Consider the following 44,641-nt stretch of genomic DNA (forward strand, 5'->3'; position numbering starts at 1 on the left):
CGGCTTCGACTTCGGCGGAATGCCCGAATCCAAGATCCACAACGTGATCGACCTCGTCGGCAGCGAGGTACTGCCGGTACTGCGCAAGGAACTCGTCGGCGTCGCGTGACAGCACGGGCAGTGTCCGCGGCCGGTCTCGTCGTCGCGGTACGGCTTTCGGTGGTGTCAGGCGGGGTAGTCGCCCGCGGCGAGTTCGGCGAGTTCGGCGAGTTCGGCGAGTTCGGCGAGCAGGCCCGGTCCGGCCGGGGTCCAGCCGAGGCGCTCGCGCGTGAGCGTGCTGGACGCGGGGAAGTCTCCGCCGGCGAGCCGTGCGAACCCGCCGAAGTGGTCGGACGCCGCGTCTGCGTCGAGTGACCTCGCAGGGACGCCGAGGACGGCCGCGATTGCCTCGGCGATGTGGCGGAAGGCCACGCCTTCCTCGGCGGCTGCGTGCAGGACCGTGCCGGGGGCTGCCCTTTCGGCGGCGAGCCGGAACAGGGTCGCGGCGTCATCGCGGTGCACCGCGGGCCAGCGATTGTCGCCCGCGCCCACGTAGGCCGACTGCCCGGTCCGGCGGGCCAGCGTGATGAGCTGGGGGACGAACCCGGTGTCGCCGGTGCCGTGGACCGTCGGGGGAAGGCGGACAACGGCTGATCGCACCCCGTGCTCGGCGAGACCGAGGACATGGTCGACTGCCTCGACGCGTTTGCCCGCCGGACCGTGCGCGACCGCGTGGTCGGTTTCCGCTGCCACCCGGCCCTCGGGGAGACCCGCGAGGCCAACGGCGATGACGAACGGCCGCTGTGTCCCGGCCAGGGCTTCGCCCATCGCGGTCACGGCCTTGTACTCCGTCTCGGCCGCGCCGGCCGGGTCCGTGGTGAACGCCACGTCGTGGCGGTAGGCGAGGTGGATCACCCCGCCGCTCGCCTCGGCGGCACGGCGCAGCGAGTCGGGGTCCCGCAGATCTCCCCGGACGGGCTCGGCGCCCAGTGCCCGCACCGCGTCGGCGGCGGTGTCGGACCGCGTCGTCGCGGTGACTCGGTGGCCGGCGGCGATGAGCTGGGGGACGAGAGCGGAGCCGATCCATCCGGTGGCACCGGTGACAAGAATGTGCATGGTCTTCCTCGCGGTCGTCGAGCGGTCGGTTGATGGGTTCACGGTCGGCGGTCAGCGGGGGAGCGGGGGAGCGGGGGAGTGGGGAGTAGCGAGCGGGGAGCAGGGAGCGGAGCCGTTGGCGTCGGTGAAGGTCCCGGTGGGCCCTCGGCGTCGAGGGTGGCCACCGCGCGTATCGCGTGCCCTGATCGGCTAAGCTGGAATCAAATCGGAACGTTGCTCCTTTTACGATACGGAACGGCGTTCCGGATATCAAACGGAGCGCCGTCCCGGCTCGGCGGCGGAGGGAAGGACGTAGTGGTGTCTCCAGCGGGCAAGCCCTCATCGGACGCGGCTCGCAGCACGTCGGACGCGGCTCGGAGCACGCGGGCCGACGCGGTGCGCAGTCGGCAGAAGCTGCTCGCGGCGGCCGCCGAGGTGTTCGTGGAATCGGGCGTCGACGCGCCGGTCCGCGAGGTCGCGGCCAGGGCCGGTGTCGGTATGGGGACCGTCTACCGTCACTTCCCCACCCGGGTGGACCTCGTCGTCGCCGTCTTCCGCCACCAGGTGGAGGAGTGCGCCGAGGCCGGCCCGCGGTTGCTCGCGGACACCGACTCGCCGCTGGAGGCACTGCGGCAGTGGATCGACCTCTTCGTCGACTTCCTGGTCACCAAGCACGGACTGGCCCATTCGGCACAGCCCGACAGCAGCGGCTTCGGCGCGCTGCACACGTTCTTCCTGGAGCGTCTGCTGCCCGTGGCCGAGGAACTGCTCGACGCCGCGGTGCGGGCGGGGGAGATCCGCGCGGGGGTCCAGCCCTACGAACTCATGCGCGGCATCGGCAACCTCTGCATCGTGCCCGACCACGACCCCCGCTACGACCCGCGCCGTCTGATCGACTTGCTCCTCCTGGGCATGCGGCAGCCGACGACGTCCTGAGACCGCCGGATACCGGGACGGGCAGCGGCCACGGTGAGCCGTGGACTGACCCGCCCGGCCGGGATGCCCGTCCGGCCGGGTTGCCGGTCCGGCCGGGATGCCCATCCGGCCGGGTGACCGGCAGGAACGGGCTGTGTTCCCCGGGCACTTGTGGGGTGCCGGAAGCGAAGGGGTGTGGAGGAAGATCCTGTCGGGAGGGTAGGCGGGGTCATCTGTGGGCACCATGCGTCTAAGCGCGTCGGAGGACGCGAAGGATCGTCAGTCATGAGGAGGGGTCATGAACCGTCAGATCCGGATTCGCGTCAGCCGCCGGCCCGCCGCACCGCGCGAGATGCCCATCGACCGCAGGACCCCGTCGGGGCGCGTCCTGCCGTACTGACCCGACCCGCCCCCGGCCCTGCCGGGAAGCGTCCCGCCGTGCCGACCCCGCGTCACCCCGGGGACCGGCCCCGACCCCGTGCTCCTCTTCTGCCCCCGTTCTTCTCCTCCCGCTCCCGCCCGGAGCCCGTACCGTCGTTCCTGGCTTGAACTGGTGGTCAGGTTGACCAGCCAACTCGTTTCGTCGTACATCCGGGCGGGCAGGCACCCGGCAGCGTCTGTCCCGGTCCGTGCGGACCGAGGGAGGGGGAGCGCTGTGCGTGACCATGTGCGTTCGGCGGACGGGCGGTTGCTGCGCGTCGAGATCTCGGGGGACCCACGGGGACGCCCGGTGTTCCTGCTGCACGGCATGCCCGGCAGCCGGGTCGGGCCACGGCCCCGGTCCATGTTCCTGTACCAGCGCGGCACCCGGCTGATCAGCTACGACCGCCCCGGCTACGGGGGATCGGACCGGCTCCCGGGACGGCGCGTCGTCGACGTCGTCCGGGACGTCACGGCCATCGCGGACGCCCTCGGCGTCGAGCGGTTCGCCGTGGCCGGCCGCTCCGGGGGCGCCCCGCACGCGCTCGCCTGCGCCGCGCTGATGCCCCACCGGGTGACCCGGGCCGCCGCGCTGGTCGGGCTCGCCCCGCGCGGCGCCGAGGGGCTCGACTGGTTCGCCGGGATGGCGCCCTCGAACGTCAACGAGTTCCGGACCGCGTTCACCGACCCGGACCGCTTCACGGCACGGCTGATCCCGCGCTCCGCCGCCATCCGGCGCGACCCGGTACGCCTGTTGGAGGACCTGCGGCCCGAACTCACCGCCGACGACCGGAAGATCGTCTCCGACAACACCATCCGCTCGATGCTGCTGCGCAACTACCGCGAGGCGCTGCGGACTTCACCGTACGGCTGGATCGACGACGCGCTGGCCCTCACCGGGAACTGGGGCTTCGAGCCCGCCGACATCCGGGTGCCGGTGCTGCTGTGGCACGGAGTGAAGGACGTGTTCTCGCCGGCGTCGCACTCCTCGTGGATGGCCGCCCGGATTCCCCGCGCGGTCGCGGTGCTCGAACCCGCCGCCGCCCACTTCGCCGCGCTGCGGGCCCTCCCCAAAGTGCTGGCCTGGCTCCTGGCGGACCCCCCGGCTTGGCCCGCCGGCCGCCGCACCCGCCCGACCGCCTGGGGCGCGGCCGCTCCCGCCACCGCCCTCGCCCCGGGTGCTTCCCCGGGCCGCCCGTGCGCGGTGGCCTCCGTCGCCTCGTCCTGAGGGCCTTCTCGTCCCGAGGGCCGGTTCGACGGGCGGTTGCGGTGGGCGGTGCGATCAAGTGCCCGATCGCCGGGGCCTGTTCCGTCCGGGGCGCCCCGCTCGGCGGGGTCCGTACGCGTGGGGAACACCCGGCCGTACGACATCCGCCCCGCCCCGGTGCGGAAGCCGGCGGGCGACGGCAGCCCCACTCGTCGAGCCACCCTCGTCGAGCCACCCCGTCGAGCGGCCCCAAGGCGCCCCGTCACCAGCCCTGCGCCCGGCGCAGCGGCGCGCGCAGAGGGGCGCGGGCGCACCACCGGCACCACCGGCACCGAAGCGCCCCCGGAACCGAACGCCCGCCCCCCCGGAAGCCGAACGCCCCCCCCGGGCCCCCCGCCCTCACACCGCCAGCGGCTCCAAGTCCCGGTAGACGCGGCGGTCGTCCGTGGCGACGCGGGTCAGGCCGTTTTCCTCGCCCAGGAGGGCGCGCAGTTCGGCGAGCGCCTCGTCGCGCATGCGGCGGGCCTCCTCCGGGCGGCCCAGCGCGGCGAGCGTGAGGCCCGCGTTGGCGATGACGGCCAGGGTCTCCGGGTGGTGCGGGCCGAGCACCGTACGGAGGGTCACGACCGCCTTCTCCTCCAGCTCGCGCGCCTCCTCCAGCCGGCCCTGGTCGGCGAGCACGTTGGCGTAGTTGACGCCGGTGAACAGGGTGTGCGGATGCTTCTCGCCCAGCACCTCGCCCATCCGCCGCAGCACCTTGCGGAACACCTTCTCCGCCTCCTCCGCGTCACCGCAGCCCCAGTGGAAGATCCCCAGGTTGTTCAGCGCCGCCTGGGTGTACGGATGGGCCTCGCCCGGCACCTTCATGTACTCGGTGAGCGCCTCCCGGGCCACCTCGCGCGCCGCCTCCCGCTCGTCCGCGGCGAACAGGTCGGCCGCCATGTTCAGGTCGCAGGCCAGCGAGTCCGGGGTCGGTGCCTCGTACTGCTGCCGGTACTGCGCGCGGGTCGCCGTCGTGAGCCGGCGGGCGTCCTCGAACTCGCCGGCCCGCCGCAGCGACACGGCGAGGGACTTGGCGCAGCTCAGCGTGCCGGGGAAGTCCTTGCCGAGGATGCGCTTGTGGGCGTCGTACGCGCGCGAGAGCAGGGACACCGACTCGCCGTAGCGGCCGACCTCGCGCAGGTCACGGCCCAGACGGGCCGCCGAGGCGAGTGTGTACGGGTGGTCGGGGCCGAGGACCTCGGTACGGCGGTCGAAGGTCTCCTGGTCGAGGACGCGGGCCTCCCCGTACCGGCCGACCATGCGCAGCGCGAGCGCCAGGTTGTTGGCGGCGCTGAGGGTGCGCCGGTGGGACTCGTGGAAGATTTGCCGGAACCCCTCGTGCGCCTCGCGCGCGAACTCCACCGCCGACTCGTACACGCCCAGCGCCGCGAGGTCGCTGGCGAGGCCGGACATGGTGACGTAGGTGTGCGGGTGGGTGGGCCCGAGCACCCGCTGCTGGCGTTCCAGGAGTTCGGTGTTGATGTCGCGGGCCTCCACGTAACGCCCCTGGGAGCGCAGGACGTTGCCGAGCTGGCAGCGCAGGTAGAGGAACTGGACGTCGTCCTCGCCGAGCAGCGGCTCCCAGTGCCCGAGGAGGTCCTCGGCGAGTGCCTGCGCCCCGGAGAACTCACCGCGCTTCCACAGGTAGCGGACGCGGTCGATGAGCAGCCTGCGGGTGGCCGCGTCGGTGCAGTTGCGGGCGTCGGAGGCGGCCAGGTGCGGCCAGATGACCGCGAAGCGCGGCCAGGTCTCCGGGTCGTCGATCGGTTCGTCGCCGTCGGGCCGGCAGCCCGCGAGGACCGTGTGCACCACGTGCCGGGCCTGCCGCTGCTCCTCCTCGGTGAGCTGTGAGCGGATCACGGCCTGCACCAGCCGGTGCACCTGGATGCTGTTGCTGACCTGGTCGACCTTGGCGAGCGCGAACCGGCCGATCTCCCGGATGACCCGGCCGAGCAGCAGACTCTCCTGGAGGGCCGGGTCGTAGGGCCTGAGCGCGTCGATCATCTCCTTGCTGTAGAGGAGGTGCGAGGAGATCGGCTCGGCGGCCAGGAACGCGCAGAGCTGGAGCAGCCGTACGGACGCCGGGGAGCGTTCCCGCAGCCGGGCTATCGAGATGTTCCAGGTCGCGGCGACCGTCTGCGGGTAGTCGACGGGCTGGTTGAGGTCCAGTACCTCGGTGGTCTGCTCGGCAAGCTGGCGCAGGTACTCCTCGATCGGGGTGGCCGTCTCCGCGAGCCAGGCCGCCGCCTGCTCGACGGCCAGCGGCAGGTCGCCCACCGCGGTCGCCACCCGGTCGGCCTCCTCGGCGGTCAGCCCGGAGGCCCGCCGGGTGAGGTGTTCGACGCTCTCCTCGCGCAGGAACACGTCGATGGGCAGCGAGGCGCCCTGCTGCGCCCACGCCTGGTTGCGGGAGGTGACGAGGATGTGGCCGCCGCCCCCGGCCGGGAAGAAGCGGGTGAGCCGGGCCGGGTCGTCGGCGTTGTCGAAGACCAGGATCCACCGCTTGGTCGGCGCCCCGCGGGCCAGCATCTGCACGGCTTCCTGGCTGGCCAGGTTGATGTCCTCGCCGCCGGGCGCGCCGATACGGGCGGCGAGTTCGGCGAGCGAGGAGACGACGTTGCCGGGGTCCTCGGCGGAGATCCACCACACCAGGTCGTAGTCGGCCATGAACCGGTGCACGTACTCCAGCGCCACCTGTGTCTTGCCGACGCCGCCGAGTCCGTAGAGGGCCTGCGGCTGCGGCAGGACGACGGAGATGCCGCCGCCGAGCTGGTCGCGGACCCGGTCGAGGATGACATCGCGGCCGGTGAAGGTGTTGTTGCGCTGCGGCGCGCTCCAGATGGCCGGGGTGCTGCCCGGGAAGCGGGGTCCCGCCGCCCCGGGTTCGACGGGCCGGCCGGGCAGTTCCAGGGCGCCGAGGAGCGCGCCGACGCACTGGGACTCGTCGAGCCGGTGCAGGTCGACCGGATTGCGGTCGAGGTAGGACTGCGGCAGGTGCACCTCGTCCACCCGGACCGGGACGACACCGCCGTGCGGGGTGTCGTGCCCGGTCTCGTCCTCGGCGTCGGTCAGGCCGCGCCACACCGGGTCGGCGTGCCGGGACTTGCGGAATGCCTTGGACAGCAGCACGAGGGTGCGGGTCGCCGGGTCCGGGCGGTCGACCGGGCCGGACGCGATGTCGTGCGGGGTGACACGGCAGCCGGCCCGCTTGAGGAGCGACTCGATCCAGTCGGCCCACACACGGTTCTCCGCCGTGTACGCGATCACCACGTCGGCGGCGGTCGAGATCGGCCGCCGCCTGAGGAACGCGTCCCGGCAGCGCAGCCGCACCGGCTCCGGCACCGCCGGCAGCGCGGTGACCGTGCCGTCCGTGATGACCGCGGTCAGCCGCTCGAACGCGGACAGCAGCGAGTTGGCGATACCGCTCTCGTCGCCGACGGTCGCGAGCGTCTCCTCGTAGGCGTAGTAGGGGCGGTACGGGATCTCGACGGCGCCCCAGTAGGCGGTCAGCTCCTCGCCGGCCAGCTCCTCCCCGCCGAGCCCCTTGGGCAGGCCCTCGAACTTCAGGCGGGCCAGCGCCCGGCCGGCGTCCACCTTCTCCTTCTCGCCCTCGTCGATGCGCATCGGCACCGGCAGGACCCGGATCGGCCGCTTGCGGTAGCCGTCCTCGACGCTGCGGGCGACGGCCGCCGCGCCGTCGAGGGACTGGTCGCTGAGCGTGAAGCAGTCCACCAGCACGTCCGGCATCTGGATGGTGCAGATGTCGGCGTTGTCGGAGAGACCGGTGCGGCTGTCGATGAGGACGTAGTCGTAGGAGGCCCGCATGTCGTCGCGCAGGGCGTCGAGGAAGAGGCCGCCGCCGAGCCGCTCGTAGAAGTTGTCCCACTCGAAGGAGGACACGCTCGCCGAGTACGAGCGGTCCTGGCGTCCGGCGGAGAGGAAGTCGAGCGAGCCGCCCTCCTGGAAGCGCAGCCCGAGGCGTTCGGGCGTCAGCGAGATGGCGTGCTGCTCGACGCGCGCGTAGTCCCGGTGCCACTCGCCGGAGCGCTGGGTTCCGGTGGTCGCGGCCCACGCGTACTCGTTGATGATGTCGATGACGCCGGTGGTGGCGGCCAGCGCGTTGGGGTCGAGGAAGGGGTGGAAGAAGCGGTGCAGGCCGGGGGCCTCCAGGTCCCAGTCGACGGCGAGGACGCGCTTGCCGTTCGCGGCGAGAATCCAGGCCGTGTTGGCCAGGGCCATGGTGCGGCCCGTGCCTCCCTTGTACGAGTAGAAGGTGATGATCCGTCCGTCCTGCACGGCCGTCATGCGTCTTCTCCTCCGTGGTCGGATCCGCCGTCGGGCCGCGGCGGGTGGATGGGGCCCATCAGACGGGGCCGGCGGACGGCCGGGCCCGCGGGCGGATGCGCCTCGGCGTGCTTGAGGTACTGCCGGGTCGCGTGCGCGACGACGACGGGGAGTACGTCGGTGAATGCCTTCAGCGTGGGGACGCCGTTGACGGCGACCCGGGAGTCGGCGCGTCTGCCCCGGTCGAGGATGAGCGGCAGCGTCCGTTCGAGTTCCGCCGCGAGCCGGCGGCCCTCCTCGCCGTGGCACTGGATGTCGGTCCGGTTCCACGGCACGACGGCGCTGATCCAGGGCCGGGCCCGGGCGTCGAACGCCTTGAGCCTGCGGGCCCGTTCCTCGTCGGTGAGCGCCCACCGGTCGATGAGCAGGATGCCCGGATGGCTCGGCCCGCCCTTCTCGGTGTCGTCCGCGCCGAGATCGTCGTCGGTGGTGTCGTCGTCGAACGAGGACACCGTGATCCGGTAGTCGAGGGAGCGGATGAGTTCCTCGGCGAGCGAGGGCAGCGACCGGGTGGACTCCGAGTGGTACGGGTTCCAGTCCTGGGCGTCCTCGCCGTACGGGCGGGCGTCCCGGTGCTCGGGGATGGTGTGCCGGGTGGGCGCCGCCACCGTCAGATGGATGCGCCGGGGGCCCTCCCCGCGCGGCTTGAACGCGCTCGGCGTGCTCTCGTAGGGCCGCGGTCTGCTGGACGGCAGCGGGGACTCCTGGGCGATCTGCACGATCCGCTGGGCGAGACCGAGCACGGTCTCCTCGTACTCGTCGCGCAGCCGGTTCAGCTTGATCAGACCGTAGATCCCGTTGGCCGCGTAACGGTCCCCGAACTGCGCGTGGTCCACATGGATGTGCCGTACGGAATCCGGGAGTTGGGCGTAGTCGATATGCGTCCACAGGGCCGGCACGATCGCCTGCACGGCGCCGCTGCCGGTGGCCCGCGCCCGCAGAATACGTTCGTTGAACGCGAACCATTCCCGGCCGCAACTCTCACTGGTGAAGTACCGCGGCGAGAACAGCGGCACGAACACCCGGCAGTTGGCGAGGTTCTCGCTGAGTTTCTCCGGCCAGCCGTCACCGGACCGCATCTCCCGGTCCATGAACCCGGCGGGCACCCCGGCGGGCAGGTCGGTGAGCGCCATGATGTGGTCGCACAGGTCCGTGAAGAGGACCTGCACCCAGTGGTCCGGGTCCCCGCCGCCGGGCCCCCAGGCCGGTGTGTGGGCGTAACTCAGAAAGAAGTACGGCCGGTTGTCCGATGCCCGTTCAGGTATGTCCACGCGCCCCCCTGCCTGTGGAGGAGACCCCTAGGGGATGGTCACCTGGCCGGAATCCACCATCTTCCCGACCGGGCCCCCGCACGGGTCGCCTCTTTCACGTCAATCCCCTGCGATATCCAGACATCTGCACCCCGGCCAGGTCGACGGCCTCCCGCATCCCGAAGAGCCGCACCGTTCTCCCCGCCATTTCCCGCTCCGCCGTGAGATCACGCGGCAGCCGCCCCCCGATCACCCCGAAGTCACCGTCGTACAGGGTGATGTCCTCGTACGCGACCCAGCGGCCGGGCTCGTCCAGGACGGCGGAGTACGAGCGCGGCGGCGGCGCCGGACGCAGCCGGTACTCGGCGAGGTGGAACGCGCTGCACACCTCGAACCCCACCCGGAACAGCAGGACTTGGGCGTTTGCCGCGTAGAGCGCGCCGAGCGGGGACTCCTCGCCGAGATGGCAGCGCGGGTCGTGCCAGGCCAGCAACTCGGCCGCCCGCGCGCCCAGTCCGGCGAACGAGGTGTGCGGATGGATGCTGCGCACCGCGCCCGGGGTGGTCCGGACGCACTGCGCGAACACGCCCATCGTCGGGCAGGGGGTCCGCGCGGGGTCGAACGGCGGCCGGGACGCGCGGAACGCCGCCTCCCGCTGCGCGGACATCCCCGCGGTCAGCTCCTTGTAGGTCCGTGAGGTGAAGGAGTTCTCCGGCGTGAACGCGGGCACCACGAGTGTGCCGTCGGGCCCGAGTGCGGTGAGCAGCGCGTCCCGGAGTCGCTCGGCCCGCAGCCCGCTGCCGCCGAGGGAGGCGTGCGCCAGGAGGACACCGCCCCGGGAAATCCCCAACTGGGATAAGTCGGAGGCGAGTTGGTCCGCCTCACGTGTGGTCGCGGAGCTGTCAGTCATGGTCGCTGGCCTGCCCGGCTCGCGTGACGTGCGCCTGTGTCCGCGTCTGTGTCTTGGTCCGCGCCTGTTTCAGATCGGCGCGCAGTTCGGCCGCCAACACCGCTCCCGTCGCGGTGAGTTCACCGGCGGGGCGGGCCGCCAGCAGGTCGAGGGCGCGGCCCGCGCGCTCCAGGGCTGCGTCCCGCTCGCCGTGCTCGTCCGCCCAGTAGGCGGCGTTGCCCAGCTCGCCGCTCGCCTCGTCCAGCAGCCGGCCGGCCCGGTTGCCCGGCACGTTCAGATCGGCCGTCTCGCGCAGCGCCCGGAGCCGGGCCAGCCGTCCGGCGCGGGGGAGTTCGCGGACCAGGTCCTCCGGCTCGAAGTCCACGGCCAGACCGATCGCGCCGAGCCCGTGCGCGCCGAGCCGCACACCCGTTCCGGCGGCGAGCGGGGTGACGGTGGTCAGGGTTGGCGCGTTGCCGCCGGACCGCTCGCCGGGGTCCTGTTCCGCCAGCAACTCGTAGGCGCCGCGCAGCCGTTTGGTGAACATCGCGAGGTCGCTGGGGCCGAGCGGCGCGGCGACCGGCACCGGGTAGCAGTCGCGGAGCGGGTCGGCGTCGTCCAGGAGCAGCAGGCCGCCGCCCGCGACCGCGGCCGTGCGCAGCGGACGCCAGGAGGTGTGCTCGTCGCCGGGAAAGGACACGGTGCCGGCCCGGGTGCGGACCCGCAGTTCACCGGCGGTCACCGAGACGTCGACGGGGCCCGCCCCGGGGAGGCGGAGGGTGCCCAGGGTGGGCAGGTGGAGGTCGCGGTCGGGCTGGTCCCAGGAGAGCGTGAGGTCGGCGCCGGCGCGTAGGGCCGCGGCGGTGATCGCGCGGGCCAGTGGCGCCGGTTCGGTGAGCCGGCCGTGCAGGCAGTGGTTCAGCGCGGTGTGCAGATAGGGGTGGGCGAGGATCTCGTCGACGTACGGGGCGGTCGCGGGGTCGCCGTCGAGTGCCAGAAACGCCCGCCACACCGCGTCCCAGCCGGGCTCGCCGGTGTGCCGGGCGGTCACGACCGGGACCAGGGTGCGGACCAGCTCGCCCTGCGCGTAACCGAGTTCGTGGCGGTCGCGGACGGCGGGGCTCAGGGTGTGGTCGGTGATGCGCTCGGCGACCCCGTCCACGAAGGCCTTCAGGTCCGCGCAGAAGACGCTCGGGTTCGCGAAGCCGTGGCCGGTGCTGTACCGGTGCGCGTACAGGCCGCCGCCGCACGACTCGATCACCGGGCAGCGCCGGCAGGTCGCGCTGACCCCGGCGAGGCCCAGTTGCCGGGCGCGCACCCCGGGGTGCCGGGCGAACTCGGCGAAGGTGTGCCCGTCGACGTCGTAACCGGTGGACGGGGCGCCGTCGTATGCCGTCTTCAGGCTGTCGGCCTGTTCGAAGCTGCCGTCGGTCTCCACCACCGCGAGGTCGCTCGGCGCGAGTCCCATCGCCTCGGTCAGCGGGGGGCCGCCCCGCAGGGTGCTCAGGACCGACTCGAAGGTCCGCACCCCGACGCTGCGGCCCTGCTCGTCCCAGCGGTCGAAGATCTTCAGCAGCCAGTCGGCGTACGCGGTGGGGGAGCCGTCCGGCCGGGGCGGCGGGCTGTCCCAGGTGGAGTGCGGCAGCAGATAGTCGACGCGGGGCGGGTGCAGGGTGGCCAGCGCGTCGTGCACCGCGACCGGATCGTTGGCCACGTCCACCGTGCACAGCAGACCGCTGTAGAGGTGCCGGTACTCGGGTGTGCGCAGCAGCTCGATCGCGCGCAGCACCCGCTCGTGGCTGCTGCGGCCCCGCCGGTCGCGCCGGTGCCGGTCGTTCGCGGCGCGGTCGCCGTCGAGCGAGATGCTGACCTTGACGTCGAATTCCTTGAACACATCGAGATAACGGGTGTTCAGTCGGACGCCGTTCGTGTGAATTCTGAGATCGAGTGCGGTCACCGGGGTGATGACACGGTCGAGTTCCGCACAGATGTTTCTCATACGGGCGGGACCCACGAGAAGGGGTTCGCCACCGTGAAGGATCACGGAAACCGAAGAGAGTTTCTCTTCCCTGGCATAGTCCGCGAAACGCCGGGCCACTTTTCCGAGCGTTTCCTCGGAAATCAAGGTGGGCCGGCTTTTCCAGCTCTGGTCGGCATGCTCGTACACATAACAGTGATCACAGGCCAGGTCGCACCGGCTGTGGATCTTGAGGACGAGTTGCTGGAGCTTCACCCGGTGAAGCGTAATACCGCGGGCGCGCCCTCCGTACCGCCAACTCCTTGATCCACAAGGCCTGTTGAGGCGTCCGGGGCACACGTACGGGCGCATCCGGCGGGGTGGGGCCGGACGCGCCCGGACAAAAGCGCTGGGTGTGGCGGGGGAACCTCAGAGAGCCGAGTCGAAAGTGATCGGCCTGGCCGGGCGGCGTCCGGGGATGTCCGTCACTCGTCCGGCGGACCTCACGGCGGCGGTCCCGAGCGGATCGATCGCCGACAGGGGGGTGTGCGGCCGGCGCATCGGCCTGGAAGAGGCGGTGTGGTGCGGCGCCTGCGTCACCGGAAGGTTCATGTGAGGTCTTTTCGCTTGAGGGGCTGCTATCGGGCGGAGAGTACCAGTCGGATGCAACGCCCGGCCTATACTTCCGCGATTCAAGACTTAGTCTCCCGGGGTGATTTACGCAATGGGAGCGCGGCCGGCCGGATGAATCCCCATCGGTGGTGCCGGCACGGGGCCGGCGGGGGAGACGTCAGTTCGGCGGGTGCCGGGTTCTCACAGGGGTGACTGCCAGGTGAACGGGGTGTCCGGGGCGCCGCCGGCTCGCGGGGCGTCGTCCCGGACGGTGAGCCGCACGGCGGGCCGGCCGTCCGGCAGGGTGACCGTGGCGTCGACGGCGACCTCGATCCGGGAGATCCCGGCGCGCCGGGAGGCGGCGGCCAGGGCGCGGCGCAGGGCGGCGACGAGATGTCCGGCGACCGGCTCCGGGACCCGGTCCTCGACCGGGCCGGTGAACCGGGCGGACGGCTGGAACCCGAGCACCGCTCCCGCGCCCGCCGTCTCGCGCAGCACCTTGCCCCGGAAGGTGGCCGGCGCGTCGGCGGGCGGCTGCTGGAGGGCGAAGATCGCGGTGCGGACCTCCTGGATGGTGGACTGCAACTCGTCCACGGCGTGCCCGAGCGTGACCCGGACGGCCTCTTCACCATCGCCATCGCCGTCGGTGCCGGTGCCGGTGTCGGTGTTGCCGTCGCCGTTCCCGTCGCCAGGGCCGCCGTTGCCGGTCTCGCCCCCGCCGTCCCCAGCTCCGGAGGCTGCCCCAGCCGCATCCGCCGCATCCGCCGCCCCCGTCTCGTCGGCGCGGCTCCGGCGGAGTGTGGACTCCAGCATCATGCCGGTCGCGAACAGGCGCTGGACGACCAGATCGTGCAGGTCGCGGGCGATACGGTCGCGGTCCTCGTAGACCGCGAGCCGTTCCCGGCTGTGCCGGGCACCGGCGAGGACCAGGGCGAGCGCGGCCTGCGAGGCGAACTGGGTGGCCAGCAGCCGTTCGACCCCGCTGTACGGGCGGTCGCCCCGCGCCCGGGGCAGGGCCAGCGTGCCGATGAGCCGGCCCTCGGTCTGGAGCGGCAGCATCATGCTCGGCCCGAACCGGGACCGTACCGGCGTCGTCATGCGCGGGTCGGTCGCCGAGTCGTCGATGAACACCGGCTCCCCGCCGAAGAGTTGTTCGAGGACCGGGCTGCCGGGGGCGATCGTGGTGCCGACGATGCAGTCCGGGTCCCGGTGCGCGGAGGCGGCCACGATCTCCATGCCGCCCTGTGGGGTGGGCTGGAGGATCACGCCCGCCGCCGCGCCCGCGAGGAGCCGGGCCCGCTCGGCGACCGTCAGCAGCGCGTCGTCCGCGCTCTCCCCGGTGAGCAGGGCCGTGGTGACGGCGGCGGCCCCTTCGATCCAGCGCTCCCGCTGCCGGGCCGACTCGTACAGCCGGGCGTTGGCGATGGCGATCCCGGCCTGCGCGGCGAGCAGCCGCACCACCTGCTCGTCGTCCCGGCCGAACGGCCCGCCGGCCCGGTCCGCGAGCCGGAGGTTGCCGAACACCTCGTCGCCGACCCGGAGGGGGACGTCGAGGCGGGCGCCGGGGGCGGAGAGGGGGCCGATGCCGGGCGGCGGGTCATCGGGCGCTGTGTCCTGGGCCGGGGGTGAGCCGGGTGAGGACGTGGTGTGGATGTGCACCTCGCCGTCGCGGGACGGGTCCGGGGTGCCGAGGGTCGCGTACCGCGCGCCGGTCAGTTCCGCCGCCGCGTCCACGATCCGCTGGAGCGTGGCGCGCAGTTCGAGGTCGGTGCCGACCCGCAGGACCGCTTCGAGCAGGGGCGGCAGGCCGGGAAGCGGATCGGACCCGCCGTCGGGAAGCGGATCGGACCCGCCGCCGGGTACGTGAGCGGGACCGGTCATCCGAGACCCCGGGAGCGCCGCTGCCTCAGCCGGCCAGCGGGTCCAGGACCAGCGGCTCGATCTTGCCCTCCAGCATGTAGCCGAGCCCCTGGACCGCGCACACGTCCGGCCGTTCGGCGATGTGCACCGGCATGCCCGTGGCCTGCCGCAGCATCTGGTCCAGGCCGGGGAGCAGCGCGCTGCCGCCGACCATCATGATCCCCCGGTCGGCGAGGTCGGCCACCAGGTCGGGCGGGCAGGAGCGCAGCACCTTGCCGATGCCGTCGAGCACGGCCGTCAGCGGCGTCTGGATCGCGTCGCGCACGGCGGCGGTGTCGACCTGTACGGAACGGGCGAGGCCGGTGGCGACGTCCCGCCCGTGGATCTCGGTGAGGGCCGGCCCGTGCGGGGTGAGTCCGTTGCCGGAGAGGGCGAGCTGCAAGGGCCGTACGGCCTGGCTCGGCAGCATCAACTCGTGCTGGTGGCGCAGGTGCTGGACGATCGCGTGGTCGACTGCCTCGCCGCCCACCGGAATGCGCTCGGCCGTCACGATCGACCCCAGCGACAGCACGGCGAGCTGGGTGGCCGCCGCCCCGCACACCATGATCATGGTGGCCTCGGGGCGTTCGACGGGCAGTCCGCAGCCGACCGCGGCGGCGATCAGCGTGTCCACCAGCTCGACCCGCCGGGCCCCCAGCCCGACCAGCGTCTCGATCGCGGCACGCTGCGCCAGCGGGTCGGCGTCGTGCGGGGTGCAGGCCGCCGCCCGCAGCCGGGGCTTGCGGCGCAGCGCGCGGCGGACCTTGTCGCCCAGGAGGTGACGCAGCATCCGCTGGGCCATGTCGATGTCGACCACGGTCCCGCCGGACACCGGGCGCACGACCCGGATGTAGTCGGGCGTACGGCCCGTCATCTTCTCCGCGAACTCGCCGACCGCGATCAGCGCGCCCGTCTTCGTGTTGATCGCCGCGACGCTCGGCTGGTCGACGACCAGACCCGCGCCCTTCACGTACACCCGGGTCCTCGCGGCGCCCAGGTCGACGGCGAAGTGGCAGCGGCGCAACTGCTCCAGACTGGCGGTCATGGCAGGTCCTCCCGAGAGCGCAGACCGTGTGGGGCTCCGCCGGGCGGCGGTCCTCTCCTCGCATCCTCGGCGCCCCGGGCGCCGGCCGCCCTTTGTGGGGGGCCGGGCGGGGTGCCGCTGGACGGGTGGTCTTACGGGTTTACGGGGCGGCCGTACAAGGGGGCCGTACAAGGGACGGGGGTGGCTGTTCGGTTGGCCGCCGGGTGGGCCTCGTACGCGTCCGGCTCGCACGTACGGCTCCGGTGGCGGGGCGGGGCGGGGGCGTCCGGGGAGCGCGCCGAGCGGGGCGGGTGGGTGACGGCTCGTCAGGGAAGACGCGTGGTCGCGGCGGCCGGGAACCGGGCCGGTCGCGTCGGCCCACGTGACAACCCGTCACCGGGACCGACCGGGCACCCGCCTCAGCCCGCTGACGGCCGGGCATCGGCCACAGCCCGCTGACGGCCACCGGTCACCGCTGACGTCCACCGACCACCGGCCACCGGTGACATTCACCTGCCACTGGTGACATTCACTTGCCACCTGTGTCGTCTGTGTCGTCGGTGTGGTCCACCGGCCGACGTGACGTCCACCCGCCGCCGGTGACACCTCACCGGCGCCCGCGCCGCCCGCCGGCCTCGGCCCCCGGGGCAGCCCCCGACCTCGAAGGGACTGCCCCCCGCCCCCCAAGCTCTGTCCCGTTTCTGCCCCTCGTACCGGCCTGTCCTGGCGGGAAGCCGCCAGGGCGCCTTCCCGCCAGGTCCCGTCAACACCCCCGCAACACAAGCCCCCCGACACTCTTCGCAAGCCCCGGGCACCACCCCCCGTCCGGCGCGGTACGGCGACGAAGAGAGGGCACCGATGACCAGAGGACCAGCGAGACGTCCGGCGGCGCTGCTGTCGGCCGGGCTCGTGCTCGCCCTGCTCCCCATGGGACGCGCGGGCGCCCTCGACGCCCCGGCGGCAGGCGGCACCGGCGGCCCGGCCCCCGCGCGGGCCGCCGCGGCGGCGCAGACCGTCACCCTCGTGACCGGCGACAAGGTGACCGTCACCGACGTCGGCGGCGGCAAGAAGACGGTGTCCGTGGCACGGCCCCGGGGCGCCACCGGAGCGGTCCGCACCCAGGTGGCGAACGGCGCCGTCACCGTCGTACCCGACGAGGCGCTGCCGTATCTGCGGGCGGGCACCCTCGACCGGCGGCTGTTCGACGTGAGCGAGCTGATACGCCAGGGGCTCACCGACCGCAAGACCGACGAGCTGCCGCTGATCGTCACCTACGACGCGAAGGCGCGGGCCGCGATCCCCGCCGGGGCCGAGCGGACCAGGGCGCTGCCCAGCATCCGGGGCGCCGCCGTGGAGGCCGACAAGGGCCGGACGTTCTGGAAGGCGGTGACCCGCCAGGACGGCATCGGCAAGGTCTGGCTCGACGGACGCGTCAAGGCCGACATGGCCGAGAGCAACGCGCAGATCGGCACCCCCGAGGCCTGGCAGGCCGGGCTCACCGGCAAGGGCGTGACCGTCGCCGTCCTCGACACCGGCGTCGACACGAGTCACCCCGATCTGGCCGGCCGGGTCACGCGGACCAAGAGCTTCATCGACGGGCAGGAGGTCGCCGACCGCAACGGGCACGGCACGCACGTCACCTCCACCGTCGGCGGCAGCGGCGCCGCCTCCGACGGCAAGGAGAAGGGCGTCGCCCCCGACACCACGCTCGCCGTCGGCAAGGTGCTCAGCGACGAGGGCTCCGGCAGCGACTCGCAGATCATCGCCGGCATGGAGTGGGCCGCCCGCGACGTGCGCGCCAAGGTGATCTCGATGAGCCTCGGCTCGACCGAGGCCAGTGACGGCACCGACCCGATGGCCCTGGCCGTCGACAGCCTCTCCCGGGAGACCGGCGCCCTCTTCGTCATCGCCGCCGGCAACACCGGCGCCCGCTCCTCCATCGGCTCGCCCGGCGCCGCCGACTCCGCGCTGACCATCGGCGCCGTCGACTCCGCCGACGAGGCCGCCTACTTCACCAGCGCGGGCCCCCGCTACGGCGACAACGCCCTCAAGCCCGACCTGTCCGCCCCCGGCGTCGACATCCTCGCCGCCCGCTCGACCCTGGTGGACGGCAGCGGCCCGTACACGGCCATGAGCGGTACGTCGATGGCGACCCCGCATGTGGCGGGCGTGGCCGCGCTGCTCGCCCAGAAGCACCCCGACTGGACCGGCGCGCAGCTCAAGGACGCGCTGATGTCCACGTCGAAGCGGCTCGACGCCTCCGTCTACCAGTTGGGCGCGGGCCGGGTGAGCGTCCCGGACGCGACCGGCGCGCGGATCACCGCCACCGGCAGCGCCGACCTCGGCTTCCACGCCTGGCCCTACGACGACGACAAGCCGGTCACCAAGACGCTGACCTACACCAACTCCTCCGACGCGGCGGTGCGGCTGACGCTCGCCGCCGAGGGGGCCGGCGAGGGTGTCGTCACCCTCGCCGACACCACCCTGACGGTGCCCGCGCACGGCACCGCCGCCACCACGGTCACCGGCGACGGAACGAAGGCGCCGGTCGGCGACACCTCCGGGCAGATCGTCGCCTCCGCCGACGGCACGCCGGTCGCGCACACCGCGTTCGGACTGGTCAAAGAGGAGGAGCGGTACACGCTCACCGTGCACGTCAAGGACCGGGACGGCAGGCCCGCCGCCGCCGACCTCGCGGTGCAGCGGTTCGCCCCGGACGCCGACCCCTACCCGGCGTCCGTGGGCGAGTCCGGCACCGTGAAGCTGCGGCTCGCCCCGGGCACGTACGGCCTGACGTCGTTCCTCGACGTGCGCGGCAGCCACGGCGCCGACTCGCTCGGCCTCGGCTTCCTCGCCGCCCCCGAGATCACCCTCGACCGGGACCGCGAGGTCACCCTGGACGGGCGGACGCTGCGCGAGATCTCCGCCCAGGTGGACCGGCGCACCGCGACCCGGCAGCTCATCATGGAGTACGACCGCACCGCCGGCGGCTCCGACCTGTTCGGCGCGGTGCAGGTGCCTCTGATGTACGACAGCGTCTTCGCGGCCCCGACCCGCAAGGTCACCGAGGGCGGCTTCGCCTACCGGACCGTGTGGCGCCTCGGGAAGCCGCTCGTCGAGGTGAAGGGCGTCGAGGACGCGCTCGCCCAGCCCGGCGGCACCCTCATCGAGGGCCGTAGCCGGCTGCCCCTCGTCGACGTCGGCACCGGACCCTTCACCGGGGTGCGCGGCAAGGCGGTCCTCGCCACCCTCGCCGCCGGCGCCGACCCGGCCGCGCTCGCCCAGGCGGCCCAGGACGCGGGCGCCAAGGCGCTGTTCGTCACCGACGGCGGGCGAGGCCGCCTCAACGCCTGGTTCGGCACCGACGACTACACAGACCGGCCGCTCCAGATCGCCACCGTGAACACCGCCGACGCGGCGCGGCTGCGCTCCTCGCGGACCGTCGACATGACCGGCACCCGCAACACGCCCTACGTGTACGACCTTTCGCGGGGCTATGCCGACGCGATCCCCGACCGCGGTCTCGCCTACCGGCCCGGCCGGGGTGAACTGGCCGTCCTCGACGCCCGGTTCCACGCCGTGAAGCCCGTCGCGGGCAGCGAGTTCCGCTACTCGATCGCCGCGCCCTTCCCCATCGGCCTCGGCTTCCAGGAACGGATCGACTACCCGGCCGAGCGCACCGACTACGTGTCCACCGGCCCCGGCCAGACCTGGGCGGAGTCCTCCTTCGTCGGGGACGGCACACTGGAGGAACGCAGCGGGCTCGTCCCCTACAAGGGCGGCAGCCGCGCCACCCTCGACTGGTTCAAGCCGGTCTGGCACCCCTGGCTCGGCACCGGCCTCGGCTGGGGCCAGCAGCGCAGCGGCAACCAGATCCAGTTCAACACCCCCGGCTGGGGCGACTCCGGGCCCGACCACACCGGCTTCGGCGACGTGTGGAGCGAGGAGTCCGGCATGACCCAGACCACCTCGGTCTACCAGGACGGCGTCCTCGTCGACCGGGGCACCAGCTCCGCCGGGTACGTGTGGGACGCGCCCGCCGACGAGCACACCTACCAGGTCGTCACGGACACCGCCCTCGACCCGGCGCGCTGGAAGCTCGCCACCAAGGGGCACACCGCGTGGACCGTCCGCTCGGCGGCCACCCCCGAGGACCGCTCCACCTTCCTGCCGCTCCTCAACCTCGGTTTCGACATCGACACCGACCTCAAGGGTGACGTCCGGCACGGGCTCGTCCCGGTGGGCCTGTCCGCCGAGTACGTGAAGGGCGCCCCGGACACCGGCACCATCGGCGCCGGGAAGCTGGAGGTGTCCTACGACGACGGGAAGACCTGGAAGACGGTGCCGCTCCTCGGCCACCGGGCCTCCTGGAAGGGCCTGTTGGCCGTCCCGCGCGGCGCCGGCTTCATCTCGCTGAGAGCCTCCGCCCGGGACGACCAGGGCGGCACGGTCACCCAGGAGATCATCCGCGCGGTGGGCGTGCGCTGACCGGCGGCCGCCGGTTCCCCTTGGGAGGGGGGAACCGGCGGCCGTCTTCCCCCCTCACCCTCGGAACGGTTCCGCGATGCCCCGGATCACGCCGAGGTCCAGCAGGTCCTGCGGCCGGACGCGGAGCTGATCGGCGGTCGCGCGGACCTCGTCGGCGGGCCGCTTCAGGATCGCGGCCGCCGCCTCCGGGGCGATGACGGAGAAGTAACTGTCCGGCGTGGCCCATGTGTTGCCGGGCGCCGCCAGGGCCAGCGCCCCGCCCGAACCGCCCTCTCCGATCACCAGCGTGGTGACCGGCGTCCGCGCCGAGGCCACCGCCGCGAACAGGTCCGCGATCGCCGGACCCGCCCCCTGCCGCTCCGCCTCCGCTTCGTTCGCCGCCCCCGGGGTGTCCACCAGCGTCAGCACCGGGATGCCGAGCCGGCCCGCGAGCCGCACCAGCCGGGCCGCGGCGCGGTACCCGGCGGGACGGGTCGCCGTGCCGCGCTGGGCGGCGAACGCGACCGTACGCCCCTCACGGGTACGGCCGAACCCGCACACCATGCCCTCGTCGGTGCCGCCGCAGCGGTCGCCGCCGATCGTCGCCCGGCGGGTGAAGTACGCGTCCAGATAGGCGTCCGCGCGGGGCCGCCCGGCGTCGCGGGCGCGCCGCACGGCCTCCCAGCCGGTGCCGGGCGGCTCGGTGGCGCCCAACGCGGGCGGTACCGGCGCCGGTTCGGCGGACGGCGTGGCGAGCAGGTCGAGCCACAGGGCGAGCGTCTCGCGCAGCAGCTCGCGCGGGACGAGCGCGTCGACCGACCCGGCGGCGAGCTGCGCCTCGGCCGTGTACGCGGCCGGGTCCGCGTCGGGCGGACGCACCCGGGAGCCGGCGAAGGCGACCTGCGCCCCGGGCAGCGCCAACGTGATGTCGGCGCCCGCGCCGAGCGTGGCCCAGCCGCCGCCCGTCGTCGGATCCCGCACCACGGCGATCTGCGGCAGGCCCGCCTCCCGGGTCAGCTCCGACTGCCGTGCCACGCGCTGGAGCTGGGTCAGCGCGACCATCCCCTCCTGCATCCGGCTGCCGCCGGTGGCGACGAGCGAGACGACGGGCAGCCCATGGGCGCGGGCGTGCGCGTGCGCGGCCTCCAGGCGGGCGCCGGTGCGTTCGCCGAGGGAACCGCCGAGGAAGCCGAACTCGAAGGCGACGAGGACGGCGGTGACCGGGCCGAGCGGCTCCCGGCCGTCGGTCGTCGTGCCGAAGCTCGCCGTCCCGAACGTCGCCGTGCCGCAGACCACGGACTCCTCCTCGCCGGTGCGCCCGGCGGCCCGCTCCCGCGCCGCGTCGTAGCCCTCCCAGCCCAGCGGGCCGTCCGGGCCGGACTTCCCCTCGGGCGCGGGGAGTTCGGCGAAACTGTCGGTGACCTGGGCGATGGCCTCGCGGGCCGGGAAACGGTCAGTCACGGGGCAGCTCCCGCTTGAGGATCTTGCCCATGTCGTTGCGGGGCAGCGCGTCCAGGAACCGCACCGTGCGCGGCCGTTTGTGCGGCGCCAGCCTGCGGGCCACGTGATCGGCCAGCTCCTCGGCGCCCGGCGGCCGGTCCGGGTCGGCGGGCACGATCCAGGCGGCGACCCGCTCCCCGAGGTCGGCGTCCGGCTCCGCGGCGACGGCGGCCTCGCGCACCCCGGGATGGTCCAGGAGCGCGTTCTCGATCTCACCCGCGCCGATCTTGTAACCGCCGCTCTTGATCAGGTCGGTGGCCTTGCGGCCGACGATCCGGACGGCGCCGTCGGGATCGAGGACCGCCATGTCGCCGGTGCGGAACCAGCCGTCCGCGGTGTGGGCGGCGGCCGTCGCGTCGGGCCGGTGCAGGTACTCGGTGAACAGGTTCGGCCCGCGCACCTGGATCTCGCCCACGCTCACCCCGTCGTACGCGCCGGTGGGGGTGCCGTCGGCCTCGTACCCGGCGATCACCGTCCCGTCCTCCTCGACCAGCCGCAGTCCGACACCGGGCAGCGGCACGCCCACCGTGCCGGGGCGGCCCTCCGCGTCCGCGCGCACACTGGTGTTCATCAGGGTCTCCGTCATCCCGTACCGCTCGACGACCCGGCGGCCCGTCGCGGCCGTGATCCGCTCGTGGTCGTGCAGCGGCAGCGCGGCCGAGCCCGACACGAGCAGCCGCGCCCGGCCGAGCGCCGCCGCCAGCTCCGGGTTCCCGTCGAGTTCCTCGGCCAGCCGGTGGTACATCGTCGGCACCCCGAACAGCATGGTCGCGCCCGCGTTCAGCTCCCGGGCCACGCCCTCGGTGCCGAACCGGCCGAGGTGCCGTACCGAACCGCCGCGCCGCAGCGGGCCGAGGACACCGAGGATCAGCCCGTGCACGTGGAACAGCGGCAGCGCGTGCACGAGCACGTCGTCGCCGGTCCACCGCCAGGCGTGGGCGAGCGCGTCCAGCGTGGCGGCGACCGCCCGGCGCGGGATGACGGCGCCCTTGGGCGGGCCCGTGGTCCCGGAGGTGTACACGACGAGGGCGGGAGCGGTGGGGTCGGTGACCGGGCCGCCGGACGCGTAGGCGCCGGGGTCGGTGACCGGACCGCCGGACGCGTAGGCGCCGGGGTCGGTGCCCACGGCCGCGTCGGCGGGGAGCGAGGGGGGCGGGCCCGCGGAGGCGTCGGCGCTCCGGGGGCCGGGGACCTCGACGTCGATCCGGGGCAGGGCCGCCAGCGGTCCGGGCAGGGTCTCGCCCGGAGCGGCGAGCACCAGGGACGGGGCGCTGTCGCCGAGGATGTGCCCGAGTTCCGCGTCACCCGACTTCGGGTTGAGCGGGACGGCCGGTACGCCGGCGAGCAGCGCGGCGACGACCCCGACGGCGGTCTCCAGGGTGGGGGTCGCCCACACGGCGACCCGCCCCGCCCCGTCGAGCCGCGCGGCCAGCGCCCCCGCCGAGGCGGCGAGTTCCGCGTACGTCAGGGACCGGTCGCCGAAGCGCAGCGCGGACCGGTCCGCGACCGAGCCGCTCACCAGGGCCGGGAAGAGGGAGAACACGAGTACTCCTTGCCGTGAGAATGCCGTGAGGCTTCACCGGGACGGACAGCCTCTTCCTACACGATGGGGCTCCCGCGCCGGGCGGCCCGGCCGCGACTCGGCCAGGGCCGGCCGACGGGCGGACGGACGGCCGACGGACGCCCACGACTGGGCCGACGGACGGCCACGACTCGGCCGACGGGCGGCCACCGGTCGGCCACCGGTCGGCCACGGGTCGGCCGACGGGCGGCCACCGGTCCGCTGCCGCCCTCCGCCGCCGCCGTCACCGTCCGCCGCCGCCGTCATCGTCCGCCGCCACCGTCCGCCGCCGTCGTCGCCCTCCGCCGCCGGTCCGCGTCGGCGACGTGGAGGGCGGGTGCGGACACCGTGACGATCATCCGGAATGCGCGGACGATCGTCCGGGAACCGTGGCGCCGAGGGACCGGGCCCCGTAGTGTCGGCCTGGCTGACAACTTGATGAGTCAACTGCCGGGAGCCCTTTGGTGAGTCAGTCCCCGTCACCCCGTCCCGAGACCCGCGACCGCCTCGACGCGCCGACCGCCGGGCAGGGCCCGGACCGGGACGACGTCCCCGCCCCGCGCGCCCCCTCGACCCGGACGGCTCCGCCCGAGGAGCGCGCCGGGGCGGTACGGGCGGCCGGGCCGGCACCTGACGCCCGGGCGGCCGGACCGACGGGCGGATGGGCGGGCGGACGGCGGGGCGGACGGGCGGCGGACCGATGACGAAGCCGACGGGCCCCGTCGGAAGGCTGCTGACCGGGCTGCGCCCGCGCGCCGCCCGCTCCGAGACCCGGGCGCTCGCGGTGGAACTGGGCCGGGTGCTCCGCCGCCGCGTCGATGTGCCGGTCGACGTACGGGAGTTGGCGCTGGCCCTGTGCGAGGAGATGAGCAGACGGCGGTCCGGGCGTCCCGTGCAGCTCCGGTTCGAGCGGTTCCCCGACGAGATCGAAGTGACCGGCCTGTGGCTGGAGTTCACCGACTTCGACCTGGTCGTCGTGGAGGAGCGCGCCGAGACGGTGCAGCAGCTCGTCATCCTCGGCCACGAGCTGTGGCACATGAAGGAGGGCCACCGCGACCACCACGTGGACGGCGCCGCCGCCGTCGCGCGCGCCGCGCTCTCCGGCCGCCCCGACTGGCGCACCGCGGCGGGCCCGGTGCCCCGGCGCGAGTTCGCCCTCTCCGTCGCCGCCCGCGACGGCTCACGGCAGGCGGACGAGGCGGAGGCGGAGGAGTTCGGGCTGCACCTGGCGAGCGTGTTCCGCTCGTGGCTGTCCCGCCCCGGCGGCCGGGGCCCGGCGGACCCGGTCGGCCGCGCCATCCGCGCCTCGCTCGGCTACGGCCCCCAGGACTGACCCGCGCGGGTCACGCGGGAGCGAATCCGCCTGGCCCGGCGGCGCGGCCGGTTGTTAGCCTGCGGCGGGATCGTCCCGAGGTGGCGCGCGCAGGGCGGGCGCCTCCATGGCCGTACGCGGGTGTCGTACGAGGAGGGAGCCGTCGTGGCCCGTATCGCACTCGTCACGTACGACCCGGGCGAGGAGCCCACCGTCGACCGGGACCTGGCCGTGCTGCGGCGGGCCCTCGCGGACGCCGGGGCCGAGGCGGCCGTCGCGCACTGGGACGACCCCGGCACCGACTGGTCCGGCTTCGACCTCGTGCTCATCAGGTCGACCTGGGACTACAGCTGGCGCCTCGCCGAGTTCGTGGAGTGGGCCGAGCGCTGCGCCGGGGTGACCCGGCTGCTGAACCCGGCGCCGGTCGTGCGCTGGAACACCGACAAGCGCTACCTCGAAGACCTCGCGCGGGCGGGTGTCCCGGTCGTGCCGACCCGGTACGTCGCGCCGGGCGACCCGGTCGAGCTGCCCGGCGAGGGCGAGGGCGAGGGCGAGGGCGAGGGCGAGTTCGTCGTGAAGCCGGCCGCGGGGGCGGGCGCGCGCTACGCCGCCCGGTACACGCGCAAGGAGCGCGAGACGGCGCTCGCGCAGCTCGCCCGTATGCACGCCGAGGGGCTGACCGCGATGGTCCAGCCGTATCTGGCGAACATCGACGTCCGGGGCGAGCGGGCGCTGCAGTTCTTCGGCGGACGGCTGCTGCACGCCAGCCGCAAGGGGGCGGTCCTGGAGCCCGGCACCCCCTACGACGGGGCCAAGACCGCGCACCCCCGGCTGGAGCCCTGGGAGCCCACGGCGGCCGAACAGGCGGTCGCCGAAAGGGCGTTGGCCGCCGTGCCGGGCGGCGCGGACGCGCTGCTCTACGCGCGCGTGGACCTGGTCGACGGGGACGACGGGCAGCCCCTGGTGATGGAGCTGGAACTCGTCGAGCCGAACCTCTTCCTGTTCCTGCACCCCGAGTCGCTGCCGGTCGTCGTGGACGAGATCCTCAAGGCGGCCGGTCCTCGGTAGCGAGACGAGGCCGCTCACGGCGGGCAACACGCCCAGGTCCCGCCCTCAAGTCCCCGTCGTCAAGTCCCCGTCGTTCGCCCGGCAGTCAGGCGGGGATCTGACGGCAGGGCCTACGCCGCCGGCCCGGGCGCCGGCCCCCGCACGGCCACCCGTTGCAGCAGCCCCCAGGTGAACTCCGCCGCGCACCGCTGCCGTACGCCCGAGGCGTCGGGGGCCGTGAAGGCCAGGCCCCAGCGGGTCGGGGCGGTGCCCTCCAGGGGGCGGGCGGGGGCGAAGGCGCGGGCCACCTCGTCCACCGTGCAGGACCAGGGCGCCAGATCGTCCAGGGTGGTCGGCTCGGGGGCGGCGGCGCCGGGGGCGCGGACCAGCCACTCGTTCCAGGCGGCGCCGTTCCCGGTGACCAGGACCTCGAAGCGCAGCGTGGGCCACAGCGGCACCGGCCAGCGCAGCGCCTCGCAGACCAGGTCGCCGATCCGGCGTTCCTGCGCCGACTCCGGGGTGCCGAGGACCGAGCGGTAGCGGGAGGCCGCGGACCGCTGCCGGGGCGCGCGCAGCATCGCCTGCCAGCGCCGGTTCGCCTCGCGCATGTCGGCGATGGACACGCCGAGCGTGTGCCGGGCGTCCTCGACCAGGTCAGGCTGGTGGTCGGCCATGCGGCGCAGCAGGACCAGCTGGAAGTCGAGCGGGGTGAACGGGGTGGTCGGGCGTCGTTCCGGCATACGGTCCATGGTCGCGCACCCGGTCCTCGCCGGGGCGGCGGCCGTCCGGCAGGAACAGCACCGAGTTGACGTACCGGGGTCCGCGCGGCGGCAGCACCCGGCGCAGCAGCCCCTGCCCGACGACGTACGCGGTGCGCGCCTGGTGCTCCTCCAGGGGGAAGGAGGCGAGCGGCAGCCAGCTCTCGCCGGGCAGCACCCAGCCCGCGTAGCCGAGTCCGGTGAGTTGTTCGACGACCGGGGCGACGGGCTGGATACGGGACTCCAGCTCGACGAAGAGGGCGGGGCGGTCGCGGGCCAGCAGGGTGCGGGCGCCGCGCAGCACGGCCGGTTCGTTGCCGTCCACGTCGATCTTCACGAAACCGACGTCCCGCAGGTCCAGGCTGTCGAGGGTGAGGCAGGGCACCTGAAGGGCGCGGGCGTGGATGTCCCGGCGGACCAGCGAGGACACCCCGCGGTCGCCCGCGTCGCCGGCGGGCAGCCAGAGCCGGGCGGTGCCCCGGTGGTCGGAGGCGGCGGCCGCGACCACGCGTACGTTGCCGGGGGCGCCGGAGGCGAGCAGCCGGGCCAGGTGCGGTACGGGCTCCACGGTCACCACGCGGCGGGCCCGCCCGGCGAGGCGGTGCGTCCAGGGGCCGTACCAGCCGCCGACGTCCACCGCCGTGCCGCAGTCCGCCGGGCACAGGTCGGCGAGCCGGGCCAGCTCCGGTTCGAAGCGCGGGTAGACGAACCGGGCGGCGGCGGCCACCAGCCGGGTGGGCACGAAGGGGGCGACGCGCGCGGCGAGGGTCCGGTGCGCTGGGCCGTCGGCGGGCCGGTTCACGGGGCGATCCGTTTCAGGAGTTCCCGGTGTTCGTCCTCGGTCACCTGCCGCCCGGAGGACGGCAGCAGTTGCGGGATGCCGTCCACGACCGGATAGCGGCGGCGCAGCCGCGGGTTGTACAGCGTCTCCTCCAACTGCCCCGCCTCGTCCGGCGGAAGCAGGTGCAGGGGCCCCTTGTCGAGCGGGCAGGCGAGGATCTCCAGCAGGGGGTCGTCGGGGTTCATGGGGGTGTCAGCTCCTTGGCACCGAGGGAGGGTTGCGGTGCCCCGTCCTGCTTGGGCATGGCGAGCAGGACGGCGACCGCGAGGACGGTGCCGGCCAGCCGCAGCGTGAGCCGGACCGGGTCGTGCGGCAGCGCCTCGCCGAAGGTGAGCGTGCCGAGCACCGCCGTGAACAGACAGCTCACGGTCGTGCAGACCGGCACGATCAGCGAGGCCCGGCAGCGCTGGAGCGCCGCCTGCGACATGACCAGGCCGAACGCGCCGGTGAACAGCAGAAGGTACGGGTACGGGGAGCGCAGCAGCCCCGCCACCGCGCCCGCCGGGTCGTGGGCCGACAGCCGGCTCGACACGCCCTTGACGGCCAGCGAACTCACCCCGTACAGCAGGCCCACCGCCACCCCGTAGCCGACGCCGCTGGGGGCCGCGCGGCGCGGGTCGCGCGAGCGCTGTTCGGCCCGCCCGTACAGCCATACGCCGAGGGCGAGCGAGGGCAGGCACACGGTGAGGACCAGCGGGGCCGGGGCGCCGCCGCCGACGGTGTCCGCGCCCTCGCGCAGCGACAGCACGACCATCAGCAGGGCCGGCAGGATCGCGCCGAGCGCGTACCGTTCCCGGCCCGTCGTCTCCTCGCCGAGCAGCCGGGAGGACAGCAGCACGAGCAGGACGAGCCCGGAGACGAAGATGCCCTGGGCGGCGGCGATCGGCAGCGTGCGGTACACGACGAGCTGCGCGGCGAAACCGGAGGCGAGCGCGAGGGAGCCGCCGAGCCACAGCGGGCTGCCGAGCACCAGCCGCAGCAGCCGCGCGGGACGCCGGAAGTCCACCTCGGGCAGCTTCCCCAACGCCCGCTTCTCCAGCACGAATCCGGTGCTGTACAGCACGTTCGCGAACAGGGCCGCGAGCACTCCCCACCACATGGCTACGTCCTTCGCGCGTGCAGCAGCAGGATCGAGGACAGCGACGGCGCCGCGCAGGCCAGCCGGTCCAGCGGGCGCAGCGGGCGCGGTACGCCGTGGAAGGGGGCGCCCGCCAGCCGGACGACCTCGAAACCGGACGCGGCGACGAACTCCCGCAGGGCGCGGGCCGTGTAGAGCCGCAGATGGCCCACCACCTCCCGCCCGGGCCGGCCGTGCACGGCGCGCAGGCTCACCTCGGAGAAGACGGGCTGGACCCCGGCGAGCAGCAGAGCGCGGTTGTACCAGGCGGCCAGGTTCGGCGTGGACAGCATCAGATGGCCGCCCGGGCGCAGCACCCGGCGGATCTCGTCCAACGCCGAGTCCGGGTCCACCAGGTGCTCGACCACCTCGCTGAACACCACCGCGTCCGCCGACGCGGAGGCGAACGGCAGCCCGCCGTCCGCGAGTTCACCCCGCACCGCGTACGGGAGCCGGGTACGGGCCCGGCGCAGCGCGTCCTGCGACCAGTCGACGCCGATCACCCGGTGCCCGGCGAGCAACGGGGCGGCGACCTGCGCGGCGGTGCCGTCGCCGCACCCGATGTCGAGCACGGTCCGCGCACCCCCGGCGGCCGGACCGAGCGCCCCGGCCAGCATCCGCGCCTGGCGCAGACCGCGCGCCGCGCCGGAGGCGACCGGGACGGCCGGGTCCTCGTAGAAGTCCCGCAACCCGCGCGGGTGCTGGGGTGACGCCGAGGGCGGCGGGGCGGGTTGCGCCTGCCGGGCGCGGGTCGTCATCGGCCGCTCGCCTCCGTCTCCTCGGTCGCGTGCAGATACCGCTCGAACAGGTCGCGGAGGTGGGCTCCGTCGCCGTGCCCGAGCAGCGCGCGCGACCAGCGCAGCGAGACGTGCAGCCGCCCCGCCGTGGACGCGGTCGTCACGGTCAGACCCCGGGGCATGCGGGCCGGCGCCGATAACCAGACGGCGTGCGCGCGGCCCGCCTCCTCGCCGAAGTCGAGGGTGTACGGGATGCGGCCGATGTTGCTGAGCAGACAGGTCGAGGTCCAGGGCCCGGCCGCCCGGCGCAGTCCCCGGGTGACCGCCGCCCGCCACGCCACCGGCACCACGGGCGCCGTCAACAGGGCGGCGCCATGGCCGAGTTGGGGGCGTTCGGCGGTCTTCAGGGCGCGGGTGCGGGTGGCCGTGCGGCGCAGCAGCTCGCCCATCCGGGAGACGTCCACCTCCCCGGGGGCGAACGTCACCTCCACCAGCCGGGTCCCGTTGCCGATCGGCATGTCCGCACCGCGCGGCCGGTCGTCCACCGGCATGGTGATGCGCAACGGCCTTGGCCGCACCCCGTGTTCACGGTTCCAGTGGGCGATCGTCAGCGCGGTGGCGGCCATCAGCTGGTCGTTCACCGTGTAGGGGGAGCCCTTCGGGCGGCGCGGCACGGCGAGTTCGGTGACGAGCAGCCCGTTGCCCGGCGTGGTCTCCGGGGCACCCGGCGCGACCCTGGCGGGCGGCGCCCACACGGACGGGGCGCCACCACTCCCGGGCTCCGGCGCGTCCGGCGGCCGGACGGGCGGCCCGGCCGGCGTCTCGCCGCGCCCGCTGTACAACTCCGCGGCGGTGGCGAGCACCCGAAGACAGGCGGGACCGTCCAGGGCGGTGTGATTGATGGTGAGAAAGAGGACGGTGCCGGCGCCGGTCCCCGCTCCGGTGCCGGTCACTGTTCCGGTGCCGGTCTCCGCTCCGGTGCCGCTCTCCGCTCCCGTGCCGGTCTCCGCTCCAACGCCGGTCTCCGTTCCGGGATCGGTGCCGGTGCCGGTCCCGGTGCCGGGGTGGGCGCCCGACTCGGGCCCGGTGTGGACGCCCGACACGGGCCCGGGCTGGGCGCCTGTCTCGGGTCCTGTGTCCGCGCCGGTGCGGGTGTCGGCGCCCGACCCGGTTCCGCCGTGGGCGCCCGTCCCGGCGCCGCTACCGCCGCTTCCGCCGCTTCCGGCGGCCGTGGCGCCGAGGTGTCCCGGGGTGCCGGTCCCGCCGGGCTCGTACGCGCCGCCCGTGCCTCCCGTGCCGTCCCGCCCGGTTTCCGTCGTCCGCGTTGAGGCGGCCGTGCCGTCCGGCCTGGTTTCCGTCGTCCGCGTTGAGGCGTCCGTGCCGTCCGGCCCGGTTTCCGTCGTCCGCGTTGAGGCGGCCGTGCCGTCCGGCCTGGTTTCCGTCGCCCGAGTCGAGGCAGCCGCGCCGCCCCGCCCGGCTTCCGGGGCCCGAGTCGAGGCAGCCGTACCGTCCCGCCCGGGGCCCGGCGCCCGCGTCGCGGGGTCGGCGTCCGGCGTCAACCGGTCCGCCGCCCGCGGCGAGTCGGCCGTGTCCCGCGGCAAGCCACGCACCCCGGGCGGCGCGGAGCCCGTGCCGCCCCCGGCGGAGCGGGGCCCGAGGCCCGTCACTCCCACCGCGTCCGTCGCCTCGCTGCCCACCGCCGGGCCCGCGCCCTCCACCACCTCCAGGCGCAGCGGCGGGGAAGAGGACAGCGGCGGGGCCGCCTCCAGGCACCGCGTCCGCGCGGCCCGCAGGGCGTCGCGGCCGGGCGGGGTGAAGGTCACCACGGGCGTGTCCGGGTCCGGGGTCAGCTCCCACTCGTAGCGGCGGCGGTACCAGCGTCCCGGGGCCTCGCGCATCAGGACGCGGGGATGGCGGCGTAGCGCCTCGGTGAACGCGGCCGTCAGGCGCTCGCGGTCGAGCCGGCCCGGGAGATGGACCTCGATGTGGACGGTCTCCGGCTCGGCCTCCTGGACGCAGTGCCGGGAGACCTCGTCCACCACCGGGAACGGAACGCGCGCGGGCCGCCGGGCCGGATCGCCGGTGCCGCGTGCGGGATGGTCCACCGTGGTCATGAGGACGGTCCCTTCCCCTCGTCGCTACGGGGCTCTCCGGACGGTGCCGTCCGGAACCCCGGCCTACGGAACGCGTTCCGCGCCTTCGCGGGCTCCCTCTCGTCCCGCACCGCTCCGGGCCCGCGCGCGGACACGGTGGGCCCGGATACCGGCGTCGAGGAGGTCTCCGGGTCCGGCGCCCGTTCCCCGGCCCTTCGCGTCTCGGCCTCCGGTTCGCCGGACCGTGGCCCGTCGGCCCCGGTGTCGACGGCCTTCCGTTTCCTCAGGTCCGGTCCTCGGCGGGACCGGAATCCGGTCGGGAGGGTGCGCGGCCCGTCGAGGCCGTCGGGCGCGTCGGGGTTCTGGCGGGGGAGGGTGTTGGTCGGGGTCTGGTCGGGGTCCGGGGGTGGCCCGGAGGGGGTCGCCGCGACGGCCCGGTCGCGGGACTCGCCCAGACTCACCAGGCCCGCGAACAGGCCGGTCAGGGCGAGGAGTTGGGCGGCAGCCCCGAACGCCCCCTCGTTCGCCGAGGGAGGCGACCCCGCGCCGGTCGCGGCGGCGATCCCGGCCCCGGCGAGGGCGAGGAACGCGATCGGGACGAGCAGCGTGTGCCGGCGCCGGGCGAGCAGGGCGAGGGCCGGGACCAGCAGGGCGAGGAAGCCCGCGATCACGATGCCGACCAGGGTGAGCGCGACCAGGCCCAGCCAGATCCCGGGGGCGGGCGGCAACGGCTGCGGCTCGTCGGGGCTGGGTGCCCGCCGGCGCCACAGGACCAGGCCCACGAGGACGAGGACGCCGACCCCGCCGGCGATCAGACCGGCCTCGTAGACCGTCGCGGGCTCGTACGACAGTTTGACCGTGCCGCCCGCGCCGGACGGGATCCGCCAGCCCTGCTGCCAGCCGTCGAGCCGGACCGGCGTCAGTTCCTTGCCGTCGAGGGTGGCCTTCCAGCCGTCGTTGAAGTTCTCGTACGTCGTCAGATACGAGGCGGCGCCCGAGCCGACGGTCACCTCGCGGCGGTCGCCGAGCCAGTCCCGTATCTTCAGGTCCCGCCCGGTGGTGCCGGCCTCCGCCACGGTGCCGCGTGTGAGGGTCACGTCCGTGACGGCGAGCGGGCCCCCGTCGCCCGCCTCGACCCGGTGCGAGCCCTCCGGAAGGCTCAACTCGCTTCCCGCGCGCCCTTCCTGGCAGAGGGTCACGTCGATGGCGCGGCGCTCCACGAGGTCCCGTACGGTGCCCTTCGCGCTCGTCTCGTAGAGCGTGCCGTCGACCGCCACGACCGGGCCCTTGCCGCAGGCCAGCGAGAAGGGGCGGCTGCCGGCGGGCTGCGGGGTGCGGTACTGGTCGAGGCCGGGGACGTACGCCTCGGTCAGGCCGACCGGCAGCCGCAGGCCCGCGCCGGCGACCGGGTTGTGGACGACGACCCGTGCCGTGCCGGTGATCTTGATGTCGAGGTGGTCGGTGGTGATGGGGTCGAAACGGGCCCAGCCGTTCTCGTCCACCCCGGTGACGGCCGCGCCGTCCGGGGAGCTGATCTCGACCTTGGTCGGACGGGCCGACAGACCCCCCGCCGGGGCGAGCACGATCGAGGAGACCGGCTGCTTGCCGGGCCAGCTCAGATGGATCGTCGGATCGGAGCCCGCGATCCAGGCGGTCGTCAGGTCGCCGTCGGTGAGGTTGCGCGCGGACACCCCCGCCCCGAGCCGGGCCGTCGAGTCCGCCGTCGCCGTGATCCGGTTCCGCTGCTCGGGCGCGACCTCGTAGAGCAGCTTGTCGAGTTCCGCGCCGGGTACGGGTACGGCGCTCGCCTCGACGGTGTACGTGCCCGCCGTCGAAGTGGCGAAGACGCGGTGCAGGCCCGCCTCGGTGCCCGTCGGGGACAGCCCGGTCGGGTCGGTGGAGCGGTGCAGGGAGACGATCTCGGCGGACGCGTCGGCTCCGGAGGCGTCCGTGGGCAGCCGCAGCAGCCGGGTGACCCGCACGCCGGGCACGTCGATCTCGGAGAAGCCGGCCCCGGTGAGCCCGGCGCGCCGCGCGGTGGAGTCGGTGATGGTGATCCGCAGCCAACTCGTGGACCCGGCAGGGGCCTTGACGGACTGTTTCTTCCCGTCGGGCAGCAGATAGCTGGAGACGGAACCCTTCTCGGTCTCCACCCGCACCCGGGTCGCCGCCGAGCGCACCCCATCCTGCGGCAGCGGGATCACGTCGAAGGACGCGGGCATGTCCACCGAGCCGTCGAAGCCGATCCGCAGCCACTGCCCGTCCGCCGACCCGGCCGAGCCCTCCGCCCAGGCGGTGTCCGGATCGCCGTCGAAGGCGTTCACCGGGTCGTACTGCGGCAGATGGAACAGCCAGTTGCCGGTGGACGAGGCGGTGACCGACCGGGCGCCGCGCAGTTCCGCGACGGTCTGGTGCGCGATGCCCTCGGCCGGAAGGATCTGCCTCGGCGCGCGCCCCGGGTCCTGCACGCTGCCGCTGTCGTTGCGCTGGTCGCGCGTGTAGGTGTACGAGGTGTTCGCGTCGACCAGCCCGAAGCGGGTGTCGGCGCGCCGCAGCCCGTCCCCGACGACCTGCACGCCCGCCGTGCCGAGACCGGGATGGCCGTCGCCGGTCAGCACGGCGGCCCGGCCCCGGATCGCCGGGTCGGCGGCCAGCGGGAGCAGCGCCTCGGGGCCGCCGGAGACGACGGCGGTGTCCGCGATCGGCTTCAGCCCCGCCTGCCCGGGCCGGGGCACCGACGCGTCGGCCGGCTCGTAGATCTCCACGGCGCGCTGCCTCGGGTACAGGCCCTCCACCTGGAGCGGGGTGTGGTTCGCGATCCGCCCGCCGGTCGTCACGGGACCGAACCCGGTGACCCGCCGGTACCCGGACTGCTCCAGCGTCCGCTTCACGGTCGCCGTCGGGACATAGCCGAGCTGGTCGGGGTCGAGGTCGTTGCGGACGACGACGTAGTACAGGCCGGCCCGGCTCAGATAGTCCGCGAGGCCCGGCACGTCGCCGCCGGTCAGCAGGGCCTGTTCGACCGCGTCCATGGCGCGCCGGTTGCCCGGGGCGCCGAAGGGCACGTAGTCGCGCTGCGCCCAGCGGGAGCCGGCCAGCACGTCGAGGGGTTCGTCGATGGGGGAGCCCCAGCTGTAGACGCCGTGCGCGGTGGCGGGGACGACGAGGGCCCGGGAGTCGGGCGAGTACTTCTCCAGCCAGTCGGCGGTGGTGTGCCAGTAGCGGGGCAGCTCCTGGAACGAACCCGGTTGCAGGATCGACCCGTTGAGGTACGGCCAGGCGAGTCCGGGCAGCACGAGGACCGCCGCGACGAGCGGGGCGAACCGTCTGCCGCGCACCGGCCGGGCACCCCGGGGCTGCGCCGCGACCCCGACCAGATGGGCCAGGCCGAGGACGAGGGCGAGCGCGAGCCCGGTCTGGAACTTGTAGATGTTGCGGAACGGGACGAGCAGGCCGTCCAGCCAGTCCTGGGCCACGCCGTGGTACGGCGCCCCGAGCGAACCGCCGTACCCGGCAAGGGTGATGAGGGCGACGGACAGCACGGTCAGCACGAGCCAGCGGCGCTCGGGCAGGTCCCGCCGGGCCAGGCCCGCGAGCCCGAGCCCCGCCGCGAGCGCCGAGCAGACGATCACGATCACCGAGGAGGCGACCGACCAGCCGGCCGGCAGCCAGGCCTCCCCGAAGTGCAGATAGGCCACCCAGTTGCCCGCGCCGCGCAGCGACTCGGTGGCCGACATGGTGGCCGTCGTCGTCCGCGCGGTCTCGATGTAGGGCAGGAAGTTCTCGCCGTACGCGCCGAGCAGCAGCAGCGCGATCCACCACCAGGCCGTCGCGAGGAGCACACCCGGCACCCACCATCCGATCAGCTTGCGCTGCCGGGGCCCGCGTGGCCGGGTGAGCAGATAGAGCCCGACGGGGAGCAGGGAGGCGAGGGTGGCCGCCGCGTTCACCCCGCCCATGAAGGGCACCACCAGCGCCGAGCGCAGCGCCGCGACCCGGGCGGTGTGGCGCTCGTCGGCCAGCGGCAGCAGCACCCACGGCAGGAAGGCGCCGGGCAGCGCCGCCGCCGAGGTCGAACCGACGACCACCGTGAACACCGGCCACAGCGCGTACGCCAGGGCCGCGAGCAGCCGGGAGGCGCGGCTGCCGGTCCCCAGCCGCTCGGCCAGCCGCAGCGCGCCCCAGAAGGCCACCGACACCACGACCGACAGCCACAGCCGCTCCGCCAGCCACACCGGCAGATGGACCAGCCGGGCGAGCCCGTAGTACGGCAGCATCGGCCAGGCGTAGCCCACGTACTGGTCCTGGATGCCGCCGAACCCGCCCCGGTCGTGCCAGAGCCCGCCCAGGTCGGAGAGGAACCGCCAGGGGTCCTGCGACACCCCGAGCTTGGTGTCGAAGGTCGCGCGGCCGGGGTGCACGGCCAGGAACAGCACGAACACCACGGCCCAGAACCCCAGCAGCCACCGGCGTGAGCGCGGCTCCTCCGGGGGGCCGGCGGCGCCTGCCGCGGGGCGGACGGCTGCCGGGGGAGGAGCCTGGACCGTGCTCGTCATGGTGAACACCGCCGGAGGATGAGGAGGAGGTTCCAGGTGGCGAACTCGCGCAGCCCCGGGGCCTTGGTCACGGCCTCCGCGAGGAAGGGCCAGTAGCGGGAGCGCGCCGAGACGACGGTGACGTCGTCACGGGCGCGGACCTGCCGCAGGGTGGTGCCGATGTGCACGGCGAAGAGGTTCTCGCCGAGGGTGTGCTTGGCGGGCTTCCCGGTACGGCGTTCGTGGCGGGCGCGGGCCCGTTCGGCGCCGAGGTAGTGCCAGGGCGCCCACTCGTGACCGCCCCACGGGGAGAGCCAGTTGGTGAACGCGACGTAGATCAGTCCGTCCGGGCGGGTCACCCGGACCAGCTCGCTGAGGAACGTCTGCGGATCGGCCACGTGCTCCAGGACGTTGGAGGAGAAGCAGACGTCGGCGACCCCGTCGGCGAGCGGCAGCAGATAGCCGTCCGCGACCACCGCCGACTCGGGGGGCTTCGGCCCCAACTCCCTTACGTCCGGCTCGAAGAGGTAGGCGCGGGCGCCGCGCCGCCGGAACTCCTCGGTGAAGTAGCCGCCGCCGCCCCCGACGTCCACGACCGTACGCCCGCGCACGCTGCCGCACACCGCCTCGACCTGGTCGGCGGCGTCCCGGGCGAGCAGCGCGTAACAGGAGGCGGGGTCGTCCTGCTCGTGCAGGAAGGCCCGGAACAGGGCGAGGGAGCGGCGCGGGGAGGGGTCCTTGAACCGAGGCCGGCTCGGGGGCGGCCCCGCGGGCTCCGCGCCGGGGGGCGGCCCCGCGGACTCCGGGCGGGGGGACGGTTCTGCGGGCTCCGGGCCGGGGGGCGGTTCTGCGGGCTCCGCGCCGGGGGACCGCCCTGCGGGCTCCGCGCCGGGGGGTGTCACGGTGTCCCGCCTGTCACCGCCTCCGCGGCCACCGTCCGGAAGCGGTGGACCGTGTGGTTCCAGCGGTAGGCGGCGGCACGGTCGCGGGCCGCCCGGCCCATCCGGGTGCGGCGGTGAGCGGACAGGGCGAGGGTGCACCAGGCCGCTGCGAAGGAGGACTCCCCGCGCACCAGCACGCCCGTCTCGCCGTCCACGACGGAGTCCCGCAGCCCCGGCACGTCGAAGGCGACCGCCGGTGTCTCGCGGGCCGCCGCCTCGGTGACCACCAGACCCCAGCCCTCCACCGCGGAGGGATGCAGCAACAGCCACGCGGCGCACAGCAGCCGGTGCTTCTCCGCCTCGGAGACATGCCCGGTGAACTCCACCCCGGGTCCCGCGAGTCGCTGGAGACGCGCTCGCTCGGGACCGTCCCCGACGATCACCAGCCGGCCCCCGGTGACCGGCCGGACCCGCTCCCACAGCCGCAGCAGCAGATCGATCCGCTTGTACTCGACCAGCCGCCCCACCGCGACGAACAGCGGCTCGGGCGAGCGCGCGGCCCGTGGGCCCGGCTCCTCGACTCCGTTGTGCACCACCCGGATACGGTCGCGTTCGACGCCGATCGCGTGCAGGGCGTGCGCCGTGGACGGGGAGACGGCGACCACCAGGTTGCCGCGCTGGGCGCCGGACAGCGCCCAGTGTTCGAGGCGGCGGCCGAGCCGGGCCGCGGGCGCGAGCGGTCCGCCGAACCGCATCGGCCACAGGTCCGTGTGCACGTGGTTGACCAGGCAGAGCGTGGGGCCGTGATGCCACAGGGGAGCCAGGTACGGCAGCCCGTTGCACACCTCGACCAGCAGGTCGCAGCCGCCGACCTCGCGGTGGAAGGCCGGCCGGGCGCGCAGGAAGTGACCGAGGTCGCCGCCCGCCGAGACCACCCGGTAGCCGTGTCCGGACGAGGGCCCGCCGCACACCAGGGTCACCTGGTGGCCCAGCGCGGTCAGCCCCTCGGCCAGCCGGTCGACGAGGAGTTCGGAGCCGCCCGCCGCGGGGTTGCCGAGATCGCGGCGGGCGAGGAAGACGATGCGGCGCGGATACGGCAGGGGCGCCGGAGGGTGCGGCGCGGTCCGCGGGGACACGGTGCGCAACGGGGACGGCACGTGCTGGGGCATGGGTGCTCCAACTCGTCTCGGGGTGCGGAACTCAGTGTGGGGGGAGGGACATTGGCGCTGATCGTCGGTGGTCCTGCCGCCTCGGATGCCTTCCGTGGGTGACGCGGGGTGACGTACGGGGACGCCGTGGGCCCGGCGGCGGGGGGACGCGGGCCGATCGCCGTAACGCTCCACCTCGGTGACGGGGTTGAACGCTGCGACGCTGTAACGGGACTGTGCGGGCGCTGTGTTCGGGTGGGGTGGACAGTTTTCGCCGCGCCGTCCGCGTCGGCTACTCACCGGGGTGACAATTTCGGGGCTTTGTGGAGCTGACGGCGCGTCACATCGTGAGGGCGGACGGAGGCGATTCGGACGAACCGGGATCGCGTCGCCCGCGTACCACCAAAACGGTCCCGACGGCGGCCAGGACGAATCCGAGCACAGCGGCGCCGATCGGCAAGGTCCGCCCCAGGAGCAGCAGTTGGCGGCTCTCGGTCTTCGCCTGCTCGACCTGGTCGCGCTGGGTCGCCGCGGTGAAGGCCAGCTTCCGGCTGTCCAGCAGCACCGCCGCGTCCTTCGTGCCGCCCGGTGCCCGCAGGGTCTTGCGCGGGCCGACCTGCGCGTAGATCACCCGGCCGGTGCGCTGGTCGACGACCAGCTCGACGCGGTGGTTGGCATACCACTCCTCGGCGAGCACCTGGCTGCGCTCGGGCTGTCCGACCAGGGCGCCGGGCACCTGCCGGGTACCGGTCCGGGTGGCGGGGACGGCTCCGGTGAACCGGTATCCCTCGTAGCCGCGGATCTTCTTCGTGCCCGCGAAGTGCAGGGTCACCGGCGCGCCGAGGGAGTTGTCCCACCAGCGGTAGTCGTGCCGGCCCACGTCGAAGGGGAACTTCAGATAGGCGTCACCCGCGAAGTACGGGTGCTCCTGGCAGCAGTGCACCGGCCGGTTGGAGCGCCGGTCGGTGACCCACCGGCCCGGCATGAACTCCAGGGCGTCGTGCGGGTCGGCGGCGGGCAGCGAGGCGTCCGTGTCGACCGTCGTCGTCACGTCCCACACGGCCCGGCCGCTGCGTTCACTGTCGGCGACGTCGCCGCGCACCACCTGGGTCACGGTGATGTCCTGACCGGGCACGGTCTCCGCCTTGTCCAGGTCGAAGACGCTGCCGGTGCCCTTGTAGACGGCGGTCGTGTCGATGTCGATCGGGTTCACGGCGGCACGTGGCTCCACGTACCAGGCGAGCATCGGGGCCAGCACGAGCAGGAAGGTGCCGAGGCCTACGAGGATCAGGGAGACGGGTGAGAACTTCCGGCGCATGCGGGCACTCCAGGGGCTGAGGAGGCTCGACGCACGGGTGTTGTGCGGTGGTACGGGGTGATACGGATGCGTCGACACCGTGGGAGAAAGTGCACGTGCGGTATGGGCCGGGAACCGTAGGCGCACCCTTGACGGGGTGTCAATGCATTGTCGAGACTGGCTCCTGCCGGGCGGGGCCGGCGCAGGCGCTGACCGTGGGACCGCTCGGCTGGGTGGCCGCGCGGGCCCGGGGTGGGGACGACCTCCGACAGAGAGGCTGACCCTGCGATGTCCAGACTGCTCGCCGTCACGCTCACCGTCGCGGCCTCCGCCGCACTCGCCGTGGGCGCGGCCCTCGGCCTCGTCGCCCTCCTCGACACGACCCCGGACCAGCCGAACACCCCGCTGATCACTTACCAGAACGCGGCACAGGAGCGCTGAGAGTGCCGCCCCGCAGAGGCGCCCGCCCCCCGCACCCCGGCCCCGGCTCGGCCGCCGGGGGCCCACTGGGCGCGCCCGGGTTCGGCTTGCCCGCCGGGGACGGTCCGAGGGGCGCCGGGCCCGGTTGGGCCGACCCCGCCTCCGGGCGGGCCGCCGGCGGGCGTGCGCCGGGCGATACCGATCCCGGCGATCAGCCGGTCTCCGGTGCCGGGTGGGCCCCTGGCCGGGCCGCGCCCGGTGGTGTTGGTCCCGGGGAGCAGCCGGGCCTCGGTGCCGCGAGGGCTGCCCCTCGTCCCGGGCGGAGTGACGCCGGCCCCGCCGCCGGGTGGGCCTCTGGCCGGGCCGTGCCCGGGGGTGTTGGTCCCGGGGACCCGCCGGTCCCCGGCGGAGCGCGTGCCGCCCCCCGGCCCCGCCGGGGCGACCCCATCGCCGGGGGGCCGTCGGCGTCTGTCGGTCCCGGGCCCTGGTGGAGTGGGGCCGGAGCGGCGTCCGAGGTGGGCGGGCGGTCGGCCTGGCGGGAGGTTCCGGAGCGGCAGGTCCGGGAGTTCGCCGCCATCGCCATGGCCGAGGCACCCGAACTCGCCGAGGAGATCCTGCGCGAGATCCGCCGCGAGTACCCGCATCTGCCCCTCGTGCTCGACGACTCCGGCGAACCGATGGCCCTGGTCGGCATCCGCCGCGCCATCGAGGTCTTCGTACAGCACCTCGGCACCGCCGAGGGCCGCCCCCGCGTCCACCCCGAGGTCTTCCAGGAGTTCGGCCGAGGCGAGGGCCTGCACGGCCGCAGCCTCGACTCCCTCCAGGCCATCTACCGGCTGGGCGTCCGGCTCGCCTGGCGCCGCTTCGCGGAGATCGGGCAGCGCGTCGACATCCCGCCCCCCGCGATGTACGAACTCGTGGACGCCGGATACGAGTACCTCGACGGCCTCGTGGACCAGTCCGTACGCGGCTACGCCGAGGCCGCCGCCCGGCAGGCCGGCGAACGGCTCCGCCTCCAGCGCCGCCTGATGGAACTCCTGCTCTCCGAACACCACCACCGGGGCGACCTCGCCGAAGGCCTCGCCGAACGCGCCGCGCGAGTCGGCTGGCCGCTGCCCGACCGGCTCGCCGTCGGCGTCCTGCTGCGCCCCGCCCGGGAAGCCGTCGCCCCCGCCGTCGGCCAGAACGTGCTGCTCGACATGGAGTACGAACAGCCCCGCATGGTCGTGCCCGAACCGGACGCCGCGGGCCGCCCCGAACTGCTGCACCGGGCGCTGACCGGCTGGTCCGGCGCGATCGGCCCGCCGGTCCCGCTCGCCGACGCCGCGAAGTCACTGCGCTGGGCCGAGGCCGCCGTACGCCTCATGGAACGGGGCCTGCTGCCCGGCGGCGAGGTGCTGCACTGCACGGAACACACCGAGGCCCTCGTCCTCCTCCAGCCCGAGGAACTGATCGACGACCTCGCCCTGCGCTGCCTGGAACCCCTCGCCCACTGCGGCCCCACCCACGGCAGACGGCTCGCGGAGACCCTGCTGGCCTGGCTGGAGACCCGCGGCGGCGCCCCCGAGGTGGCGGCCCGGCTCGGCGTCCACCCGCAGACCGTCCGCTACCGGCTGCGCCAGATCAGAGAGCTGTGGGGCGACGAGATCGACCACCCGGACCGGCGGTTCGAACTCGAACTCGTCCTGCGCGCCCAGCGCCTGCGCGGCGAACTCGGCGACCCCCGCGCCCGCCGCTGACCCCGCCGGCCCCCCGGGGCCGCACGACGCCCGGCAGCTTCCCCGCCCCCGCCGTCTACCGCCCGGCGCCGGGCGAGTCGACCAGGGTCACCGGAACCCCGCCGGCCGCCCGGCCCAGCAGGGTCAGCTCCACGCGGCCCGGGCCCGCCGGGGTGGTCCCGTCGGAGAGCACGGCGAGCGCCAGCGTGTTGGCGCCCCGGGTGCGCAGGATGCCGTTGGGCAGCACGAACGTGTGCTGGGGGCCCACGTCGTTGATGTACTGGCCCATGTTCCAGCCGTTCAGGAAGATCTGCGCGCGGTAGGCGCGGGACGGGTCATCCGTGAGGGTGAGGCCGATCGACGCGTCCACCCCGCTGTCCACGGCGAGCCGGAATCCGGTGCGGTACCAGGTGACACCCTGCCGCCGCTCGGCACGCGGGAGATCCGTGGTCTTCCAGCCGCCGTCGGCGAACCCGGGCAGATGCCAGCCGTGCCGTTCCCCGTGCAGGCCGCCGTTGTTGAGCGGCCCGCGCACCGGGTCGGGGGCCGCCGCGCCCTGGACGCGCCAGGTGATCGCGGGGGCCGTCCCGGCGAAGGTCACGGAGGCGAGCCCGCGGGCCGCCTTGTGGGTGTCGTTCGCCTTGCCGTCCTCGTCGTGCGGCATCCGCCGCACCAGCACGGACAGCACGTGGGACCGGCGGGGCCGGGGCCGGACCGGGAAGGTCGCTGTGGCCGACCAGGTGCCCTGCCGCACGGTCTTCTTGTCCGGCACCGGCATGCGGTGCGTGCCCAGCGGTTCACCGTCCAGCCACGCCATCAACAGCCCCTGGGCGCCCGCGACATAGGACAGCGACACGGACTCGGCGTCACCGGCGGCCCCCGCGTCCGCGAAGTGCCCCCGGTACCAGACGTCCCCGTAGTGGAAGCCGTAGTCGTCGGCGAACAGCACCGGCTGCCCGGCCGGGACGGGGGTGATGCTGTGCGAGGTCTTCCGCCCGGCGACCCGCCAGGAAGTGTCGTCGTAGTCGGCGGCGGACTCGGGGTTCTCGGCGCAGCGCCGCCAGGTGGTCAGGGCGGGCAGCCGGACCGACGGCACACCGGGCAGCCGCTGTTCGGCGCGCAGGCTCCCGGAGGCGGTGGCCCGGCTTCGCAACGTGCCCTGGTTCCAGACGAGTTCGGTCATCCCGCGCGGCCCCCACACCTCCAGGTCCGCCGCGTCCACGGTGTCGCCGGTGAGATGGAGGGTGCCGCCGCGCAGGGCCGCCGTGCGCAGCAGCGCGGGTCCGCGCACCAGTACCGGCCCCGACGGGGTGTCGTACCGCCACAGCGCGCGGGAACTCTCGTCGTCGGCGAGCAGCAGCAGGAGGGGAGCCGCGACCCCGCCGCCCTCGACGAGGACCCGGGTCACGCCGTCGAGCCGGGCGTCGATCCGCAGCGCCCCGTCCGCGAAGGAGTGCCGGGCGGCGCCGTCCAGCACGGTGACCTTCGGCTCGCTCGCGGCCTCCAGACAGGTGCGGGTCGACTCTCCGGCGCGGCCGGTGAACACGGCGATGTCCTGCCGTCCCGCGGTGAGCCGCAGCATCGGCTGGGCGGTCGCGTAGCGCAGGGTCCGCCGGCCCAGGGAGATACCGGCGACGACCAGCCGGGCGTCGAGGCCGGGCACCGGCACCGGCACGGTGGTCCCCGCGAGCGGCACCGAGGCCACCGCCTCCGTGGCCGAGTCGTTGCGCAGGATGTGGACACGCGCCTTCGTGTCCGGGTTGACCAGGTGGTAGGCCTTGATGCCGAGGCCGGCGCCCAGTTCGTCGGACGGGATGTCCTCGGCCCGGTCCAGCTTCGCCAACTCGGGCACCGAGTGCAGCAGTTGGCCGATCTGGTGCATCGGCGTGAGCTTCTCGGTCGGCTGCCGCCCCTCGTCCAGGGCGGCCCCGTAGTCGTACGAGGTGTAGACGATCGGGGCGGGCAGCCAGCCCCAGGACGTGCCGCCGAAGGTCATGTAGACGTTGTGGACGGTGATGCCGTTGGCGAGGTTGGTGAGGTAGAACCGCCGCTCGTAGGCGGCGTCCCGGGTGCGGCGGGACTCCGCGTACCCCTTGCCGTCGAACTCGACGCCGCCCCACGGGTCGAACCAGCCGCCGCCGAACTCGGGGATGAATCCCGGGGTGTCCGGGCTCGCGGTCGCCCCGCCCTTCGTGCCGCCGATGCCGAAGTGGCCCCAGTCCGGCGGGGTCTTGAACGGGGACGGATAGCCGTCGAAGCCGTACAGGTAACGGCCGCGCTCGCCGCCCGTGTCGAAGGTGCCCGGGGCCCAATGGCCGTTGCGGCCCTTGTCGTTGTGGAAGAGCGGCACGTCGATGCCGTCGGCCCGGACTTTGGCGTAGAGGTGCGCCATGTAGTCGCGGCCGGCGGGCTCGGTGACGTGGTCGTCGTACTCGTTCTCCAATTGGTAGAGCAGCACCGTGCCGCCGCCGTCGGTGTACTGGTGGCGGGCCACGATCCTGTCGACGGCGGTCAGCCACTGGTCGACGTGCCTCAGATACGTCGGGTCCGAGGTGCGGGCGACGCCCGCCGTGGCGGTCAGCCAGCCCGGGAAGCCGCCCGCGTCGACCTCCGCGTTGATGTACGGGCCGGGGCGCAGGATGACGTACAGCCCGGTCTCGGCGGCGGTGCGCAGGAACAGGTCGAGATCGCGGACCCCGGTGAAGTCGTACGTCCCCGGCGCGGGGGAGTGGTAGTTCCACGCCACATAGATGCTGACGGTGTTGTAGCCGTGGGCGCGCAGCTTCTGCAGCACGTCCCGCCACAGGGACGGGCTGGGCAGCCGGAACGGGTGCACCTCCCCGGACCAGACCACCAGGCGCCGGCCGTCCACGAGCATCGAATACCGGTCGAAGCCGACCGTGTGCCGGCGGCCGTCGGCGGCGGGCGGCGCGGGCGCGGGACCGGTGGGTGCGAGGGCCGTCCTCCCGGCGGCGCTCGCCACGTCGCCGCCGCTGCCGCCCAGGGAGAAGCCGAGTGCGGCGGTGCCGGCGAGTGCGCTGAAGGTACGTCTGCTCAACACCATGCGGGTCCTCCTGGGGACGGCGATGGGAATCCCCTTCCGGCCGGGCGCGCCGGGCCCGAGCACCGGGGGGTGCCGCCATTGTCCACACAGACAGGTCATTTCATGGTCATATGAGGTTCCCGGCGTGGGCGGATTACCCGGTATGGGCGGCAGCAACCCTCTCCGCGCCGCTTCCGGCCCGCACTCGTCCAGCCGCTCAGCCCGCCTGGTTGTAGAGCATCGCGCCGACGGCTCCCCAGCCGCCGGTCGACTGGGGTGGGGGAGGTTCCGGCTGGGTCCTGCCCCGGACCTGAGCCGCCGTCAGCCCGCCCTGCGCGCCGAGCGAGGCCGCGTTCGCCATCCCGGGCACACCCGCCCGCGCGGCGGCCGGCTGCACGGGGGCGGGCTGCACGGGGGATGGCTGTACGGGAGCGGGGGTGGCCGCCGGGGGCATCTGCGCGGGCATCGCACCCGGGGCCGCCGCCGGCCAGGCGCTCGGCCCCGGTGTTCAGCGCCGGGGCGGTGCAGAAGCA

27 protein-coding genes and 2 pseudogenes are annotated in these 44,641 nt (G+C 74.4%); 7 read left to right on the top strand and 22 right to left on the bottom strand.

The window, feature by feature from the left end; all coding sequences use genetic code 11:
- Positions 1-165: 165 nt before the first annotated feature.
- Complete coding sequence (locus tag AB0912_RS30035; protein ID WP_366705338.1) at positions 166-1,095, bottom strand: SDR family oxidoreductase; 930 nt, start codon at positions 1,093-1,095, stop codon at positions 166-168.
- Between the two features lie 294 nt (positions 1,096-1,389).
- Between AB0912_RS30035 and AB0912_RS30040 the strand changes: the two genes are divergently transcribed.
- Together AB0912_RS30040 and AB0912_RS30045 are read left to right on the top strand one after the other, a co-directional pair.
- On the top strand, positions 1,390-2,010 hold the full coding sequence (locus AB0912_RS30040) for a TetR family transcriptional regulator (RefSeq protein ID WP_366705340.1): 621 nt from the start codon (positions 1,390-1,392) through the stop codon (positions 2,008-2,010).
- A 634-nt stretch (positions 2,011-2,644) separates the two neighbouring features.
- Positions 2,645-3,637 carry an alpha/beta hydrolase gene (locus AB0912_RS30045; RefSeq protein ID WP_366705342.1) on the top strand — a complete coding sequence of 331 codons (993 nt, stop codon included), beginning with the start codon at positions 2,645-2,647 and terminating at the stop codon, positions 3,635-3,637.
- A 378-nt stretch (positions 3,638-4,015) separates the two neighbouring features.
- Here AB0912_RS30045 and fxsT read toward each other — a convergent pair whose 3' ends face one another.
- The 6 genes from fxsT to AB0912_RS30075 form a co-directional block, all read right to left on the bottom strand.
- Positions 4,016-7,963, bottom strand: a complete 3,948-nt coding sequence (gene fxsT, locus AB0912_RS30050; RefSeq protein ID WP_366705344.1) for an FxSxx-COOH system tetratricopeptide repeat protein — start codon at positions 7,961-7,963, stop codon at positions 4,016-4,018.
- A complete protein-coding gene (locus AB0912_RS30055; RefSeq protein ID WP_366705346.1) occupies positions 7,960-9,273 on the bottom strand; it encodes a TIR-like protein FxsC in 1,314 nt (437 codons plus the stop codon). Before AB0912_RS30055 ends, fxsT begins: the two co-directional genes overlap by 4 nt.
- A 94-nt stretch (positions 9,274-9,367) precedes the next feature.
- Positions 9,368-10,162, bottom strand: a complete 795-nt coding sequence (locus AB0912_RS30060; protein ID WP_366705348.1) for an AAC(3) family N-acetyltransferase — start codon at positions 10,160-10,162, stop codon at positions 9,368-9,370.
- Complete coding sequence (gene fxsB / locus AB0912_RS30065) at positions 10,155-12,374, bottom strand: radical SAM/SPASM protein FxsB, inactivated metallohydrolase extension form (RefSeq protein ID WP_366705350.1); 2,220 nt, start codon at positions 12,372-12,374, stop codon at positions 10,155-10,157. The genes AB0912_RS30060 and fxsB overlap by 8 nt, the downstream gene beginning before the upstream one ends.
- A gap of 537 nt (positions 12,375-12,911) precedes the next feature.
- Positions 12,912-14,591: a GAF domain-containing protein gene (locus AB0912_RS30070; RefSeq protein WP_366705352.1), complete on the bottom strand. Its 1,680-nt coding sequence runs from the start codon at positions 14,589-14,591 to the stop codon at positions 12,912-12,914.
- Between the two features lie 25 nt (positions 14,592-14,616).
- Positions 14,617-15,654, bottom strand: a complete 1,038-nt coding sequence (locus AB0912_RS30075) for a rod shape-determining protein (protein WP_366705354.1) — start codon at positions 15,652-15,654, stop codon at positions 14,617-14,619.
- A gap of 837 nt (positions 15,655-16,491) precedes the next feature.
- On the opposite strand from AB0912_RS30075, the gene AB0912_RS30080 reads away from it, so the two are divergent.
- Positions 16,492-20,121, top strand: a complete 3,630-nt coding sequence (locus AB0912_RS30080) for a S8 family serine peptidase (protein WP_366705356.1) — start codon at positions 16,492-16,494, stop codon at positions 20,119-20,121.
- Between the two features lie 54 nt (positions 20,122-20,175).
- Here AB0912_RS30080 and AB0912_RS30085 read toward each other — a convergent pair whose 3' ends face one another.
- Both AB0912_RS30085 and AB0912_RS30090 read right to left on the bottom strand, forming a co-directional pair.
- Positions 20,176-21,561, bottom strand: coding sequence for a carboxyl transferase domain-containing protein (locus tag AB0912_RS30085; protein WP_366705358.1), 1,386 nt, complete (start codon positions 21,559-21,561; stop codon positions 20,176-20,178).
- A complete protein-coding gene (locus tag AB0912_RS30090) occupies positions 21,554-23,143 on the bottom strand; it encodes an acyl-CoA synthetase (protein WP_366705360.1) in 1,590 nt (529 codons plus the stop codon). The genes AB0912_RS30085 and AB0912_RS30090 overlap by 8 nt, the downstream gene beginning before the upstream one ends.
- Before the next feature lie 718 nt (positions 23,144-23,861).
- Here AB0912_RS30090 and AB0912_RS30095 point away from each other — a divergent pair.
- Together AB0912_RS30095 and AB0912_RS30100 are read left to right on the top strand one after the other, a co-directional pair.
- Positions 23,862-24,494: a toxin-antitoxin system, toxin component gene (locus tag AB0912_RS30095; RefSeq protein WP_366705362.1), complete on the top strand. Its 633-nt coding sequence runs from the start codon at positions 23,862-23,864 to the stop codon at positions 24,492-24,494.
- A gap of 144 nt (positions 24,495-24,638) precedes the next feature.
- Positions 24,639-25,541 carry a hypothetical protein gene (locus AB0912_RS30100; RefSeq protein ID WP_366705364.1) on the top strand — a complete coding sequence of 301 codons (903 nt, stop codon included), beginning with the start codon at positions 24,639-24,641 and terminating at the stop codon, positions 25,539-25,541.
- A 110-nt stretch (positions 25,542-25,651) separates the two neighbouring features.
- Here AB0912_RS30100 and AB0912_RS30105 read toward each other — a convergent pair whose 3' ends face one another.
- From AB0912_RS30105 to AB0912_RS30155, 11 genes and pseudogenes are all read right to left on the bottom strand, one after another.
- Positions 25,652-26,260 (bottom strand): hypothetical protein, encoded by a 609-nt coding sequence (locus AB0912_RS30105; RefSeq protein WP_366705366.1) that lies wholly within the window; start codon positions 26,258-26,260, stop codon positions 25,652-25,654.
- Positions 26,175-27,080, bottom strand: a complete 906-nt coding sequence (locus tag AB0912_RS30110) for an FkbM family methyltransferase (protein ID WP_366705368.1) — start codon at positions 27,078-27,080, stop codon at positions 26,175-26,177. The genes AB0912_RS30105 and AB0912_RS30110 overlap by 86 nt, the downstream gene beginning before the upstream one ends.
- Positions 27,077-27,304 carry a Trm112 family protein gene (locus AB0912_RS30115; protein ID WP_366705370.1) on the bottom strand — a complete coding sequence of 76 codons (228 nt, stop codon included), beginning with the start codon at positions 27,302-27,304 and terminating at the stop codon, positions 27,077-27,079. The genes AB0912_RS30110 and AB0912_RS30115 overlap by 4 nt, the downstream gene beginning before the upstream one ends.
- Complete coding sequence (locus AB0912_RS30120; protein ID WP_366705388.1) at positions 27,301-28,206, bottom strand: hypothetical protein; 906 nt, start codon at positions 28,204-28,206, stop codon at positions 27,301-27,303. Before AB0912_RS30120 ends, AB0912_RS30115 begins: the two co-directional genes overlap by 4 nt.
- Before the next feature lie 14 nt (positions 28,207-28,220).
- A complete protein-coding gene (locus tag AB0912_RS30125; RefSeq protein WP_366705372.1) occupies positions 28,221-28,994 on the bottom strand; it encodes a methyltransferase domain-containing protein in 774 nt (257 codons plus the stop codon).
- A pseudogene (locus AB0912_RS30130) lies at positions 28,991-29,896 on the bottom strand (condensation protein); the annotation flags it as partial. The gene AB0912_RS30125 and the pseudogene AB0912_RS30130, both read right to left, overlap by 4 nt.
- Positions 29,897-30,643: 747 nt before the next feature.
- Positions 30,644-31,087 (bottom strand): annotated as a pseudogene (locus AB0912_RS30135) (condensation protein); the annotation flags it as partial.
- On the bottom strand, positions 31,084-35,622 hold the full coding sequence (locus AB0912_RS30140) for an alpha-(1->3)-arabinofuranosyltransferase (RefSeq protein WP_366705374.1): 4,539 nt from the start codon (positions 35,620-35,622) through the stop codon (positions 31,084-31,086). The gene AB0912_RS30140 and the pseudogene AB0912_RS30135, both read right to left, overlap by 4 nt.
- The gene (locus AB0912_RS30145; protein ID WP_366705390.1) at positions 35,619-36,311 is read right to left on the bottom strand and encodes a class I SAM-dependent methyltransferase; all 693 of its coding nucleotides are present in this window, start codon (positions 36,309-36,311) and stop codon (positions 35,619-35,621) included. Before AB0912_RS30145 ends, AB0912_RS30140 begins: the two co-directional genes overlap by 4 nt.
- A gap of 188 nt (positions 36,312-36,499) precedes the next feature.
- Entirely contained in the window at positions 36,500-37,651 is a 1,152-nt protein-coding gene (locus AB0912_RS30150; RefSeq protein ID WP_366705376.1) for a glycosyltransferase family 4 protein, read from the bottom strand.
- Positions 37,652-37,970: 319 nt separating this feature from the next.
- A complete protein-coding gene (locus AB0912_RS30155; RefSeq protein ID WP_366705378.1) occupies positions 37,971-38,948 on the bottom strand; it encodes a DUF3068 domain-containing protein in 978 nt (325 codons plus the stop codon).
- Between the two features lie 267 nt (positions 38,949-39,215).
- Between AB0912_RS30155 and AB0912_RS30160 the strand changes: the two genes are divergently transcribed.
- Complete coding sequence (locus tag AB0912_RS30160) at positions 39,216-39,368, top strand: hypothetical protein (RefSeq protein WP_366705380.1); 153 nt, start codon at positions 39,216-39,218, stop codon at positions 39,366-39,368.
- 494 nt (positions 39,369-39,862) lie between these two features.
- On the top strand, positions 39,863-41,086 hold the full coding sequence (locus AB0912_RS30165) for a helix-turn-helix domain-containing protein (RefSeq protein WP_366705382.1): 1,224 nt from the start codon (positions 39,863-39,865) through the stop codon (positions 41,084-41,086).
- A gap of 55 nt (positions 41,087-41,141) precedes the next feature.
- Here AB0912_RS30165 and AB0912_RS30170 read toward each other — a convergent pair whose 3' ends face one another.
- Together AB0912_RS30170 and AB0912_RS30175 are read right to left on the bottom strand one after the other, a co-directional pair.
- On the bottom strand, positions 41,142-44,129 hold the full coding sequence (locus tag AB0912_RS30170; protein ID WP_366705384.1) for a beta-galactosidase: 2,988 nt from the start codon (positions 44,127-44,129) through the stop codon (positions 41,142-41,144).
- A 196-nt stretch (positions 44,130-44,325) separates the two neighbouring features.
- Positions 44,326-44,520: a hypothetical protein gene (locus AB0912_RS30175; protein WP_366705386.1), complete on the bottom strand. Its 195-nt coding sequence runs from the start codon at positions 44,518-44,520 to the stop codon at positions 44,326-44,328.
- Positions 44,521-44,641: the final 121 nt, after the last annotated feature.

Origin of the sequence: Streptomyces sp. NPDC007084 (genome assembly GCF_040703595.1) — a bacterium.
Classification (GTDB): Bacteria; Actinomycetota; Actinomycetes; order Streptomycetales; family Streptomycetaceae; genus Streptomyces.

Coding starts and splice junctions, on each gene's coding strand:
- AB0912_RS30035 (WP_366705338.1), bottom strand. CDS start 1,095: ATGCACATTCTTGTCACCGGTGCCACCGGATGGATCGGCTCCGCTCTC.
- fxsT (WP_366705344.1), bottom strand. CDS start 7,963: ATGACGGCCGTGCAGGACGGACGGATCATCACCTTCTACTCGTACAAG.
- AB0912_RS30060 (WP_366705348.1), bottom strand. CDS start 10,162: ATGACTGACAGCTCCGCGACCACACGTGAGGCGGACCAACTCGCCTCC.
- AB0912_RS30070 (WP_366705352.1), bottom strand. CDS start 14,591: ATGACCGGTCCCGCTCACGTACCCGGCGGCGGGTCCGATCCGCTTCCC.
- AB0912_RS30075 (WP_366705354.1), bottom strand. CDS start 15,654: ATGACCGCCAGTCTGGAGCAGTTGCGCCGCTGCCACTTCGCCGTCGAC.
- AB0912_RS30080 (WP_366705356.1), top strand. CDS start 16,492: ATGACCAGAGGACCAGCGAGACGTCCGGCGGCGCTGCTGTCGGCCGGG.
- AB0912_RS30095 (WP_366705362.1), top strand. CDS start 23,862: ATGACGAAGCCGACGGGCCCCGTCGGAAGGCTGCTGACCGGGCTGCGC.
- AB0912_RS30105 (WP_366705366.1), bottom strand. CDS start 26,260: ATGCCGGAACGACGCCCGACCACCCCGTTCACCCCGCTCGACTTCCAG.
- AB0912_RS30115 (WP_366705370.1), bottom strand. CDS start 27,304: ATGAACCCCGACGACCCCCTGCTGGAGATCCTCGCCTGCCCGCTCGAC.
- AB0912_RS30125 (WP_366705372.1), bottom strand. CDS start 28,994: ATGACGACCCGCGCCCGGCAGGCGCAACCCGCCCCGCCGCCCTCGGCG.
- AB0912_RS30140 (WP_366705374.1), bottom strand. CDS start 35,622: ATGACGAGCACGGTCCAGGCTCCTCCCCCGGCAGCCGTCCGCCCCGCG.
- AB0912_RS30150 (WP_366705376.1), bottom strand. CDS start 37,651: ATGCCCCAGCACGTGCCGTCCCCGTTGCGCACCGTGTCCCCGCGGACC.
- AB0912_RS30155 (WP_366705378.1), bottom strand. CDS start 38,948: ATGCGCCGGAAGTTCTCACCCGTCTCCCTGATCCTCGTAGGCCTCGGC.
- AB0912_RS30160 (WP_366705380.1), top strand. CDS start 39,216: ATGTCCAGACTGCTCGCCGTCACGCTCACCGTCGCGGCCTCCGCCGCA.
- AB0912_RS30170 (WP_366705384.1), bottom strand. CDS start 44,129: ATGGTGTTGAGCAGACGTACCTTCAGCGCACTCGCCGGCACCGCCGCA.